We start from the raw sequence: 57671 nt of genomic DNA on the forward strand, positions 1-57671 counted from the left end.
AACAGCGACTCTGATCTCTCCGCACACAGCGTTTCGGGGCCTGTCACCATTCAGGGCCGCGGACACGACACCACTCTCTCTGATCTCAGTGGTCCCGTGACCATGAGTGGCGACTTCTTCGGGACCACACACTACGAACGTATCCGTGGGCCCATCAAGTTTCATACCAGCCGCACCGACCTCCAGTTCGCCCGCCTTGACGGCGAGATCGACATCAGCCACGCCGATATCTCTGCCAGTGAAGCTGTCGGCCCCCTGACTCTCACCGCGGGCAATCGCAATGTCACTCTCGATCGCGTCGCGGGCGACGTCACTGTCACCAACCGCAACGGGTCAGTTGATCTCACAAGCGCTCCTCCCCTTGGGAATGTCACTGTGGAGAATCGGAACGGCTCTGTAAATCTGACTCTTCCCGAGCAATCGAACTTCGGCTACCAGCTCGATGCCACTAACGGAAACATCGAAAGCGACTTCTCTCAAATCAAGTCCGACGACGATGATGACAAAAAGAATGTCATAACCGGCACCATTGGCAAAGGCGGTCCACTCCTGCACATCTCCACTAGTCAGGGCGACATCTCTGTGAAGAAGGGGAGCGTGATGCCACTGCCTCCTATGCCTCCTATGCCAAAGATCACCCCTCTTCCCCCAATGCCGAAGATCACCGCTATGCCACCCGATGCGCGTCAGGCAATGGAAGAAGCGAAGCAGGAGGCGCGAGAAGCCACCAGCGAAGGCAAAGAGGCCGCGACGGAAGGTCAACGGGAAGCCAAACAAGCTGCGGACGAAGCTAGACGTGAAGCGAAGCAAGCTGCGGATGAGGCTAGACGAGAGGCTAAGGAAGCTGCCGACGAAGCTAAACGTGAAGCAAAGGACGTAAAACAGCAAAAAGATCCGAACGAATAGGCTCACCCCAATGGATCAGGTTTCCTCTGTCTCCATAAAGAGAAAGCGTGAACTTGCTCTCAGCTGTGCGGCTTACTGTTTTTTGGTGATCATCACTGCGGCCGGCGCGTGGATCCCATAAGTTTCGGCAAAGCTCCTCTGATTGATTCCCAAACTCAACCGCCCGCGCGAGTCAATATAAGCCAACGGCTTTCCGACGGCTACGTCGCTGAAGGTCTTCACAAATGGCAACTGATAGGTCTGTCCATTCACCTGCACCGGCACCGTATCGCCTACCTTGTACCCCAGCTTGGCAAACGTCTCCGCTGGCACATTCAACACCAGATTGCCGAACGGTCCGTCAGTGCCGATCACCTCGCCATGCAACCCCGCTTCATCCACGGTCGCCGTATGAAGATCTAACCTCACAAGACTGGCAACATCAACGGGTGGTCCAGCCGTAGCCCAATCGTCTCCCCGGGCCAAGTGCGCACCAGCCGGGGAAAAGATGTCCCTTCCATGGAAAGTGGACGAGGTCTTTGCTCCGATCATCCACTCCGGATTGGTGATCTCTCTCACTCCATCAATTCCGTCCCGATCCTGCACCAAGGTCAGCAGGCCGTTGTCCGGCAATACAAAGAACTGACCTTTCCTGGATCGCGCGATGATCGCTCGCCGCGTACTCCCTACCGTGGGATCGATCACAACTACAAATACAGCGTCCGTCGAAAAGTAAGGAGCCGAGCCAGCGAGAAATCGAGCTCCTTCTGCAATGTCATACGGAGTCGCCTGGTGTGTGATGTCAATGACCTGGACTCCGGGTGCCACACCATTCATTACCGCTTTGCATATTCCCACAGCATCGTCCTTCACATCGAAGTCCGTCATGAACCCGATTGTGCGGAGTGCGCTTGCCTTCTGTCGGGGCTGTACGCGAGCGGTCGTTGCCTGTGCGAGCGGTCGAGGAACGCCTCCAGTTAGAGAGAAAGCGATGAGCGCTAGGGTAAGCGGATAGCACCCAAATAAGCCAAGAGGTCTCACAGTCGGAATCTCCGCAAAAGATTTGATGTTTGCATCAATCTAATCACAATTAGGGATTTCTGTGCTCTCGAGTAAATGCAGACTTATAAGAAGGAAGCTTTCAGGCAAGTAAAAGCCCCATTCTCGAAAGAATGGGGCTCTGTAATATGCCGGCGATCACCTAATCTCCCACACACTTACGCGTGCAGTACCATCGGCCCAACGAGGCTTAACTTCCGTGTTCGGGATGGGAACGGGTGTGACCCTCGCGGTAAACTCACCGGCAAAGTTTAGAAATCTCGCTCTCGCGATCTTCCACAACTGAATAGATTGGGGATTTAGACGTTTGTTACTTGTTGCGTAGTTTCCAAAAGATATAACTACAAAGCTTGTATTGAATGTCTCCAGAACAGCGGACTTTCACTGCGCAGAGTAAATTCTATGGACAAGCCGAACGGGCGATTAGTACTGGTAAGCTACATGCATTACTGCACTTCAACCTCCAGCCTATCAACCTAGTGGTCTTCTAGGGCCCTTCATTTCCCTTTTGGGTTGGGAGATCTCATCTTAGAGCGTGCTTCCCGCTTATATGCATTCAGCGGTTATCACAACCGAACTTCGCTACCCAGCCGTGCCCTTGGCAGGACAACTGGAACACAAGAGGTTCGTCCATCCCGGTCCTCTCGTACTAAGGACAGCCCTCTTCAAATCTCCTACGCCCACAGCAGATAGAGACCGAACTGTCTCGCGACGTTCTGAACCCAGCTCACGTACCACTTTAATCGGCGAACAGCCGAACCCTTGGAACCTTCTACAGCTCCAGGATGTGATGAGCCGACATCGAGGTGCCAAACCGAAGCGTCGATATGAACTCTTGGCTTCGATCAGCCTGTTATCCCCGGCGTACCTTTTATCCGTTGAGCGATGGCCCTTCCATACAGAACCACCGGATCACTAAGGCCTGCTTTCGCATCTGCTCGACTTGTAGGTCTCGCAGTTAACCACACTTATGCCTTTGCACTCGACGGTCGATTTCCAAACGACCTGAGTGTAGCTTCGCGCGCCTCCGTTACAATTTAGGAGGCGACCGCCCCAGTCAAACTACCCGTCTTACTATGTCCCTCTCCCGGATTACGGGAGCAGGTTAGAATCACAACAACCGCAGGGTGGTATCTCACCGTTGGCTCCACCGAACCCAAAAGTCCGATATCAAAGCCTCCCACCTATCCTGCGCAGCAGTGGCCGTAACTCATAGTAAAAGTATAGTAAAGGTGCACGGGGTCTTTTCGTCTAGCTGCGGGTAACCGGCATCTTCACCGGTACTACAAGTTCGCCGAGCAACTCGTTAAGACAGTCGAACGATCGTTACTCCATTCGTGCAGGTCGGAACTTACCCGACAAGGAATTTCGCTACCTTAGGACCGTTATAGTTACGGCCGCCGTTCACCGGGGCTTCAGTTCAAAGCTTCGAGCTTGCGCCCTAACCTCTCCCTTTAACCTTCCGGCACCGGGCAGGAGTCAGCCCCTATACGTCGTTTTTGACTTTGCAGAGACCTGTGTTTTTGTTAAACAGTCGCCGTTCGCGTTTCACTGCGGCCCCTCTGGGCTTGCACCCTGAAGGGCGACCCTTCTCCCGAAGTTACGGGTCTAATTTGCCGAGTTCCTTAACAAGCTTTCACTCGAGCGCCTTTGGATATTCTCCTCGTCTACCTGTGTCGGTTTGTGGTACGGTTCCCAATCTCTCTCCTTAGAGGTTTTTCTTGGCACCATGAAATCAGCAGCTTTCAGCCATTCGGCTTACTGCTTTACGCCTCACTGTTAAGACTCTCCGGATTTGCCTAGAGAATCCAGCTTACGCGTATCGAACACCATAGCCATATAATGTCCTGCCTATCCTTATGCGTCACCCCATCGTGATAACGAGATATTGGGAGGTCCGGAATATTAACCGGATTTCCATCGCTTACGCCTTTCGGCCTCAGCTTAGGGACCGCCTAACCCTGAGCGGATTAACCTTCCTCAGGAAACCTTAGACTTTCGGCGTGAAGGGTTCTCACCTTCATTATCGCTACTTATGCCGGCAGGGTCTCTTCTGTAATGTCCACGCATCTTCCCAGTTGCGCTTCATCCACGACAGAATGCTCTCCTACCACGCACACCTAATGGTGTGCATCCGCTGCTTCGGTATACAGTTTTAGCCCCGTTGTATTGTCGGCACCGGACCGCTTGACCAGTGAGCTATTACGCTTTCTTTAAAGGATGGCTGCTTCTAAGCCAACCTCCTGGCTGTCTGAGCGTTCCGACTTCCTTTCCCACTTAACTGTAATTTTGGGACCTTAGCAGGCGGTCTGGACTGTTTTCCTCTCGACTGTGAAGCTTAGCCCCCACAGTCTGACTCCCGGGCTGGTTGTGATCGGCATTCGAAGTTTGATTAGATTCAGTAAGCCGGAAAGCCCCCTAGTCTATCCATGTCTCTACCACCGATCCAAATCACCCGAGGCTAGCCCTAAAGCTATTTCGGAGAGAACGAGCTATAACGGAATTTGATTAGCCTTTCACCCCTACCCTCAGCTCATCCGAGCTTTTTTCAACAAACACCGGTTCGGTCCTCCAGTGAGTGTTACCTCACCTTCAACCTGGCCAAGGGTAGATCATCCCGCTTCGCGTCTATTCCTGCCAACTTATCGCCCTATTCAGACTCGCTTTCGCTGCGGCTCGCTCACGCTTAACCTTGCTGACAAGAATAACTAGCCGGCTCATTATGCAATAGGCACGCGGTCAGACATTCCCTTACGGGCATAGTCCTCCCACTGCTTGTAGGCACACGGTTTCAGGTACTTTTCACTCCCCTCAATGGGGTGCTTTTCGCCTTTCCCTCACGGTACTGGTTCACTATCGGTCAGAAACGAGTATTTAGCCTTACGGGATGGTCCCCGTGGATTCAAGCAGGGTTTCTCGTGCCCCGCCTTACTCAGGTACCTGCTTCGAGTCTGGATCGCTTTCGTCTACGGGTCTGTCACCCTCTTTGGATCTCCTTTCCAGAAGATTCGACTAGCAACCAGATTGGTAACTCTACTTTTGCAGGCCCTACAACCCCCGAACTACCGAAATAGTACGGGTTTGGGCTGTTCCGATTTCGCTCGCCACTACTATCGGAATCGAGGTTTCTTTCTCCTCCTGGAGGTACTGAGATGGTTCACTTCCCTCCGTTCGCCTGTTCCAACCTATGAATTCAGTTGGACATACCCAGGTTTTACCTGGGTGGGTTTCCCCATTCGGAAATCTCCGGATCAACGCGTGTGTGCCGCTCCCCGAAGCTTATCGCAGCTTGCCGCGTCCTTCATCGCCTGTTTCTGCCAAGGCATCCACCGTGCGCCCTTAGTAGCTTGACCATAGAATTTACTCGCACGCAGCAGAGTGACAACCTCTGCAACATAGAGCTATCTACGTTTGATATAGTCCACGCCTGTGTCGTACAACCGTCATCTCAACTTACGAGAATCAGGTCGGTAACACGAAAATTATTCTAAAGACACTCAATACTGACGACAGCGTCGCAATCAGAGACAACCTGAAAGCTAGCTACTCAGCCTTGTAGTTATATTTACCCAATCTATTCAGTTGTCAAAAATCATGGAGCGATTCGCATTGCTGCGTCATCACTTCGCGCCCTCAGGCGGCTTGAGCATTCCTGCTCAAGGTTCAACCTCCGCAGTGCAGAGACTCAACCTCAAGCAGACATCGCTTGTCTTACATATCCATATCGAACATGCCAATCGAGAAGTCATGGTGGAGCTGAACGGGATCGAACCGTTGACCCCCTGCTTGCAAAGCAGGTGCTCTCCCAACTGAGCTACAGCCCCTTGATGATCAGATTACCTGACCGTCGGGATAAAGGTGGTGGGCCTGGGTAGATTCGAACTACCGACCTCACCCTTATCAGGGGTGCGCTCTAACCAACTGAGCTACAGGCCCGACTCTACAGCACCAGACTTCCAGCTTATCAGCAAAGGAGGCCTGATGCGCAGGCTGCTCTGTTGTTGACTCCGAAGAATCAAGAATCGAGCTCTCTCGAAAGGTTTCGAGGACACAGTTGAACGTGCATAGCAGCTACGCCGCTATTGACCATCGGTGTTGACAGATAGCGAAAAAGAGAAGGTTTAGTTCAGGCTCATCTGCAGTCACCGAAGTGCATGCAGATGGTACTTGGCAACATCACTATCAAGCTCAACCTGATCGCAAAACCAGGCTGCCTGCAATCGCAGGGCGCTGAAGTGTGCCAAGACGTTCTCTCTTAGAAAGGAGGTGATCCAGCCGCAGGTTCTCCTACGGCTACCTTGTTACGACTTCACCCCAATCATGAATTACACCTTGGGCGGCTGCTCCCTTGCGGTTAGCGCACCGACTTCTAGTGCAACCCACTTTCGTGATGTGACGGGCGGTGTGTACAAGGCCCGGGAACGTATTCACCGTGGCATGCTGATCCACGATTACTAGCGATTCCAGCTTCATGGAGTCGAGTTGCAGACTCCAATCCGAACTGAGGCCGGCTTTTTCCGATTAGCTCCCCCTCGCGGGTTTGCAGCGGTTTGTACCGGCCATTGTAGCACGTGTGTAGCCCTGGACATAAAGGCCATGAGGACTTGACGTCATCCCCACCTTCCTCCCCGTTATCCGAGGCGGTTTCGTCAGAGTGCTCAACTAAATGGTAGCAACTGAAGATAAGGGTTGCGCTCGTTGCGGGACTTAACCCAACATCTCACGACACGAGCTGACGACAGCCATGCAGCACCTATATAGCGGTCTATTGCTAGACGCCGACGTTTCTGCCGGATTCCACTACATTTCGAGCCCAGGTAAGGTTCTTCGCGTTGCGTCGAATTAAACCACATGCTCCACCGCTTGTGCGGGCCCCCGTCAATTCCTTTGAGTTTCAGCCTTGCGACCGTACTCCCCAGGCGGATTGCTTATCGCGTTAGCTTCGGCACGGCAGGATTGGGTACCTGCCACACCAAGCAATCATCGTTTAGGGCTAGGACTACCAGGGTATCTAATCCTGTTTGCTCCCCTAGCTTTCGTGCATCAGCGTCAGTTATGGTCCAGTGAGCCGCTTTCGCCACAGGTGTTCCTTCCGATATCTACGCATTTCACCGCTACACCGGAAATTCCACTCACCTCTCCCATACTCAAGCCCGACAGTTTCTAATGCAGACTATGGGTTGAGCCCATAGATTTCACATCAGACTTATCAAACCGCCTACGCACCCTTTACGCCCAATAAATCCGAACAACGCTTGCCCCCCTCGTATTACCGCGGCTGCTGGCACGAAGTTAGCCGGGGCTTCTTCTATGGGTACCGTCATAATCTTCCCCATCGAAAGGAGTTTACATACCAAGATATTTCATCCTCCACGCGGCGTTGCTGCGTCAGGGTTTCCCCCATTGCGCAAAATTCCCCACTGCTGCCTCCCGTAGGAGTCTGGACCGTGTTTCAGTTCCAGTGTGTCCGTGCGCCCTCTCAGGCCGGATACCGATCATCGCCTTGGTGGGCCATTACCCCGCCAACTAGCTAATCGGCCGCGACCTCCTCCCCAAGCGCATTGCTGCTTTGACTCGTAAGTGTTATGCGGTATTAGCTAAGATTTCTCTCAGTTATTCCCCACTCGAGGGTAGATTAGTCACGTGTTACTCACCCGTGCGCCACTTTACTCAGGGCCGAAGCCCCTTTCTCGTGCGACTTGCATGTGTTAGGCACGCCGCCAGCGTTGATTCTGAGCCAGGATCAAACTCTCGTTTAATCTTGGTTTGCTTGCCGCACATCGACAGGGGTCGGTGCGGATCAAGCGCCCCCGGTGCTCGAAAACACCCGGAGGTTTATAACTAGTGAGAATGACTAAACCAAATTTCGTATCATCTCACGACTGGCACGTTCAACTATGTTGTCAAAGATCCGAACTGCATCCACCTAAGCGGGCAGCTTTGGATCAAGGACTGAATCGGCATAAGCCATATTCGTGTCCTCGAACTTGATGCGCTGTTGTCGTCTGTATTTGCCACTTACTTTTAGCTCTCTCTTTTGGTCTTGCTTCGACTCTACGAGGAGCGCTTCAGTAGCGTGTGACGTTTTAGCGAACTTTTCGAGATTATCAATTCTTACCTCGCTTGTCAACTCTTATTTTCGTTTTCTTCAGGCTTGATTCCGGCCTGCCGACTCCGAAGAGGTTGACAATCATTCGCTCAGCACAAAATGTCAAAACATCGTGACGCCCGAAAACGAGCGCGGAGCACTTAGCTCCTAGTATTTCTCAAATCAACTGCAGTGGCTTGGGTTTGGATTGCCGGTAGGCCCTGAGGCTCTAAACCGATATCAAACGCTTGGACTGCGCTCCGTCATACCTTGTTACTTGCTCTCGTCTTGCCAGAGCCAAGGTGCGAAGCAGTGTTGCTTTACTTCTCACCTAGAGTATCGTGCTTTTTGTTTCCGTGCAAGCTTGTTGCTTTCCACTTCGTTTCAGGCCGTATGCCTCTCTGCGACTTCCTGAGATTATCAGCGACAGAGCCTCCGTGCAAGCTCAAGGCTGTGAATAATCGCGGTTTCCTGTCGAAAAGTCGATTTCGGCCAACAATGACGGGGTGATTAAAGTTCCGACTATTTTGACTTTGTTTGAATAGTGGCCTGGGTGGCGGTTTTGACTGCTGACAATTCAATGCGCCGGTCTAGAATCGTTCCACTATGGAAGCTAACGAAGTTTCAGAGTTTGCCAATCAGATGCGGGAGTCCGGTGGAGAAGAGTCGCTGAAGAGTATTTCGCTCGGAATCTCGATACTTGCCGTACTGGTCGCCATGGTCACTGTGCTTGGACATCGCACTCACACTGAGGCTGTGTTGATGCAGTCGCGTGCGGGCGATCAGTGGAACGAGTACCAGGCGAAGAAGATTCGCATGGATAATCTTTCGGTGACGCTGGACCTTCTTGCGATAGAGCCCACCGCGAACTCATCTCTGCTTGAGACAAAGCGGAAGGAGTACGAGGCTCACGTTGAGAAGTGGAAGGACGATCTTGCGGAGGAGCAGGCGAAGGCTCGTGAGTTCGAGGCCGAAGTGACCAAGGCTGAGGCCAAGGCTTCTCGCTACGATCTAGGCGAGGCCCTGTTGCAGATTTCGGTGGTGCTTTGCTCGATTACGCTCTTCACGCGAAGGCAACACTACTTCCTGCTTGGGCTTGCGCTTGGCGCGGCCGGGGTCGTCGTGGCCTGTTCGGGGCTACTGGTTCACTAACTTCTTCGATCGCGCGATCGGCGACCCCAGCATCATAAGTTATTTATATTCATGATCCTACGCCGTCATTTTTGTTTCCAGCGTGCAGTCGCAGCCGTTACTTCTCCAGCGTTCGCGGGAGCGAAAACGGCCAATCGAGCATGGTCGCTCAGCTTGGATGGGTGTTGAGGAGGTTCGCGAGCGTGTAGGCGACGGCGGCTGCAGCTCCCCCGATGAGCACGGTTTGGAGAGCGCTGCGTAGCCAACCGGTTCCGACCAGTTTGCCCTTGAGTGCGCCGAAGATGGCGAGCGCAAGCAGCGTAATCATGACGGAAAGTTTGAGAGCGGTGAGGTTGTCTGCTACGAGCATGTAAGGCAGCAGAGGGATGAGGCCGCCGGCAATGTAGGAGATCGCGATGGTGAGGGCGGAGCGATGAGCGCGGTTTGCAGCGGGCTTTTCGAGGCCGAGTTCAAAGCGCATCATGAAGTCGACCCATGCGGTGGGGTTTTGTTTGAGTGCTGCGAGTACGGGCTCTGCACTGGCGCGGCTCACCGAATACTGTTCGAAGATCTCGTAGATCTCTTCTTCTTCATCACGTGTGCGTTCGACGATCTCGCGCTCTTCACGTTGGCGCTCGGAGACGTAGTGTTCGGCATCGCCACGTGCGGCGAGATAGCCGCCGAGGCCCATAGCGATGGAGCCAGCGGCGATCTCTGCAAGACCGGCGAGGACGACGATGTGGGAGGACGCGACGGCACCGGAGAGACCTGCGGCTAGTGCAAAGGGAACGGTGAGTCCGTCGGAGAGCCCGATGACGATATCGCGAACCACCTCAGAGGATTCGAAGTGGCCTTCGATGTGGGGGCCGTGGGTGTGGGGCGCGTGGGCTACCTCATGCATTCCGGTAGTTTAGTGCAGGGTTCGCGAAGGAAGGCAAGCGCTGCACGTTGGGGCTGGGTTTGTCGGAGGTTTTTGCGGACGCCGGAGAGTCTTTCGTGGTGATAGACCGTCTGTATGAGCACGAGACTTCGGGTAAAAAGTAAGGCGGATGGTGCGGGATGAAGCAGCAGTGGATGCGGCGTTCTGGAGCAAAGTTGCTGGTGATTGTGATGGCAGCGCTGCCTTTGCCGATGCGAGCTCAGCAGAGCGATGACGAACGCGAGGGACCGGCCTTTGCGGGCGGGCAGATGGTGCGCGGCACAGTGACGGCCGCAGCTGCTGATCATTTGACGGTGAAGACGGAGGCGGGCGAGGTGTACCAGGTGGTCGTCTCCGCTAACACGCGGGTAAACAAAGACAGGCAGCCGGCGAAGATGGTCGATATCAAGGCAGGTGATGGCGTGGGCGCGATGGGAGTTCTCGACCCTGCGACCAAGACAGTGCATGCAGTCTTTATCGGCGTGATGGACGCGGAGCAGGTGAAGAAGGCGCGCGAAGGGATGGGCAAGGTCTTCATCACGGGGCGCGTGACTGCGATCGATATGGATGCGCTGAAGATCACGGTGTTGCGGCCAGATGGCGTGAGCCAAGTGATCGGGGTGGATGAGCAGACGTCGTTCAAACGCGGCGGCCGTGGCATGTCGATGCTTGCGAGTGGTGCGGGCGTGACTGAGTTGGGGTCGGGTAGTGGAAGAGGGAGCGGGAGCGGTAGCGGAGGAACGGTTTCAGGGAATGCAGCAGGAAGTGGGAACAGCTCTGGTGGAGAGAGTATTACGCTTGCGGATGTGAAGGTTGGAGACGCTGTGGCTGGACGTGGAGCGTTGAAGAATGGAACATTCGTGCCAACGGAGTTAGGTGTGTCGGATCCTGCGGCACGGCGACGAAGGCGAGAGCTTGAGGGCGGCACATCTGCAGCGGCTCCGAGTGGGGCGGCTGTTCCGGCGAAGACTGGTACGGCGCCTCAATAGATGGGAATCGTGTGTTTGGGGTCGATGAAGCGAGGCGAGGTAAAGGTGCAGGGACTGATTCAAGGTATGGTAGTGGGCCTGGTGCTAACGGGTAGCGTGTGGGGACAAGCTGTGCCGCCGGTTCTACCACCGGCACCGGCTGACGCGCAGAGCACGTCTGGAACACCTGCTACGACTGTTACGACACCTGCGCCAGCCGCTACAACGTCTGGGGCGGGCGAGGCGAGCGGTGGGACGATTTCGGGGACGGTCAAGGCGGGAGCGGTGCCATTGCCTGGAGTCGCGGTGACTGCGAGCAATACGCTGACCGGCAAGAAGTATGCGACGACGACCGATGTGAACGGCACGTTTGCGATGACGGTTCCGCGCAATGGCCGCTATGTGGTGAAGGCGGAGTTGGCGGCATTTGCGGCCGATACAAAAGAGGTTTTGATTAACGCGGCTGGACAGAACGGCGGAAAACCGACGCAAGTGGCGGAGTTTGGGTTGCAACTGGCCTCACGGGTGCAGCAGCAGGAGGAGCGTCAGGCCGCGGCGACGAGCGCTGGAGTTGCGCGTGGGCTGCAGGCGCTGAGTGTGACCGGAGATACGTCGGGGTCGGCGGATGCGACGGCAAGTGGAGGAGGGGCTGCGGGGGCGCAGGTGCCGACGCTGTCGGGGCTTGGTGGGAGCGAGGCGGCGGCGAGTGATTCGGTGACAGTGAATGGCGCGGTGGGGCAGACGAACGGACTTGCGGGATTCAGCGAAGATGACGTTCGGGAGCGCATCCGGGATGCGATCGCACAGGCGCAGCGACAGGGTGGGGCGGTTGGCGATATTGCTAATTCGGTGGCGGGGATGCTGGGTGGTATGGCTGGGGGCGGAGGATTTGGCGGTGGCGGTGGTGGACGAGGGTTTGGTGGCGGCGGAGGTGGGGGCGGTGGACGTGGCGGCGGTGGTGGAGGCGGTGGGTTTCGAGGGTTTAATCCTACGCAGCCGCATGGAGCGATCTTCTACCAGGGTGGAAACGGCGCACTCGATGCTACTAACTTTTCATTGACAGGCGCTCCGGTGGTGAAGCCGGACTACAGTACGAACAGGTTTGGAGTGAGCTTTACGGGGTCTCCGTTTATACCCGGTTTGGTGAAGGCAAGTACGAAGCAGTTCATCTTCCTAAACGTGACGGGACAGCGGAATACGACTCCTACGAACCTATACGGCACGGTGCCCACGCTGGCGGAACGGGATGGAGATTTCTCGGGGCTTACAAACACAGTCGGCGGCGTGACAACTCCGGTGACGCTGTATAACCCTGCGACGGGGCAGCCGTTTGTGAATAATCAGGTGCCCGTATCTTCGCAGGCTGCGGCCCTGCTGAACTATTATCCTGCTCCAAATATCCCAACAACGGGGCGACAGGGGTACAACTACCAGACAATTACGACTGCGGGGAACAACGCCACTACCGCAGCGCTGCGGTATGTGCGGAACTTTGGACAGAGCAACAGTTTCGGCGGCGGGCGCAGGCAGCAGCAGGGGAACGGACCGGCAACGCTGCGACAGAATATCAACTTCAATGGGAGCTACTCGCACTCGGCTGCGGATAATCGGAATATCTTTTTGCCGCTGGGTGGTACGACCGAAACGGACGGGTATGGCGTCACGGCGGGCTACACGATTGGATATGGCAAGCTGACCAACAATGCTTCGATTAACTGGAATCGCTCGCACGCGACGGCGCGTAATTACTTTACGAACGGAATCAATCCGCTGAATGGGACGGGCATCACTGTTCCGAAGCCGGTGATTGGAGGGGAGCCGGGGATCTATAACGGGTTGCCGAGTGTGGGGATCTCGAACTATACGGGGTTGACGCAGGCGTTGCCGAGCGATGTTCTGAATCAGACGATCTCATTCTCGGACTTTGTGAGTTACAGATACAAGAAACACAATATGCGCTACGGGCTTGATATTCGGCGGGTGCATGCGGATTCGGTGGGCGGAACAAATGTGGTGGGGTCGTTTACGTTTACCGGGTACGCGACGCAGAATCCGGCGAGCAGTTGTACGCCTTCGACGACGGTGACTTGTCCGGTGTTGTCGCCGAGTGGGTATGGGCTGGCGGATTTTCTGCTGGGGCTGCCCCAGCAGTCGACGATTCAAGCGGCGACGGAGAAGACGTATCTGCGCGCGAATGTTTTTGATTGGTATGCGCAGGATGACTGGCGCGTGCTCGCGAATCTGACGCTGAACTATGGGTTGCGGTATGAGTATTTTTCGCCTTACGTGGAGAAGGATAATCGGTTGGTGAACCTGGATCACAATTCAGATTTTTCCGTGGTGATACCGGTGTGTCCGGTGGCGGTTGCGGGGGCGTGCGGCACCGGGGCGGTGAGGTCGCTGGTCAATCCGGATAGGAATATGTACTCGCCGCGAGTGGGGTTTGCGTATCGGCCGAAGCTGAAGGTCTTCAAAGATACGGTGGTACGCGGGGGCTATGGGATTAACTTCAACACGGGGCAGTATGCGACGCTGGCGAGGAATCTGTCGTCGCAGGTGCCGTTCGCGCTGACGCAGACGAACGTGGTGGGGCAGACGGGATGCTCGCCGACGACGCTGACGCTGGCGAATGGATTTGACTGTTCGACGACGCCGGTGCAGAACAACTATGCGGCGAATTTGGACTACAGGCTGGGGCATGTGCAGGTTTGGAACCTGGATATTCAGCGGACGTTTCCGTTGGGGATCGTGGCGAATATTGGGTACAACGGGGCGAAGGGTGGAGAGCTGGATATTGTGAGGGCGCCGAATCGAACGGCGTCGGGAGTATTGAATCCGGGGGCGCAGCCTTTCAACTATGAGGATTCGCAGGGGTTTTCGCGGTTTGAACAACTTAGCGTGAATGTACGGAAGAGGCTGCAAAAGGGCGTTTCGCTGCAGGCGACGTATCACTATGGGCACTCGATTGATAATGCTTCGTCGATTGGCGGGACGACAGTGGTGCCTGCGCAGAATGATATGGATCTGAATGCGGAGGAGGGCAACAGCTCGTTCGATGTGCGACAGCAGGTGACTGGAAACTGGGTGCTGGAGCTGCCGTTTGGCCCGAACCGGGCCTTCTTGACGAAGGGGGGATTCTGGTCGAAGGCACTGGATGGATTTTCTCTCTCGGGGGATTTTACGTTTGCTTCGGGAACTTACTTTACCCCGCACTATGTTTCGACGGTAGCGGAGACGGCTACGGGGACCAACAATACGCTGCGGCCGGACAGAGTGTCTTCGCAGCCGATTTCGGGCCAGGGGACCATTCTAGACTGGTTCAATACGGCGGCGTTTGCCGCCCCCCCGCCGAATCAATACGGTACGGCGTCGCGTGGGTCCATCGAGGGACCGGGGATCGCTGTGGCGGACGCTTCCCTGTCGCGGACAGTGGCGCTGGGGGAGACGCGGTCATTTGAGATGAGGGTGACGGCGACAAATGTCTTCAACACGGTTCAGTATTCGGGAATCGATTCGACGTTGAACTCGCAGACTTTTGGGCAGGTGACCTCGGCGGCGTCGATGCGGCGGCTGACGGTGCTGGCGCGGTACCGGTTTTGAGGAGCGGGGCGATGACTTTGCTGCGGGCTAGGAGCTTGCGACGGGCGGTGAACTTGAATTGGCGTCGAGTTATGGCTGCGATGCTGGTGGGTGTGATTGCGGGGATGCCTACGGGCGACGGCTGGACGCAGCAGCCGGACCAATCGGGAGGATTCACGCTGAAGGTGCAGAGCGACATTGTGCTGACCAACGTCGTGGTGCGGGACAAGAAAACGGGCGAGGTGGTGAAAGGCCTGAAGGCGAGCGATTTTACGGTTTTGGAGAATGGGAAGCCGCAGAAAATTGAGAGCTTCGACTATCAGAATGTCGATGAGGCCGCGGTATTGCGGGAGAAGTCGACCGTGATTGGGAAGTCTACGATTGCGGATCTGGTGAATGGGGAGTTTGCGGCGAATCCGGCTACGCTGCGGGATCACCGGTTGATCGTGATGTTCTTCGACCTGAGCAGCATGCAGCCTGAGGATATCGACCGGGCCGTAGAGTCTGCGCAGGACTATGTGAATAAGAAGATGCAGCCGGCAGACCTGGTGGCACTGGTGAGCATGTCTAGCGGGCTGACCATGGATCAGGACTTCACCTCGGATAAGAAGGCGCTATTGCGAGGACTCGGCAAGTACAACGGAACGGAAGGAACCGGGTTTGCGAATGGAAATGAAGGGGGAAACTCGGGCGGGACGGCGGACGATGCTTCGAGCTTTACCTCGGACGACAGCGAGTACAACGCGCTGAACACGGATCGCGAGCTCTATGCAATACGGACGATTGCGAAGAGTCTCGAGAGGGTGGATCAGCGGAAGAGTCTGTTGTACTTCAGCGGCGGGTTGACGCGACAGGGGATTGAGAACCAGGCGAGTATGCGGGCGGCGACGAATGAAGCGGTGAAGGCCAACATGGCAATCTATAGCGTCGACTCGCGGGGGCTGGAAGCGCTGCCGCCGGTGGGCAACGCGTCGACTGGAAGTCTACGTGGAACAGCGGCTTACAGCGGGGGCGCAATGCAGAGTCAGCTGGATGCGAACTTCGGTTCGCAGGAGACTTTGGCAACGCTCTCCTCAGACACTGGCGGTAAGGCTTTCTTCGATTCGAATGATTTTGCTCCGGCATTTCAGCAGGTACAGCATGACACGGAGGCTTATTACATCGTTGGGTTCCGCTCGACCAATACGGCGCGGGATGGAAGTTTTCGTCATTTGACGCTCAAGCTGAATCGCACCGATTTGAGGGACGTGAAGCTGGAATACCGGCCCGGATACTACGCTCCGGCAGACTTCCAACACCAGAAGACAGAAGATCGTGAACAGGCTTTGGTTGAGCAGTTGCGGAGCGACCTTCCGGCGACCGATGTTGCAGTCTATTTGCAGGCGTTGTACTTCAGGATGGGAGATAACAAGTTCTTCGTTCCAGTGTCGCTGATTGTGCCGGGTTCCCATATTCATATCGTGAAGAATGGCGACCGGGACAAGGCAAATATCGACATCATTGGGCAGGTGAAGAACGCTGAAGGGATCATCGTTGGCAATGTTCGGGATACGGTGAAGCTGGCGCTCGATGCGGCCCAGCAGGTTCAGCAGAAGAAGATCCAGTATTCGACGGGATTTACGCTGGCTCCCGGGAGATACCATCTGAAGTTTGTGGTGCGGGAGAACCAGACAGGGGCGATGGGCAGCTTCGAGACTGATTTGCAGGTGCCGGATCTGAAGAAGAGTCCGCTCAAGCTGAGTTCGATTGTGCTGTCGAGCCAGCGGGTACCGAATACCGCGAAGAAGGCTGCTAGCCCGCTGGTGCGGGATGGGGTGGAGTGGATTCCGAATGTGCCGCATGTGTTTCGGCAGGATCAGCATCTCTACTTCCTGTACGAGGTCTACGACCCGGCGAGGGAAAAGGGGGTGGCCGAACCGGCCAGTTCGCCCGGTCTAACGCGGCGTGAGGGCGGACCAGTGAGGGTTCTGACCAGTATTGAGTTCCTGACGGGCGGCGTGAAAGTGTATGAAACACCGTTAGTTGAGGCTAGGGTGGTCAACATTCCGGAGCGTGGGGCGGTGGCATTTCAGTTCGACGTGCCGCTGACGCAGCTGAAGCCGGGAACCTATGTCTGTCAGGTGAACGTGATCGACGACGCTGGTGGGAGCTTCAGCTTTCCGAGGATGGCGATGAATGTTTGGGCCGGGGCGACGCCGGTTGTAGCTCCCGCTGCGGCCGCCGCGGGGGCGGCACCCTCTGGTGGTCCTACAAAACCATAGCAAGGTGGCTATTGACAGGGGTTAAATAAGGGGCCGATGATGATGCCGAAGTCCGTGAGGTCCTCTTATGAGACCGATTCTCCGTTCTACTATCCTCCTTCCCTTACTTGGTCTGGTGCTTGCCAACTCTCCACTGTCCTCGCAGAAGCTTGCGACGCCCGCCACTCCCGACGCTGACCGCGATCTGCGACACCAAAGCGCAGACTGGTTTGCAATCGAGCCACACCTTCCTGATCCGCAGACAGCGAGCTGGCAAAAGTTGGAGCTGGCGGCTGATGTGTTGCGTGCCCGGCGATTTCCCGAAGATGCCCTCGATTACTACGGCTATGCGATGCGTCGCGGCGGTCCACAACAAGACCTTCTGATTCGAATGGGCGTGACGGAACTTGAACTGAGAAACATCACGCTTGCGCGGACTTATTTCCTGCAGGTGGTTCGTTTGCAGAAGAAGAACGCACAAGGATGGAACAACCTTGGTGCCGCCGAATACGTGGAGGGGCGCTATGGAGCCGCTATCTCCGATTACGGCAAGGCGATCAAGCTGGACAAAAAATCAGCGATCTATCACTCAAACCTTGGAACCGCGTACTTCGAAGAAAAGAACTTCGAAAGGGCGCGACAGCAGTTTGATATTGCGCTGACGATTGATCCGGACATGATGCAACATCACGAAGCGAGCGGCGTAGAGGCCCACATGCTCTCGCCGGCGGACCATGCGCATTATTGTTTCGAGATCGCCCGGCTCTATGCTCATCGGGGCGACGAAGAAAATATGCTTCGCTACCTGACGCTCTCGAGTGAGGGCGGGTTCGATGTGCTCGGATCGATGGGGTCGGATGAGGTGCTGGCGAAGTATCGCAAAGACCCACGGGTAATCACCTTGGTTCGAACAGCGACGGCTCTGCGGAACTCGAAGATCTCGGTTGCCGATGCGAGGACTGGCGGAGTGCCTTCGCTGCCACAGGCCCATGATTAGGTTGTGGATTGGACTATTTGTAAGGGCAGTGACGGCAATCTGAGTTGCAACAGTAGCCACGTTTTCGATGGTAGATGGAGGTGAAGACGAGGTAGGGGCCCTCGTAGTAGAAATCTTCGGGCAGGAGCTCCGGAGGGGTGTCTTCGGGCGGTGGGGTTGGTGGTGCGTCGACGGGTTTGATGGGATCCTGCATTGCTGGGATAATCCTAGTCCAGTCTGAGATCCGCAGGCGGTGCGCTGCGGGACCGTTTTCTAACGAGGGTCTGGGATGAATCGTAGAAATTTTCTTAGGAGTTCCTTGGCTGCGGGAGGTGCCGCGCTGTTTTCAGGTGCAACAATGACGGCCGGTACGGAGGCGTTTCAGGATAGTGTTCCGGGAGCTGTGACAGAGGCCGAAATTGAAGGCGCGCGGTTTCCGGATGGTTTTTTGTGGGGGATGGCTTCAGCAGCGTACCAGGTGGAGGGGGCCTGGAATATCGATGGGAAGGGCGAGTCCAACTGGGACCGCTTCGCGCATACGGTCGGCAAGGTGAAGGGTGGCGCGACCGCCGATATGACGTGCGATCAATATCATTTATATAAAGACGATATCGCGATTTTGAAGCGGCTGAATCAGAAGAGCTATCGGTTTTCGACGTCGTGGGCGCGGGTGCAGCCGAGTGGGACGGGGCCGGTAAATCAGAAGGGCATCGACCATTACAGCCGGCTGGTGGATGCGTTGATGGAGGCGGGGATTCGTCCGTTCTGCACGATCTATCACTGGGATCTACCGCAGGCGCTGGAGGATCGCGGTGGATGGCCGAATCGCGATCTGGCCTCGTACTATGCAGACTTCGCGGGGATTCTGGCGAAGCATTTGGGTGACCGGATTACGACTTGGGCGCCCTTCAATATGCCGTGGACGTTTACCTACTATGGGTATGGGGTTGGAGTTTTTCCTCCCTGCAAGGCTGATTTCAATCAGTTTTTGAAGGCTGCGCATACGGTAAACCTGGCGCAAGGTGAGGCGTTTCGAGCGATAAAGGCTGCGTCTGCGAAGGCTACAGTGGGGAGCGCCTATGGGATGGCTCCGGCTTATCCGAAGACGGATAGTGCGGCAGATCGAGCGGCGACGGCGCGCTATCACGCGATGAATAATCTCTACTTTCTGAACCCGGCGATGCGTGGCGAGTATCCGAAGGCGTTTGTTGGGGCAACGCCGTATGAGGCGATGGGATACAAGGACGGCGATGACAAGATCATGAAAGTGCCGTTGGATTGGATTGGGTTTCACTACTACACACGGCGGATTGTCTCGAATGCCAGTGACGGCGCTCAGGCTGCCGGAGGACACTTTGGCACGGAGACCGAGGGGGAGGGTGGGTCGTCGGGGCGAGATCCGCTGACGCAGATGCACGTGGAGATGCCGACGGAGGGGCCGTTGACCGAAGCTGGGTTGGAGATATGGCCGCGGGGCATCTATGACCTGGTGACGCAGATCTCTCGGGAGTACGACCATCCGATTATTGAGATCAGCGAGAACGGTTGCTGCTATCTGGATGGGCCTGACAGCAGCGGGCGGGTTCCCGATGTGCGCAGGATCGCATTTCATCGGGAGATACTCGCTGAGTTGGCACGTGCGATCGCAGATGGGGCGAAGGTTCGTGCGTATCACGCATGGAGCCTGGTCGATAACTTCGAATGGGCCGACGGATATACGCAACGGTATGGACTGACGTATGTAGATTTTCGCGATCAGAGGCGCATCGTGAAGGATTCCGGACTTTGGTATGGGCGGGTGGCGGCTTCGAATCGACTTACGTAAAGAGTGTTGTTAAATTGGGAGCCTCCAACGAGTGCGAGTCGTGGAGGCTTTTCTCTTCGTTCGACATTTTCCGTTGGTGTTGCGTTTACTTAGGCGCGTCCTGGGCGAGACGGAGACCTGAGAACTGCCAGCGGGTTGAAGGCGAGAAGAAGTTGCGATAGGTGGCGCGGATGTGGGTGGCCGGCGTGACGCAAGAGCCTCCACGAAGGATGACCTGGGAGGACATGAACTTGCCGTTATACTCGCCGAGCGCGCCGGGTAGAGGCTTATAACCGGGGTAGCCTGTGTAGCCGCTGGACGTCCACTCCCAGACATCGCCGAAGATCTGCTGCAGTCCGGGGAGTGCTGAGGCTGGGGTGGGATGGAGGTTGCCGGTTTCGATGAGATTGGCCTGGACGGTGAGGGGGGGCGTCTGCGGCGAGTTCTGCGGCGGGTACGTCAGGAGCGCGGGCTGCAAGTCGACCTCTTTGCGCTGGAGCCCGAGTTGGCTGGCGGCGTGTTCCCATTCGAATTCGGTCGGGAGACGGTGGCCGGCCCAGCGAGCGTAGGCGTCGGCCTCGAAGAAGCTGAGGTGGCAGACAGGGGTCTCGCTGAGGTCGTCGAGCGAGCGAAAACCGTGCATGGTGTAGATCGACCAGCCGGAGTTGGTGGCTTCGTCGCGACGCCAGTAGAGTGGCGCCTGCCAGCTTTCGGCGCGGTTGGTAGTCCAACCCTCAGAGAGCCAGAGCTCGGGCCGGTTGTAGCCGTTCTGGTCAATGAAGGCGAGGTACTCGGCGCAGGTGATCAGGCGTGTCGCGAGGCGGTAGGGTGCGAGGTAGACATGATGGCGAGGGGTCTCATTGTCGAAGGCAAAAGAGGAGACGGATTGGAGAGGATCTCCCGGGTCGGGAGCGAAGCCGATATCGGTGAGGTCGCCGGCATAGTCGATCCAGTCGAGAGGCGGCGCGATGGTGTCGAGCCTTTCCTTAGCAGGTGCCTGGACGTACGCAGGGTGCAGTGGGTTGGTGAAGAGGGCGTGCTTGATGTCGGTGGCGATGAGTTCCTGGTGCTGCTGCTCATGCTCGAGGCCGAGAGCGATGCGGCGGGCGGCTTCATCTTCGAGCGGATGCTGCATCAGTGCTGTCATTGCGGCGTCGACGTGGGTGCGATAGGCGAGGATGGCGTCGAGCGGAGGGCGCGAGAAAGAGGCTCGGAGTTTTTTGTCCGGCATCTCGCCTAGCGAGTTGTAGTAGCTGTTGAAGAGCCAGTGGAAGTCGGGATGGTAGGGCTGGTAGCCTGCGGCAAACTCGCGAAGCACGAAGGTCTCGAAGAACCAGCTGGTGTGGGCGAGATGCCACTTCACCGGACTGGCCTCAGGAGAGGACTGCACCATCATGTCTTCAGGTGATAATGGGCTAAAAAGATGCTTGGTCGCATGGCGAACGGCCTTGTAGCGGGCGAGGAGCGAAGTTGCTGCTGCGGTAGCTTCTACGATCTGGGTCATAGTCTTCTCGCTTGGTGAAGAGATAGCGAACAAAGTTGTGATGCTTTGTTAGAAGGCGAAGTTGCCGAAAGGTTACCCGAGGTTGAAGCCCGATTGATGTTCACCGTTTAGACGCGGCTCAAGCTCAAAGAGACATTCTGATTCTGACGGCCTAAGGTTTGTTGATCACACCGAGATCGACCATACCGTTCACGAAATACTGCACGGCAAGCGCCACGAGGAGCAAGCCCATGATGCGGACGAGAATTCTCACGCCAGTCTCCCCCATCGCGCGGGCAACGCGGTCGGAGTTTCCCAGGACGAGGTAACAGATTGCCGCGGTAATGAAGATCGACACCAGGATCGCGACCATCTGCCAGCGGTTCTGCGCCTGACCGACCAGGACCATGACGCTCGTGATTGAGCCAGGACCGGCAAGCATCGGAATTCCAAGGGGAACGATGCCGGCGTCCTCTTTCTGAGCGGCTTCTGTGGTCTCCTCGGTCGACTCTTGCGTGGGCGATCGTTTGGCTTCGAGCATGTCCAGGCCGATGAGCAGGAGGATGATGCCGCCTGCGATCTCAAACGCAGGAAGCGTGATGCCGAACATCTTGAAGATGTATTGTCCTGCAACCGCGAATGCGCTGAGCACGACCAGAGCCGTGATGGAAGCCTTCCACGCCATCTTTCGTCGACGCGGCGCATCCGCCCCTGCGGTCACCGCAAGAAAGGTGGGCAGAGCAGCGAACGGATCGACGAGAAAGAAGATGGAGCTGAGCGCGAGAACAGAAAACTGAACGTACGCGGAATGCTCCAGCCCTCTGAGACTGACGGCATGTGGATTGAACATCACTCTCTATTCTCCCACGCCGGGCAGCCGTTATAATGGTTCTTCAACGCTTAGGAGCGTACATGCCCATACAGACCACCACGAACATCTGGCACAACGGGAACCTCATTCCCTGGGACAAAGCGCAGATCCACGTCATGTCTCACGTCGTTCACTACGGCTCGTCCGTCTTTGAGGGCATTCGCTGCTATGCGCAGCCGAACGCTGCCGGCATCTTCCGCCTTCCGGAACACATGGCCCGGCTGGTCGATTCGGCCAAGATTTACCGGATGCCGCTTCCCTACACCGTGGAACAGCTTTCGACCGCGGTGATCGATGTGGTCGAGGCTAATGGCGTCGCTCCGTGCTACATTCGGCCGATTGCGTTTCGTGGCTACGGAGAACTCGGCGTCAATCCGCTGAAGTCACCTGTTGAGGTCTATGTCGCAAACTATCCGTGGGGCAAGTATGTTCCGGGCACCTCGGGAGCGGATGTCTGCGTTTCGAGCTGGAGCCGGCTCGCGCCGAACACGATGCCGACGCTTGCCAAGGCCGGCGCGAACTACATGAATTCGCAACTGATTCGCATGGAGGCCGAGATCAACGGTTACTCTGAGGGGATTGGCCTGGATACGAACGGCTACCTCTCCGAGGGGTCAGGTGAAAACCTATTCCTGGTGCGCGGCGGCGTTCTCTACACTACGCCACTGGCGAACTCGGTGCTGAACGGCATCACGCGCAGCTCCGTTCTTACGCTTGCGAAGCAGCTTGGCATTGAAGTGGTCGAGCAGGCTCTTCCCCGCGAGATGCTCTACATCTGCGACGAGGCTTTCTTCACGGGTACGGCTGCTGAAGTGACACACCTTCGTTCTGTCGATCGCATTCTGGTTGGCGATGGCACGATGGGGCCGATCACGAAGGCGCTGCATGATGAGTTTTTCGGCATCGTGCATGGCACGCTTCCCGACCGCTACAACTGGCTGACCCCGGTCAACGTGAAAGTCGCCGAGCCCGTTGGCGTATAAGCAACTTATTTGGTAACAAATAGAGAGAGGCAGCCATAGAGGCTGCCTCTTTTCTTTTTGCGATTGTCGTTACGAGTTTATTCCGGAGTAACAACCATCTCTTTCTTCGGGATCTTCGCCAGAAAGTCTTCGCCAACTTGAATGTGCTGGTCAACCAGCCGCGAAGGGGTGTGAGCCAACCACTCTGCGAGGGAGATGTCTTCGTAGAACGGTGTTGGGAATACCTCAATAAACGTGAGGTCAGTGTCGCCCGTGTTTTCGATGTAGTGGGGTACAGACTTGTCGATGTAGCCGACGTCGCCTTCCTGGAAGTCCATGGTACGGGCATGACCGCCGGCAGAGAAGACCGTCATTCGGCCTTTGCCCTCGACGTAGTACTGCCACTCGTCTTCGTTCGGATGCCAGTGTAGTTCACGCAGGCCGCCCGGTTTTAGAGTGACGATCGCCGCAGCGATGTTGGTCGCAGGCCAGATCTTCTGGTCGATGATCTTTACCTCGCCGCCACGGGAGACTTTGGTGGGCTTCATCTCGGCTGGTTTGAAGTCGAAGCTGTGTGGCACGCGGCCAGTGCCTGCCTCTGCCTGTTTCTGTTCTTCGGCTAAAGGGCGCGGTAGGGAGCGTTCGAAGATAAACAGCTCTTTATTCGGCACTTTATCGAAGGTGGACTCCGGAACACCGAAGTTCTTCGCCAGCACCTCGGGCGGTGTGTGGGTCATCCAGTCGGTCAAAAGGAAGGTGTCGAACTCATTGAAGTTGCCATCATTGAAAACGAGCAGGAACTCGCAGCCGTCAGGCCCAAGCCCCTGAATGGAGTGCGGAATTCCTCCGGGAAAGATCCAGAGATCCCCTTTGGTGACATCGCTGACATGGCTGCGGCCTTCCTGGTCGACTGCTGTAATGCGTGCGTTGCCATAGAGCATAAGAGCCCACTCGGCACCGACGTGCCAGTGCAGCTCGCGGATACCTCCGGTAACGAGACGCATCTGAACGCCTGCCATCTTCTTCGATATGGGGAGATCGCGTACGGTGACCTGTCGCGTCCAGCCGCCCTCTTCCTGGCGCTTGTGGGACAGAGAAAAAGAATACTTGAATGGAGGCTGGCCGCCGGAGTCGGTCGGAGGAGCCCACACGGAACTCGGATTCTCCTTATCGAGTGGGTCGTTGTTCTGGACGGGCTGCGATTCATTCGGAAGGTGGTGGTCTGCCGAACGAATCTGTTTCTCTTGTCCCTGAGCAACCTGCACACCTGCTGCAGCTACCAACATCGCCGAACTTGCTTCGAGAAATCTGCGGCGGCTTACCTTGGCCTGTTCTATTTCCTGTTCCACTTCCAACGCCCTCCGGGTGCCAAAATTACCTCTATTGGTTGAATCTTATCGGTTCAGGATATTAGATACCTAAAGTATCGGGACAAGTGTGGGATAGACCTTGTGAATGAACCGAACTCCTAATGAATCATGTTCACTTTTCAACCTTGGCCGTCAGCATTCACTCTGTCGCCATGACTGGGAGGTTGGCTGGTGACGAGAATGCGAGCCGGGTTCGAGCTACGATTGAAGACTTGATGCGGTTGGCCGGGAGATACTTCGAGACCCTCACCAGCTTGAAGGACGAAACTGTGCTCCTCTACTTCGATGGTCAACTCGCCTTCAAGAACGTAGAAGAACTGCCGTGAATAAATATGGAAGTGACGGATTTCACTGGTGCCGGGCGGCATGAGCTCTTCGATGATGCTGAGGTGGGGTGTCCTGAGGAGGTGCCAGCCGTCGCAGTCGTCTTCGTAGGGACCGCCCCATTTGTAATGCGTGGCGGTTTGCCTGCTGACCATCTGTGTCTTTGAAATCATCCCGTTGTTCAAGCGGACTAGTTCGAGCTTTTGGGAACGTTTCGCATTCCGAGGACATGGAAGTCCTTGAGTCCGCCCTTGAGAACGTAGACCAGCGCATTATTTCCGTTCGGATCGGTCGGCCTCAGGAAGAAGCCTGACTCGAGCACAAAATCTCGGGTATTGCTGATAATTCCTTCGATCATCTCTCCATCGTAGAAATAGACGCGCACCCACAACCCCGGCACGATGGGGGCATGCTCGTGAAAGTGAAGAGCCCGGTGGCGAAGATCGCCATCGAAGGTCTTGACGAAGAAAACAGCCTTGGCATCGCGGGTCGGAACGTCCTCTATGGTGTCCGTGTCAAGCAGCTTCAGCCGAATGGAGTCCAGGGGATAGATAGGCTCGTTGCGTAGAAGCTGCTCGATGGAACCGAGTTCGCGGGACTCAGCGAGTCCGCGAATAGCATGGCTCTCGTAGCGGACTACAACTCGATACGGTTCGGACAGCTCTTCGGCGACTTGGGATTTGCCCTGAGATTTTAGGATGCGTGGTTGTTCCGTGGTGACAGGTCGTACTGCTTGATCTTGTACAGGAGCGCCTTGTAGCTGATTTGCAGATCGTTTGCCGCGGCCTTCCTGTTCCATCCAGTTCCCTCCAGTACCTGTGCAATTGCCGTCGACTCCGCATCCCCTTTGAGGTTGCGGACCATCGCTTTGAGCCCGGCGCCATTGGGTGTCTCCTGGGCTACCGCTGCTGCCGCTGCTCCACCCTGATAGACCGTTGCTGGAGAGAGTTCGTCGACGATTGATCTTTCTTCGCCAAGAACCAGGTACCGATTGATTACATTTTCGAGTTCGCGCAGATTGCCGGGCCAGGAGTGATCGGCCAGAGCGTTCAGCAGGGTTTGCGAGAAGGGCAGCGGATCCCGGCCATACCGCTTTGCGCCCTTACGCATAAAGTACTCCGACAGCACCGGAATCTCTTCGCGGCGCTCGCGCAAGGGAGGGATGCTGAGGGTGAATCCATTGAGGCGATAGTACAGATCCTCGCGAAAGGTCTTGTTGGCCATCGCATCCTTCATATTGATGTTGGTGGCGGCGATCACGCGCACATCCACCTTCATGGGAGATCTGCTGCCAAGGCGAGAGAAAGTTCCGTCCTGCAATACCTGCAGAAGCTTGGCCTGAAGGATGGCGGGCATCTCACCGATTTCGTCGAGAAAGATCGTTCCGCCAGTGCAGACTTCGAACTTGCCTGGCTTGGTCTTGACCGCTCCTGTAAAGGCGCCCTGCTCGTAACCAAAGAGCTCGCTTTCGAGCAGATCAGCCGGGACTGCAGCGCAGTTGACCTTAAGGAAGATGTTCTGGCTGCGGGCAGACATTTTGTGGGTGTAGAGCGCGAGGATCTCCTTACCGGTTCCGCTCTCTCCCAGGATCAGGAGTGGGATGTCGGCGCGGGCTACGAGAGCGGCCTGAGCCTCCAGTTCGCGCATCCTTTTGCTGGAACGTACAAACGAGTGAGTTTCGTTTAGCGGAATTTCTCTAAGGGCATCGGCTGCGGGAACCTTCTTCTCCGACGAAGCGAGGTGCTCCTCAATAGCCTGCTCGACGTCGCTGCCGGTAAACGGCTTCATCACGATCGCACGGACACCTAGACGAATCACCATCTCTAGGTCGCGAAGTTCCGCCGAGCAGGATAGGACGACCACCGCGAGATTGGGTTTGGTACAGCGGATGTGGGTCAACAGAGGCATCGGGTCGCGGTTGGTATGCAGGGCAAGCAGAAGCAGATCAGGCTGTTCCGACTTGTCCAAACGCTCGAGCAGCGCCTGCTCGTCCGAGAAGAGGCTCAGTGAATATCGGGATCCGAGGGTAGAGCGAAGATAATCGAGAACGGCGAGATCCGGTTCCAGAATAAGGATCTGGGCACGTGGCCGCGTAGACTTCAAGGCAGGGACGGGATACGAAAGGGCAGCTGACATACAAAGTACCTCAAATTGCAGGTTGGCTATTCTCCAAACCTACGGTGATCCTGAAACCCGGTTGGCCCCCAGGATCAGGCTGTACTCGATCTAGACAGTTGCAACGCGGGCCTGTCATCCTGACCACCCCACGCCAGCAAATTTTAGCTCGTCCGACACAGCATTTTGTTAAAAAATGTTACGAACTTTGCCGACAAAAGAGATAAAGGTTTACCACTCTCCTATCGAGTAGGCCTAGCTTACATGGTACTGGCATGAGTGGAACTAAAAAAATGTGGATTTTTTTTTGCTGGTTACTTTGGTGAAAGTGACCCTGGTGACCTCCAAATCCCTGCAAAAGTGCTACTTCAATCCGATTCTGAAGTTTATTCGTATATTCGGGCTTGCAATTAAACCCACGAAATCCTCGCTTTCAACCTCTACTATATGAGAAATGGCGCTTGACGTGCATATGTGAACCGTATTGCAAAGTTGCGGTTTCTACCCAACGCCGATAGGAAAAAATGACCTTGGATCACCACGTCGAATCCGCCGCCTCGCTCAATCTCCCGCCTCTCGAAATTTTTTTCGGCAAGACGGCCGCTATGCAAGCGGTTCGAAACAAGCTGGAGAGAGTAGCGGAGACCGATGTCCCCGTTTTGATCCAAGGTGAAAGCGGCACCGGCAAAGAGATCTGCGTGCGACTGTTGCATGCTTTCTCTCTACGGAGCAGGGGTTCTCTGGTTAAAGTAAGCTGCCCTGCAATACCCCACACGTTGCTCGAGACAGAGCTGTTCGGCTATGAAAAAGGGGCCTTTACAGGCGCTATGTCCACGAAGCTGGGACGCGTAGAACAGTCGCACCACGGTACGCTCTTTCTGGATGAGGTGGGGAGCCTGGACCTGGGAGTTCAGTCCAAACTGCTTCAAGTGCTGCAGGACGGAACCTTCGTCCGAGTGGGCGGCCACGAGCCCCGAAACATTGTTACCAGGTTGGTTTCTGCTTCCAACACCGACCTTCGCAGCCAGGTCGAGGATGGAACCTTCCGTCTGGACTTTCTCTTCCGCATCAATGCCGTCACGATCAACCTGCCGCCCTTACGCCAACGGATCGCCGATCTGCCCATCCTGATCGATTACTTCATCGATCACTATGCAAAGATCTTCCACAATGCACCGGAATTACTCTCGAAGAGCGCGGTTCGCCTGATGCAGAACTATCACTGGCCGGGAAACATCCGTCAGTTGGAAAACCTGATCCGTAGCTACGTTTTGATCGGCAGTGAAGAGGCGCTCGTCGCGGAACTTATGCCCGAGACACCGCGCGGCGGAATCACAACCGATATTGACCTCAGCGAGCCGATCTCGCTCAAGAACATTACGAAGAAGGCGACCCAGGACCTGGAACGGCAGATCATTCTCAAAGTGCTGCAGGAAAATAGCTGGAACCGGCAAAAGACAGCGAAGTGGCTGCAGATCAGCTATCGGTCTCTGCTCTACAAATTGAGCGAGGTCGGAATGCCAGAGGTGCCCCCGCGGCCCCTGCGGATACCTCATCTGGTGAAGAAAGAGGAGCGTACCGTTAAGACTGCACTGTCGTCGCGGACGCGGATTTACTGACCTGCCGATGTTGATTCGTTAGCACGCAGAACCGACGCGCGCACTCTTTACTCGAAGCCGATTCGTCGGAGATTCGGCAGCGGTATTATTGTGCGCCCTGCCGCCGAATGATCGTTTTGATCGTCTCGAACATGATCAGCAGATCGAGCCCAAGAGTCATGTGCTTGATGTAGTACAGATCGAACTCCAGTTTTTCGCGAGCTTCGGCCAGAGTCGAACCATAGCCGTAGCGGACTTGAGCCCAGCCCGTGAGCCCTGGGCGAATCATGTGGCGAAGATTGAAGTAGGGGATCTGTTCGGTAAGCCATGGCACAAACTCGGGCCTTTCCGGACGCGGACCTACAAAGCCCATATCGCCACGCAGAACGTTCCAGAGTTGCGGGACTTCGTCCAGGCGGGTCTTCCGCATGAACATACCCACGCGCGTCACGCGAGGATCGTTCTTGGTCGCCCACTTTGCGCCGCTTACCTCGGCATCAGTGCGCATCGTGCGAAATTTGTAGACCGTGAAGTTCTTGCCGGCTAGACCTACTCGCGTCTGCCGGAAGAAGATCGGTCCCGGGGAGGAGAGGCGAACCAAGAGCACAACGATCGGGAAAAAGGGGAGAAAGAGAAGCAATCCCACTGCGGCTGTCAGTGTCGAGACAATCCGTCGCGCAATCTGCTGGGACGGTTTGACTCGGAAGCCTTCGCTATAAATGAAGCTGCTGGGATGCAGCCCGTCGAGATGAAGCTTGCCGGTAAGCCGCTCAAGCAGAGCTCCGGCATCTTCGATGACGACTCCGTTGAATCTCAACTTGAGCAACTCGCGAACAGGAAATTCGCCACGACGGTCCTCAATCGCGACGATGACGCGATCGACAGGAGGCTTCGGTCCGGAGAATTTCTCGAGAGCCACATGGATGGCCTCTTTGCGCTGGTCTCGATCGGCCACAACGCCGTCCCAGCCGAGCACCTCCATGCCTGCATCTTTGCGTGATTCGAGCAGGTTGACGATGGACTGCGCGCGGTCACCTGCACCCAGAACATAAACCCGCTCCCGAAAGATCTCTCGTCCAATAACCCACTCGTAGGCGCTTCGCCACGCCACCAACGCGAGAGTGAGAAAGATGAGGCCGAGCAGCAGGACATATTGAGCGATGTCGAGCGCGGGAAAGACGTAGATCATCGCCGACAACAGAAACGACAGAAATCCAAGAACGAGCAGCAGGCGAAAATAGATCTCCCAGCTTGCGGAGATGCGCTGTGGCTCGTAGAGATCAAAGTAGTAGGAACAAAGCAGCGTCAGGATGGTAAGACCGATAATCTTCAATCCCCCGTTCTCATAATTGAGAACGAGGTAGGTGTCCGGCCCCATCAGCAACGCCGTCGCCAGCAGGAAGCAACCACTCACAATCAGCGCTTCGCACAGCAAGAGAACGATGGTACGGGTAGGGTAGTACACGTTGAAGAGCCGGATCATCTGGTCAATTGCTCCCACTTACGGTTTGGCGGCATCGTATCCATAGTAGCTGCCGACCTGAGGTTGCTCCTCCACGGCGTTCAGAACAAATCCAAGAATATTCGAGGCTTTCAGCTCACTCTGCGCCCGTTGCGCGATGGGGAATTTGGTCTGTCCACTGCGTGCAACCAGGAGAACGCCATCGCAGAAACGGGCCAGGTTGACGGCATCGGAGACGGGCAGAACCGGTGAAGAGTCAACAATAATCCAGTCAAAATGCGGCGCCGCCAGCCGAATCAACTCGCCGAAGCGGGGACTTCCGGAGAGGTCGGCTGCCTTGTCGCCGCCGTTGCCGCCCGCGATAAAGGTCAGGTTCTGCGCGATCGCGGCAGCCCCAGGGGTCATCCCCTCAAACGATTCCGGCCGCTGCATCACTTCGATTACGCTCGCCTTGCCTCCGAGATAATCCGCGAGGCCGGGATGAGACTCGCAGCCAAGAAGTTGATGGAGGGTGTAGCGCCGCATGTCTCCATCGATTAGGAGTACCTTGCTATTCTTGTGGCGCGCGAGGCTCATGGCCAGATTGGTCGAGATGAAACTCTTGCCCTCCTGCGGCAGGCCGCTGGTGATCATGATGGTCTTAAGCGGGCTGATATCGCGGAGCTCGAAGATTCGCGAGCGAAGGCTGCGAAACTGCTCAACTGCAGGTCCGCGCTCGAGCAGCGACGGTAATTGCTCGAGAGACAGTGCCCAGGAGCGCAGCGGAATCGTGCTGAGATCGAGCGCGTTGGGGTCCAGCGGAGCGATGTAGGGCTCACCATAAGGCCGTGCTTCTGCAGGCGCGCTGGTTTGCTCTTCCTCAGCGGTGGCCACGGCGGTCGCGTAGATGGTTGACTTGACTGGGGCCTCTGGAGTTCGCGGCTCCGGTTCGCGCCGGTCCAATCTGCGGTCAGACTCTGCCTTCTGGAGTGCTTCGTAGATTCGGCTCATCGGTCGTGCCTTCCCGGCTCTTTATTGAAAGCTGCCATAAAATTATCTTCTTTCGAGTTCAGACCGAACTGCTTGTCCCCGTTGCCGATCACAGCCGAAGAGAGCATGAAGGGCTGTACCTCCAACTCCAGTTCTGCCGCCACGCCTTCTACGATGGTGGCGGTCACCTGCTCCACCTGTTCCACGTAAGCCACGATCAGCGAGTGCTCGCACAGCAGGTTGATAATGCGCGGAATTCCGCGGCTGGCACGGTGAATCAGATCCAGCGCCTCGAGTGAAAACAGCGACCAGCTTGCTCCTGCAATCCGCAGGCGTTCGGCCACATAGGCGTGCGTCTGGCTCTCGGTCAAGGCCTGGGTGCGGCACCACAGCGAAACGCGCTGCCGGAGCTGCCGCACGCTCGGATGGCGCAGCTTCTCTTCGAGCTCAGGTTGTCCCGACAGCACAATCTGCAACAGCTTTTCGGATGAAGTCTCAAGATTGGTAAGAAGCCGGATCTCTTCGAGCAGCTCCCACGACAGATTTTGCGCCTCATCGACGACCACCACGCAGGTCTCTTCCATGCGAAAGCGCTCAATGAGCCAGCGGTTCAACTGCAGCAGCATGCCCGACTTGGTTCGCGTCGCCGGCACCATGCCGAAGTCGGTCAAGACAAACTCGAGGAAGTCCAATACATCGAGACGCGGGTTGAAGACAAAGGCGGTAGAGACCTTACGGCCGCTGAAGGAACTCAATGCCCGGCGCAGCAATGTTGTTTTGCCGGTGCCGACCTCGCCTGTCAGTACCGTGAAGCCCTTTCGCGCCGAGATTCCATACTCCAGGCACGCCAATGCCTCCCGGGTGTGCGGCATCATGTAAAGAAACCGAGGGTCAGGGCTGGTTCCGAATGGACTGCTCTGGAGTTTGAAGAAGGTGTTATACATCTCAGCCCCCCGCATTCATGAGCGGCTTGCCGCCCGCGGCTATGTCCGGACTGCTGCGGCCGAAAAGCTTGCGCTTCGCAACCACGGGTTCCTGTTCGCCGGCAAAACCAATGACACCGAGGGTCGGCAGCTTCGTAAACGCCCAGATATCGCGTTCGCTGCGAATCGCCGTGTCCAAATACTCTAGCAAAGCTACCAAGGACAAGCCCAATGCCAGCCCAAGGACAAGGCCGCCGAAGACGAAGGCGGAACGCTTGGGAGAGTATGGCGACTCGGGTAAGTTCGGTTCATCCATGACCCGGAACTGCTCCCCTTGTTGGCGACGCTCGAGGTCGGTTGCCATCTTGGATTGATTCAGCTTGTTGAGCAGATCATCGTAAAACGCCTGTGCGGTCTGGTTATCCCGTGTGATGCTCTTGTACTCCTCCTCCACGGCGGGGCTGGAGGCGACGCGATCCTGATAGGTCCGAAGTTGCGCTTGAACTTCAGCCTGATCTCGCTTCTTCTGAGCGATGCCGAGGTCCATCGCGCGGATCTGGGCACGCATCTGTTGCACGCTGAGAGAGTCGGTCGCTTTAGGTGCGGAAGATGCCGGCGCCACCGGCATTGTGGGTGCCTGGGCTATTTTGCGCTCCAATTCATTGACCTTTCTCTGCGCGCTGACCACATCGGGATAGTCATCGGTATAGCGTGCCTTTAGATCCGCCAGTTGCACCTGAAGCTGCTGGAGTTCCAACTGCTGGGCCTGGGGGGCTGCAGTTCCATGTTCCGTGGCCTGCGACTGCTGAACCTGCTGAGCCTGCTGCATGGACAGGATGGATTCTGCGTAACTCTTGTCCTGCTCCATGCGGGCAAGCGCCTGTGTCGCGGCATCCAGCTGGGTGTTGAGTGTCGTCAACATGTTGATGTTCGACGACTCCGCACCCGGCAGCTTACCCATATAAGTCTGTTGAAACTTGGCCAGACGTGCATCCTGTTCGTCCAGCTTTGCCTTGGCATCGGCGAGCTGACTCTTCAGAAACTCGGTCGTTCCCGCGGCCGAAGCAGCCCGGTCGCTGAGGTTTTCACTGACGAAGAGCGACTGAATCTCGCCGCACACCAGCTGGGCCGTGCGCGGATCGTTCGCCTTGAAGGAGATGAAGAACCCTGGCAACCCGTTGGTTCGGGCAATCTCCGACTGAATGGGCGTAATCCCAATATTTTTGCGGGTCAGATCGATGCGGTCGTCCATTGAAAGCTTCCCGTTGGCAAACAGGTTGAAGCGTTCAATGATGGGTTGGAGTCGCGAACGGCTTAATATTTGCTCCTTCATGGAAGCTAGCCGCCCACTCAGATCCTCGGTGACAACCGCTTTGACGTAGGACTCCGGAACCTTCTGTTGCTCCACCAAGACCAGGGTCTGGGAGACATACTGCGGCTGCACCAGGAAAGTAACAAGATACCCGACGATGGGAAAGATGATCGCGGGGATGGCAATCATCCACCATCTTCGTTTCAGGATGGTGAGGTAGTCTTGGACCGTCAATGCGCGATGACCAAGCATGGTGACTCCTTAAAACTGTCCTAGATTCGTGGAGCGGGGAGTGAATGTGACCCCGACTCCAATGGTCTGAAAGGTGTTGTTGAGGATGGTTGGGGTAACAGGCCCAATTACATTGTTGCTGGATTGGCTGGCTGCCGTATAGCTTGCATACGCGGAGAAATGTGGACTGAGCCTGCGTGTAACTTGTGCCCCCCCGTAGACAGTGTCGTATGTAGCGTTGCTCGTAACCAGGGAGGTGCCGTTGAGAAACTGTGTCAGGCCGGCACTGTGTACGTAGGATGCGGTGAGGCCAACGACCCAGTCCCGACCGAAGTTGCGGCCTACGGAGCCCGAAAACGCGTCGGTGAGGGCACCCGGTAGTACGCCCGATCCATTGTTCACTCCTCGGCTGTAGTTCACGCCTGCGTGCACATTCTGGTAGCTGTACGAAAGCCCTGCAGTGACAGCTACGTCGGTTGAGTCGGGAACGAGGGTGCTGTTGGAGCTCGATACCCACTGCGGACCGACCGAGACGTTGGCGCTGAGCGTGCGGCTCAATACGCGCTGATAGAACACATTGATACCCCGAGTTTCGATATCAGGCGTATTTAGGCCGGATCCGTTGCCGCTATAAGAGTAAGTCGAATAGACCCCCGAAACACCGACTGAGCTTCGTGCATCGATTCGTTGATTCAGTGAGACACTTCCTGAAACCTGGCTGGTATCAAGCCCAGCGTCAGCATTGCTGTCGAGATAATGAAGAACTCCCCATGAACCAGAACCGGTGATAGAAGTATTGCGCGTAAGCGTCCGCTCGGCGCTGCCGCTGACGGAGTTCCCGATGCGATTGCCGGAGGTGGTAATGATATCCCCGATCGGCCCCGCGCCCGGACCTTGGATCGGAATCGATCCGAGATCTCCCACGCCAGCGATCCCTGACAGGCCCGTTGTGGGCGACTGAGGCAGAAAGCTGAAGGAGTCAGAGATATTGAAGATCCAGTGACGAGTGACATAGCCTTGAGACGCCGAAATACTCCAAAAAGACTGTGTTCCCCCAGACGACTGGCCGGCCAGAATCACGCCGCCCGAGAAGAGCATGCTGAATGGTCGCGTTGTGTTAGGCGAGGTATAGGCGGCATTGCCGGAAAGGTCCGTCGCGTAGGTCGTGTTGCCCTCTCCGTAGTATCCGAGCTGGATAACCTCAGATGCGCTCAGCGAGTAATGAAAAACCCCATCTAGATTGGGCAGGTTCGGGCCCAGGGTGGAAGCCATCGACGACTCTGCCGTCGGCAAGGCCTGGCCTTGTGCGATGGATGCACCCATCGACAGCAACAAGACCGAAATCAGTGTTTGGATCTTCATGCCTTCCTTCATGGGACGACGATTGTGTCTCCGGGAAGAAGCGAGACCCCCGAGTTTTCTCCCTTCAGCGCCTGCTTGTAGTTGAACGGGATCTTCTGTTGCTTGCCTGCTGTCGTTCGCAAAATATAGATGCGCTTGGAGTTCGCAAACTGCGTGATACCACCTCCGGTGACAATCGCCTGCAGCGGGGTCATGCCCGGAGTCATCACGACCGGACCAACCTTCCCGACTTCGCCAACCAGAAAGACGCGCTGGCTGTTGACTCCGAGAACCACTACCGTGACCACAGGATCCTGAATGTACTTTTTGAGTCGTTGACTGATATCAGTCGAAAGCGCCGTGGGCGTCATTCCGGCTGCGGGAATATCTCCCACCAACACGAGGGAGATCATCCCGTCGGGTCGCACCGGAATAGTACCGGAGAGCGTAGGCTCCTTCCAAACAGTGATCTGGAGAGAGTCCTCCGGCCCGATCACGTAACGATTCGCATCCATCGGACCTGCGTAGTTCGCACTCGCGGCCGTAGGGACCTTTGGATCAGCAGGAGCCGTGGTCTGTCCCCCCGGCGCCGCATTCGGCGTTGCGCCTGCGGTCGCCGCCGGCTGTGATGTGACTTGTGCTGCGGCCGCGATCGGTAAGAGCAGCAGCACGGCACCTATGGAACAGAACCGCTTTATCAAAATAACCCTCATCCTTCCTTCGCTTGACTGCTGTGGATAGGTACATCCATTCTGACGCATCCCCTGGTGGCCGAGAGTATTTCGTCTTATGTAGCAAACACTCTTCTGTCCCATCGACCGAAGATTTGGTAGCGGAGATTCTGGATCTTCTATCGGCAATTATTACCTGTCAGGCAATGCGTGTGCCAAAGATCGATGTGTGCCGGATATTTGTCGAAGAAATTGGGAAAATGAATAGATCCAGTAGAAATCAGCGCGTTGCCCGCCCATGGGTTCCTTAGATGTGCAGATTATCAGTGCCAGTGGGAAACTTTTTTCCCTTTGGGGGGATTCTCCCTACCACTTTTGTGTCGATAGATCCTAAACGGATACAGAAACCGAGGTTCAAGAGGCATATAAATTGCTTACAGGGTTCAGGTGAAGTATAACGTCATACGAGCAACACAGGGGACAACTCACACCATGCCTTATGCAGTGGACTCGGCCGCGAAGGTGGCCAATCCAGAGCCACCCCTTACCTCCCTCTCCGGCGCGAAGGCCCGGCTTGAGTGGCTGCCATACGCCTCAATTGTCCTCCTGCTGGTTGTGCTGTACTACCGTGTCGGAATCAAACTGGTATACGACTGGTCGACCCTTCCCGATTACTCTCACGGCTTCCTGGTCCCTTTTTTCGTAGCGTTCCTTATCTGGGACAAGAGGAAGGTGATCCAGTCCACACCGATCCGCCAGAGCTGGCTCGGGGTTCCTCTCGTCGTCCTTTCCCTTGCCGTCCTGATTCTCGGCATTTATGGCGTCGAACTGTTCACCTCGAGGATGTCCTTTATCTTCCTGATGGCTGGCCTGATCTGGACCTTCTTCGGCTGGGCGATGGTGCGGGTGCTGCGCTTCCCTCTTCTGGTTCTTATTCTTGCGATTCCTTTTCCCGCGATTCTCTTCAACCAGATCACATTCCCGCTCCAACTGCTGGCCTCGCGAATTGCCAGTGACGTCCTGCCGCTGCTCGGCGTGCCGACGCTGCACGAAGGCAACGTGATCGAATTGCCCGTCATGAAGCTCGAGGTAGCCGAGGCCTGCAGCGGCATTCGCTCGCTGATGAGTCTGTTCACACTCTCAGTCTTCTACGGCTATTTCCTGGAGCACACCACGAGGCGCCGCGTCATTCTCGCCCTAGCTAGCATTCCCATCGCCGTCACTGCGAACGTAGCCCGCATCGTAGGAACAGGCCTATGTGTCCAGTATTGGGATCCGGAAAAGGCGCTTGGCTTCTTCCATGAGTTCTCCGGTTGGGTGATGTTCGTCATCTCACTGGTCTGCCTCTACCTGGTTCACCGTGCCATGCGGCTGATCTCCCCCGAAAAGGCACAAACCACATGAAATCCCCTCGCTTCTGGCTCGTGATTCTTCTACTTGCCACCTCGGCTTTCGTCCTGCAAAGCCGAGGCGACGCGGATTTTGTGCCCGCGAGCCAGCCTCTGAGCCAGATGCCGGCGCAGTTGGACGGCATGATCGCCCAGGACATCCCACTGACCGACGATACCCTTGCCGTGCTCGGTAAAGGCGACTTCCTCAATCGCGTCTATGTGGGTCTGCCGGCGAATGGTCTCGCAAGCAAAGCGGCCCCCATCAGCCTGTTTATTGGCTACTTTCCCAGCCAGCGCACGGGTCAAACCATGCACTCTCCGCAGAACTGCCTGCCTGGCGCCGGATGGACCTTTGACTCGCAGAAATACGCTAGCCTACAGGACGTCAACGGCAAGAACTACAAGGTGGGCGAATACATCATCAGCAACGGGGAGATCAAACAATTTGTTATCTATTGGTATCAGGCGCATGGCCGCAGCATCCCCAACGAGTACAAGGCGAAGCTCTATATGATCGCCGATGCTATCCGGATGAACCGCACCGATGGCGCCCTGGTTCGCGTCATCACCCAGGTTCTGCCGTCGGAGTCGTTAGAAAGCGCCAGAGAGCGGGCTATTCAATTCACCCAGCAGATGGCTCCGAACCTGCCCCGGTTTATCCCCGACTAACGAACGATGAGCCGGAGTTTCACCTAAGTTGTATCTCGCGACGTTACGTCGGGCTCCGTGGGTGTCGATGACAGTGCGAGAATGACAGTGCGAGAATGACAAGATCGTTCTGAAGATCAGTTGAGGAAATCTGCGATGAGAACTACCCTTCCCTTGGCAGCACGTCGAATCACCACAGTGCTGGCCATCTCGCTTGCTCTCGGACTCACCTCCGGTTGCCATCGCGATCCGAACAAGCAGAAGCTGCGTTACCTCGAGAGTGGTAAGCGCTACGCCGACCAGGGCAAGTACAAAGAGGCGACCATACAGTTTGCGAACGCGCTTAAGGTCGACCGCAACTACGCCGATGCTCACTATCAACTCTCAAAAGTCTTCATGAAACAGGGATCAGTCATGCCCGCGTATGGGGAACTGATGCGCACGGTCGATCTGCAGCCCGGCAATCTTCAGGCGCGCATTGATCTGGGCAACATTCTGCTTGCGGGCAAGCAGGTCGACCGCGCCGCCGCGCAAGCCACGGCGGTACTCGCGATCGACAACAACAATGCTGACGCCCATGCTCTGCTCTCCAACATCGCGACAGCGAAAGGAGACCGCATCGAGGCGCTGGCCCAGATTCAGCAGGCCCTCGCCGTAGATCCCAATCGCGCCGCTTTCCATGCCACTCTGGGCCTGTTGCAGAGCAACGACCCAGCTACGGCCGCTGCGGGCGAAGACCAGCTCCGCAAAGCCGTCTCTCTGGACGGCAAGAACGTAACCGCACACGTGGTCCTCGCATCGCTATTACAAAAGAAAGGGGACTTTCAGGGCGCGGAGGATCAGATGAAAGCCGCGATCGCCGCTGACCCAAAGAGCGTGATGGCTCGCGCCAGCCTCGCAGATTTGTACATGCGCCAAAAAGATACTGCAAAGGCCGAGCAGACCCTTCGCCAGGCATCCGAAGACCTCTCCGACTCCGAGAGTGGTGCGGGAATGCTGGCAACTTACTACATCCGCACCAACCAGCTAGTTCCGGGGGAGGCGACCTACGCAGACCTGGTAGCGAAGCACCCAAAGAGCGTTCCGCTCAAAATCGCATATCTTCGCCTGCTGATTCTCAACAAAGATCTGCCCAAGGCGAGGACCGTTGGCGCGGAGCTGGCCAAGACCGACAACAACATTCCCGAAGTTGCAGTTCTCAATGGCATGCTCTTGCTGAACGACGGCAAGACCGTCGATGCCTTCAACTCGCTGCAGAAGGCAGCCAAGGCTAATCCCGACAACCTGGTCGTCAAGCTCTGGCTCGGCCGTGCGGCACGCGCTAAAGGCGACATGAGCGTTGCCCAACAGAGCTTCCGCGACGCAGCCAGAATTAGCCCCGGCAGTATGGAAGCACAGGCTGGCCTCGCAGAGATCTCCATTGATACCCACGACTTCACCACGCTCCACCAGGTAGCCGACACCGCGATTGCAATCAATCCGCAGGTCGGGGCTCCTTACATCTGGCGCGGCATTGCTGAAGGCAGCCAGAAAGAGTTCGACAAAGCCGACGCGGACTTCCATCAGGCCATCAAGCTCGATCCAAAAAACTCCGCTGGCTACCTGGAACTCGCCCAGCTGCGACTCTTCCAGCAGAAGAGCCCTGAAGCCCAAACACTGCTCGAACAGGCTCTTGAGCTGAACCCGAATTCTTCCCGCGCTCTGCGTCTGCTGGCCTCATCTTTCATGTTTGAAAAGCAACCGGCCAAAGCGATCAGCCGGGTGCAGGACCAGATTGCAAAATCTCCGCAAAACGCCGACATGTACAACCTGCTGGCTGAGTTGCAGCTGAACACAGGCGATGCCAAAGATGCGCTTGCCACTGCAGAAAAGGCAATGCAGATCAACCCGAACGACAGCTCGGCCGTCATCACCTACACTCGAGCCGAAGTCACCGCGGGTGATCCCGCCAAGGCCGTGGCCAAGTGGCAGCAATGGATAACCGACCACCCCACCGACGTCCAGGGACTCACCATGCTTGGCACCATGCAGGAATCGCAGGGTGATCGCAACGGCGCCATGGCCACCTACAAGAAAGCTCTCGCGATTCAGCCGGAGCAGCCCATCGCCGCCAACAATCTTGCATACCTCATGGTGGATACCGGACAGAATCTTGACGTTGCCCTCTCTCTGGCACAGATAGCGCGGCGCGGTATGCCGTCCTCGCCGAACACAGCTGACACCCTGGCCTGGATCTACTACCAGAAGGGCAACTTCGCCTCAGCTCGCGATCTTCTCGAGGATGCGGTCAAAATAGCTCCCAACAGCGCTTCCATCCATTATCACCTGGGCATGACGTACACCAAGCTGTCCAACAACTCCGAGGCGATGACACATCTGAAGAAAGCAGTAGCCCTGGCGCCGAACACCCAGATTGAGAAGGATGCTGATAGGGAACTCGCACGGTTGGGCTAGTCCAGCTGAATCGCTCTCTGTATCAACTCAGCTATCGCTCATGAGTACTACACGCCCTTGAGCAGGCTTCCATATACGCTGGTGATATGGGCCATCATGGCTTCGGTCGTGAACTTTTCGGCTGCCAGCCTCTTACCTTCCGCCCCCATCTGCTTCGCTTTCGCAGAATCGGAGAGCAGATGAACAATCGCCGCCGCCAGAGCAGCAGAATCCTCCGACGGCACAATGACTCCGCTGACGCCATCCTGGACAGCCTCTGCATTTCCACCTACATTCGTGGCAACAACCGGTAGCGACGCGGCCATGGCCTCGACAATTGCATTCGAGAAGCCCTCGCTTCGTGACGGAAGCACGAAGACATCGGCGGTGGCGAGATGTTCCCTGAGATTTTTTACGCCGCCAGCAAAACGAAATCTGTCGGACAGATTCAGGCTTCGCACCAGCGCCCGCAGTTCCGCGAAATAATCCGGCTCCAGCACATCCCCCGCAATGCTGAACGTCGCCTTCGGAAACTGTGTCGCGACACACGCGGCAGCTCTGATAAAAACATCATGCCCCTTCACGCGGCGAATGTTGCCGACCGTCGTAACGAGAGCTTCGCCTTCGTGTTTCGCTGCTGAGGAGGCCGAACTCCAGTCAGCCAGATCGAGACCGTTGTAAATCGTCTGTACGCGAGAAGGTTTGATTCCGTCCACGTCAATACAATGCCGTCTGACCTGCTCGGAGACGGCAAACACTCGATCGGGAGCGCCAGCCATGAGTCGATAAGCGGCATGATGCTTGCCGGTTCGGAGGATGCCCATGTCTCTGCGGCTCCAGATAAGCTTCGCGCTCGACATGGTTTTGGTTACAAATCCCGCCCAGAGATCAGAGCTCTCAAAGAACGTCTGAACGATCCGAATCTTCTGCTCTCTAAGGAACTTCCTCAGCTCGAGACTGCCTCGCAGCGCCGTCAGATCATACGTCCGTTGCAAAGGCAGAAGGTACACGGAGCATGGCGGCGACTGGAGACCAGCGCTCGCCGGATCCGCGGAGAACGTAAGGATCGATACACGGTATCCATACTTCGGCAGAAGAGCGGCAAGTTTGAGTACAATCCGTTCGCCGCCGCCCAGCGTTCTGGGAAACTGATCGAGAACGAGCAGCACGTGAGGCATCTCAAAGTAGCTTGCGTCGTTGCCGTCCGATTTTTCCAGGTGTAGCGCCTTAATCATTCTTATTCAGAGTATCCCGAAGCCAAAGACGCTGTGGTGCCGGGCGGACGACCACGATGGTCCCCACATTATCGGTACACCAGGAACGGGTTGGCTGCGCCGGGGGCTTCGGAGATAGCTGACTCCGTCGCGGGTTCGGTCTCGGCCAACTGAAGTGCACGAATCGCAGCCGCCACAAGGACCCAAAGCATGCCCGTGATCTCGAGATAAGTCCATCGATCGCCAAAGAAATTCGCGACAATACAGGAACACATGGCGACAAACAATCCCAATCCAAGCCCGCGATAGAGAGGATCCTCTCCTCGCTTAAAGAGGCGATATGCTACTGCAAGCACCTGCTGCAGCATCGCAAGCACGATGATCATTCCGATGATTCCTGTCTCCACCATCACTTTGACGTACCAGTTATGGGTATCTTTCAGCCCATCCACGTGATTCCCCATCTGATAGGTGGCGAAGCCAATTCCCAGGACAGGATTGCTGATGATGGATTCTTCTGCGGCCTGCCACAAGCTAACCCGTTCCTGAGCCGAATCCTCCAGCTTTCCATTGGAGTTTTGAGTCATACTGACGCGCTCGCGAACTGCCGTCGGAACAATAGCTTGCCACGTAAACAGGAAGACTGCAGCAATCACGATAAGTTTGCGGTCCTTCAAGAATCCCAGAACGATGACGCTGACGATGAGAGCCAAATACGACCCGCGAGAGAACGTGTACAAGTCAGCAAAAATCGTTAGGGTCACAAGCCCATAGAAGATCAGCCTGAGCTTCTTTCTCTTGACAAACTGTACAAAACCCCAGAAGAACATGGCGAACTGGGCCAGAAACGCCGCCGTCTGATTCGAACCGTACGCCAACGGACCTGCATCTCTTTTGTTCTCGTCGAAACTGCCCCAGCTTCTGGACATACTTTCCATCAGGCAACTTCTGTCGATTGCTAAAAGGGAAACGGCCGTGATGAGAATCACCGTCCGCACCGCCTTCCTGTCCTCGACGACCAAGCCGGCCGCAGTGAAGACCAGAGGAATGAGCATGTAATCTTTCCAAGTCTCAAAGTTAACGTCGCCGAGCCAGAGTGGCGGAGGCGCATTGCCGAGCGCTGTACCAAACCACATCGACAGATAAAGGTAGACTCCGAACACCAGCCATATAGTGTAGAGCGACGACTTGGGGATCGATTTTCCCTTGATAACGGCACCGATAATGACGGCGACCACAAGAATGGTCAGCATATTGCCGCCGAGCGGATAGTCCAAAAAGTGATCCCGCAACGTGCGGTAAGGCAGGAAAGGGATCATGTAGTAGAGACCCAGCAGGGGACGTCCCGTTAGAGAGACGATACACATGATCCAGAACCCCAAATAGGCGACCAGGGGAATAAAGTGTGCGAGTCCTAGTCCCAAAATTCACCCTTCCTACTGCCGGCAAACCTATCCGACGAGGCTCGACGCCACAGTTTCGCGTTAACTGTCAGAGCCATACTTTTTTCCGCCCCACAGCGAAGTTATAGAATGCAAGCGCCGCAGCCGCATTGAGCATCACAAACGTGCAGGCAATATCAACGGGCTTGAATCTTTTGGCGGACGGAATCAAGGATCCGCAGGTGGCTGCAACGTAGAATAGCATCTGAAGCCAAAAGACTGCGCCGTAAAATGGGCCTCCTAGGATACCGGCCGTGACCAGCATTAGAGGAAGAAAGACGGGAATCAGCAGGCGAAGCAGTTTGTGACTGACAAAGCGAAAGAGGAGCGGATTTGACGGCGAAAGCAGCCACGGGGCTAGTTGAAGCAACTGGTAGTTTCCGGTCAAGGTGCGAACCTTTCGCGAGAACTCCTTCCCTTTTTCGCTAAAGAATCGGTCCCGCGCAATCGCCGCTGGTTCAAAAACAACCCGTTTTCCCTGCCGCGCGACATTCATTGGGACAAAGACATCATCCAGGATCGTACCCGGAGGAATCGCGATGTAGAGCTCGCGACGAATGGCGTAGATTGCACCCGTCACGCCAACAACTGACCCCGAGGCAGACTCAAGCTTCCGCACCATCTTTTCGATCTTCCAGTAGATGCCGAGTCCTTCGTGCGAATGCACTCCGGAATCTTCAAGTAACAGCTCTCCGCTTACTGCGCCCACGGTTGAATCTGCAAAACAGGACGCAAGTTCCGAGATAGCATTCGGTTCGAGAAACTGCCGCGCATCCAGAAAAACCAGAATCTCCCCTTTAGCGTGATCGACGGCCGCATTCAAAGCACGCGCCTTGCCACCGGACTCTCTAAGAAGAATAGGGATAACTGGTGGAGACTGTTCCAAAAGAATCTCTGCGGTCCTATCGGTCGATCCATCCGAGGCAACCACGATCTCGAGCTGCTCCTTTGGATAGTCCAACATACGAAGGTTTTCCATCTTCGATGGAAGATTTGCTTCCTCGTTGCGCGCCGCAATAATAATAGAAACGTCAGGTGTATAGTCTGCTTTCTGGATCGATTGCCTTCGAAGGTATACGCAGATCCACAGCAGGACGGCGTACCCAAAGTACGCATAACCTGTAAGCGCGAGGCACATCCAGAAAAGAAACTTCACCGTTCGATCCTGTTGGAGCCAACACCGACATTCGTAAGGGGACGAAACAGGAAACGGCAGTTCTGGCTAGTTGGAAAGGAAAGAATCGGCCTCTCCCCGTCGGACCCTGCAATCCTCCAGATACCAGCTGCAAGTTTCACGATCCCTCGATTGACGTCATTTTACTAAACAGCGCTGTTGGACCAGTATGCAGCCGAATGGCAAATGCGCAGTTCTGTTCTCTCGGCGATATCATCTACAGAATGATACGTTGATCCCAAAACGGCCGCCTACCTCTTTCGGGGCATCCTGCGTAACCATCGCTGCTGGCAAATCCAACCCTCTCGACTAAACTGGTAGCGCGCCTTACCGCCAGTTTTTAAAGTGAATTGCTTTTCAAGAACCGTGATCAGGTAGAGATCTATAAGGTCTTTCAACAACCGGCCGCTATGCGTGCCGTGTCCGAGTACGTTTCCATTCGAGTTCAATGCCCAGCAAAAAGCGATTCGCGATCAATGTCGTAACGAACTGGATAGCCATGGCTGTCAGTATGGTCGTTCCCTTCTTTCTCGCTCCCTTCGTGGTCCGTCATCTGGGCGCGACAATCTACGGCATCTGGATTTTGGCTGTCTCCACAGTTTCGTATCTCAACATGCTCGACCTGGGATTGCGTAGCGCGATCACACGGTTCGTCTCCAAGAGCGCAACTGAGGGAAAGACTCGAGACGCTCAGAAGGCTATCGGCGCCGCACTTTGGTTTCGCATAGTAATCGCGGCATTTGTGGCAGTCGTCAGCATCGGGTTAGCCGTATGGTTCCCGCAGATCTTCAAAGTCCCGCATGACTTACAACGCCCAGCACAAATCACGGTTCTGCTATGCGCTTTAGGAGTCGCTACTTCGCTGCTGTCGGGTGTCTACACTGGAGTGATCAGAGCGATCAACCGCTTCGATGTTCTCAGCACCATCACCATGACACAGACTCTGGTAAGAGCAGCTGGAGTCATTTTCATTCTTCGCAGCGGCCATGGTCTCGTGGTTTTGGCCATCTGGGAATTTGGAGTCGTCTTCTTATCTAGCACTTCAGAGATGCTCTCGGCGTTGAAGCTATACCCGCCGTGTCGGGTCCTGGTTCTTCGACCCGATATGGAAACCCTAAAGAGCATCTGGTCTTACAGCTTCAAAACATTCGTCATCATCGTCGCCGTGCAGATCGTCTTCTATACGGATAACGTTGTAGTCGGCGCGTTCCTCTCTGTGGGCGTAGTCACGTTCTACTCGATCGCCGGAAGTTTAGCGATGTACTCGGGACAGATATCCACCGCGATGGGGACGACCTTTATCCCCATGGCAAGCGGTCTCGATGCAAGCGGCAACTCGGCTAGCCTAAAAAAACTACTGATTCGTGGAACCCAAGCCATGCTTGGACTGATGCTGCCGATCGGCCTGACCCTGTTATTGCGGGGCAAGACATTCATCGGTCTCTGGATGGGTCCGCAATTCAGTGAAACCTCCGGCACAATTCTTCAAATCCTACTAATCAGTCAATTCTTCACCATCGGAAACTCAACTGCAGGACAGATAGCGTATGGAGTCGACAAACACAAATCTGTTGCCACGTGCGCAGCGTTTGAAGCCGTTTTTAATCTAGGCCTCAGCCTTGTGCTGGTGAAGGTGGTAGGGCTGTACGGAGTAGCCTGGGGCACATCGATCTCGATGGCCGTCGTTCACCTGATCTTCTGGCCACGATTCGTAAGCAAGGAACTTGGTGTTTCGCCCCGAAGCTATCTCTGGGACGGTTGGGGCAAGATCGTTCTCTGCTCTATCCCGTTCGGAGTTGCATCTTTGCTAGTTGACCGTCATCTGCACCCGGGTTCTCTGGTGACCTTTTTCGGTCAGGTTTTACTCACGTTACCGGTATATTTTCTTGCAGTACTCACAATCTTCCATAAACCCTTGTCCAGTGCATTTCGACGGTGGCAGGCATCGCGGCGCCCAGTACTCCAGAGGATGGCCTGACGAGATTAGGGCCGAAAGACGGCCTGTGCTGATCGCTTCAGAATTTACAAGCGGTTAGGACACGGCCACTTCGCTTGGGAGTTCAGCTTGGCTCGTAAGAGACTCGCGGCATCTTCGTTCCGGCCACCAGTAGGTTGTACTGAAGCGAAAGTTTCGCAACTTCGTATACAGCATAAACGCAAATGCTTTATACCTATCAGCAGGCACGACCGCTCCCCACAAAGGCCACTTGAGAAACGATTCGATCGCATAGGCCCAATAGCGTTCGTTCTCGGCCTCTCTGTAGTTGAGAGAGACGTGGTAAAAGATTCTCGACTCGATCTTGCGTCTCCAAATGCTTCTTCGGATGCCGCTAAGTCCTTCAAGCAAAACTGTATCCAGCAACCGCAACGCAGCAGCCGCTGTTCGCGCAAAGTTTTTCGTGACGTTGTTTTCCCAGTAACGATAGGTCGTTAGGTTTTCAGGCATGTCTTGAAATGCTTTCGCGCTGTAGCGCCTTACGAGACGAAACCAAAGCTCCCAGTCCTCGCCGTAGTGGTATTCGGTACTAAAGCCGCCAACTTCGTCGAGAGCCGAGCGTCGGATCATGGTAGTTGAGGGGAGAATAGGTGTACGGTAGCGTAGTCCCGGCCAAAGCTTCACAGCAGGAAAAGAAGGCATCTGATGGGTTTTCCCATTGGAATACAGGTATTGGAACGCAGAATAAACTACCACCAACTCTGGATTGGCCTCAATCACCGCTACTTGCTTCGCGAGCTTTTCGGGAACGATCAAGTCATCACTGTCCAAAAGTGCGATCCAGTCACCAGTCGCCGCCCGAAGAGCAGTATTTCTCGCAGCGGAGACACCCTGATTTGATTGTTTGATGTATATGATTTTGTCGCCGAAGCTACGCGCTATTTCTCCCGTGCGGTCCTCGGAACCATCGTCGACAACAATGATTTCGTGTGCCTGATAGGTCTGAGCAACAGCACTGTTCAACGCGTCCCGGAGCCAGCGGTCAGCGTTATAGGCGGGAACGACGATTGTAACTTTCGTTCTCACGCTGATTCAGAACCTTCCTGGGGGCTTGAAACCATTGCGATTCCTATCGTTGACGAGCAAATGCGGTAACTCTTACAAACCCTAACCTAGTTGTACACGCAAAGGTTAGCAAGTGAGATTTTGGCTTGGGTTGTGGACCCAGAAGACGGCTGCAACTAGCCGGTCTGCAGTGCTGGCTGCAGACATTCGTCCGTCATGGCCCTACTGCAACTTTAGGGGAAGTGGTCATGGGTCGGTAGCCATGAAACTGCCCCACGGGACTGATAAGATTCAACTATACCGAGATATCGTCCGCGACGAGCCAGGAGTTTTTCGGCATTGAGCATGTCTAAATTTTCCGAAGATGTTGCACGATACCGATCCATGGGCCACAGCGGAAGGCATCTCTGGCTGAACCCGGCCGTCTGGGCAATCACGATCTATCGTCTTGGCAATTGGCTTTACTCTGCAAACCCTTTTATCCTGATTCGCATTCCTCTCAAGATCATCTATTTTTTCGCTTATATGTTTTCAGAAGTCGTTATGGAGATGTGCCTTGATCCTCAGGCTACGATCGGCGGCGGCCTCTACATCGCGCACATCGGCGGCGTCCACATCAACCCTCAGGCAATCATCGGGAGCAACTGCGACATCGCCCACCGCGTCACCATCGGCGCCTCCGCAATGGGCCGCAAAGGCGCGCCTATCCTTGGCGATCGAGTCTACATCGGCACTGGCGCAACGCTGGTAGGAAAGATCAAGATAGGCAGCGGAGCAAAGATCGCCGCCAACACGCTCGTCATGAGCAACATTCCCGACGGTGCTACAGTCATGGGCGTACCCGGCCGCATCATCATGCGAGCGCCGAAGCCCGTCGAATCCCCTGCACAACCCGTAGCGGAGACCACAGATGCAAAATGATACAGAGCGACAGGACCTGCGCCGGCGCATCAAAGAGGCCGCCTCCTCGCAAGATGCAGGCACCGCAGTCACTCTTGCACGGCGACTCCTTGCGGTCTCCGGCAAACCGGCTGACGTTATGTTCTGCGCTACCACGTTCACAGGCATAGCCGACGCTCTGACCAGTCAATTGCGGGCCAAACGGCTCAAAACCTACATCGTCCGCTCCGTCACGATTGAGCCAATCCTCCCTTTCCTGACGACCGAAGCAGTCCTGTCAAACTATGTGCTCGACATGAGCATAGGCGGCTACGGCTCCTACGTCGATGAGTTGCTCAATCCACAAAGCGCACTCGCGAAATTTAAACCTAACCTCGTCTTCATCCTTCTTGACCTTGAAGACATTGCAGGTCGCCTGCCAGCGCTGTGCGCAGATGGCATCGGCGATGCAGTCGAAGCCGAGATCGGAGAATCCGTCGCTCGAGTGGAGCATCTGCTAAGGAGCTTCCGCTCCGGCAGCTCAGCTCGAATCCTCTTTCAGGGCTGCGTCGTGCCTGACCAAACCTCGCTGGGCGACGTCGGGGAAGCGAATCTCCCCCATAGCCTGACCAACGCCGTCTATCAGCTAAATCAAAAACTCGCAGCTCTGTGCCGCACCATCTCTGACTGTGTCTTCTTCGATGTGGATCATCTCGCGGCCCGTCATGGTCGCGCAAACTGGCGAGATGCGCGAATGTTTTTTGCATCGCGTCTCCCTTTATCCTCAGCGTCTTTCGGAACCTATGCGGCTGGCCTGGTTCGCTCGTTCTCGCCGCTTTTCCGTGCTCCACGAAAAGTTCTGTGCACGGACCTCGACAATACCCTGTGGGGCGGCGTTCTCGGAGAAGAAGGCCCCGAAGGAATTGCCACTGGAAGTGCCTTCCCAGGCAACTGCTATCTCGAGTATCAGAGACACCTCAAGCAGCTATCGTCTCGAGGTATCCTGCTCGCCATCATCTCGAAGAACAACGACGCGGACGTTCGCGAGGCCTTTCAAATCCGCGCCGCCGACCTAGGACTAACCCTGGAAGACTTCGTTGCGACAAAGATCAGCTGGAACGAAAAAGAAGCCTCCATTCGTGAACTTGCCGAAGAACTCTCACTCGGCCTCGATTCCTTCGTCTTTGTCGACGACAACCCGGTGGAGTGCGAAGCCATCCGCCAGCAACTGCCGGAGGTAGCCGTCATTGCGGCACCGGTAGAAGAACCCTGGAAACTGGTCGATCTCCTATCCGCGCAGCCGTTCTTCGATGCAGCCGTCGTGACCGACGACGATGTCAATCGCCTGAACGAGTACAAAGCGCAGGCTCAACGAGCTGAGCTGGCCAGCAGCGCCGGCAACCGCGATGAGTTTCTCGCGTCCCTCGAGATCGTCTGCACTTTCCTCAGCGCTTTGGACGCCCCGCTCGCACGCTCGGTTCAGCTTCTCGCCAAGACCAATCAGTTCAACCTCACTACGCGCCGCCACTCTGCAGCAGAGGTCGAAGCGTTCGCTTCCTCCCCTGGAGGTCAGGCAGTCGCAATTCGTGTACGTGATCGTTTCGGCGATGCCGGAGTCGTCGGTCTCGCACTCGCACGCACGGAGGGTGATACCTGCTCCATCGATTCCCTGCTGCTATCGTGCCGGGTGATCGGGCGCGGCATCGAAACCGCACTGTTAGCGCACCTTGGAGAGAACGCCATCAGAGCAGGGGCCACGCGCTTGGTGGGCGAGTTCATTCCGACTAAGAAAAACGCGCCGTGCGCCGACTTCTACGTCGATCACGGCTTCCTCCAAGACGCTACCTCGAGAGACGCTTCTACTGACTCCATCTTTTATCAACTTGATCTCACCACCGCGGCTCCCGAGAGTCCAAGGTGGCTAACCCTGGAAGGAAATGAATCGAATGAGTTCTCAGCAAGTGCCGTCGTCGCTTCGTGACATTCTCGCCGATGTCCTCGAAATCTCGCCCGAAGAGGTCACACCCGAGCTTGGTGTCGGCACCATCGACAACTGGGACTCCTTTCGCCATCTGCAGGCAATCCTCGCGGTCGAAGGGGAGTACAGCGTTCAGTTTGATCCCTCCCGAATCCCGGAACTGACCACCGTCTCGCTCATCCAGGCAGAGTTGATCGCCAAGGGAGCGACACTTTGAACGTTAAGGACCTCGACTTCAAACTCCGTCATGTGGGAGTTGCAGTACCCAAGCTCGGACCGACGACCGACGCCCTCGAAGCATTGTTCGGGTACAAGGTCGTCTCCGGGCCATTCGACGACCCCATTCAAAAGGTCAGCGTGAACTTTCTCGCAACATCAGATAACGATGTGGCTGAGATCGAGCTCATAGCACCGCTGAGCGAAGACTCTCCCATCACATCGATGCTCGCCAAGGGCGGCGGCGCCGCCTACCACCTCTGCTTCGAAACCAGCGACATCGAACAGGCTGTGGCTCATGCGAAAGCGAACGGGTGCATCATCGTCAGCCCACCAGTTCCTGCCGTCGCCTTCAATGGCCGCAGAATCGCCTGGATCTACACGCGCTCCCGCCAGCTCTTCGAACTCGTCGAGGCTCCGATTTAGTCCATGCAATCTGTATGATTCAGGCAAGATTTCCAATCTGTTGAAACACAAATTATTGCTCGTTGAATCGAGACGGACCCGGTGACCCAGCCGCCAAACAGACTCTACCTCCTCTATCACGAACTACGGCCCAGTCGAAGCGACTACTCCTACGTCGTCGAGACAAGCCAGTTCGAAAAACACGTCGATCTGTTTCTCAAATTACGAAACGAAAAGACCTCCGCTTTCTATCCCGAGATCACATTCGACGACGGGCACATCTCAAACTTCGAGTTCGCACTACCGATACTGCAATCGCACGCGATCAAGGCGTGGTTCTTCATCACAGTGGGCTGGACTGGCCAAAAATCGGGTTACATGGGCTGGCCGGAGCTGCGCGCATTGCAGGAAGCCGGCCAACTGATCGGAGCCCATGGATGGTCACACACACTTCTTACCCATTGCGATCAGCCTCAGTTACAAAAAGAACTGCTCGAAGCACGACTCATCCTCGAAGACAAATTGGGAACCTCCATCACGGCGATGTCGTTACCCGGAGGCAGGTCCAATCAACGCATCCTCACTGCCTGCCGAGAAGCAGGCTACACTCAGATCTTCACATCGGTAGCGAAAGCAGAACCACAACCCGCAGGACCCACCGTAGGCCGACTCAACATTCGGGGAGACATGACGTTGGAGTGGCTCACAAAACTCCTTGAACCTGAGAGCGGTGTTTTATCCGGCCTTCAGCGGCAACATCAGATCAAAGCCGCGGCGAAGACCCTGCTGGGCGACCGGCTCTACGAAAAACTCTGGGCTCTTCTCAATCGACACGAGCCCGCCACTGACGCGAGAGAAGCTGCAGCTTATGAAGATCCTGCACATCATTAGTAGCGGCGGAATGTACGGCGCAGAAGCCGTAATCCTGAACATGTCGCGCACCCTGAATGAGAGCTCCCACTCGAGCGTCCTCGGCGTTTTTTCCAACTCCGCAAATCCGAATTTGCAGCTTCACGGGACTGCGACCGCCCAGGGCATCGAGTCCCATTTGATCTCCTGCACCGGACAGATCGACCGCACCGTACCTTCGAGCATTCGAGAACTAGCTGATCGTACGAATGCTGACGTCGTCCACGCTCATGGCTACAAGGCAGATATCTACTGCTACTTCGCCTTGCGCGGATCGAGGGTTCCGCTCGTCTCCACCTGCCACACCTGGTACGACAACGATCTGACGGTCTCCCTCTACGGAGCGGCGGATCGCTTCATCTTGCGAAACTACGCGGCTATAGTGGCGGTCTCGGAAGATGTAAAACAACGCCTCCTGAAAGCGGGAGTCCGCAAAGAAAAGATCCACATCGTTCGGAATGGCATTGACCTGCGCCCCTTCGACAACGCCGCTCCTTCGCTGCGCAACCTCTCCTCGCAAGATGCTCCTATCGTCGGACTCATCGGCAGATTAGCCACGGAGAAAGGCGTCGACATCTTTCTTCGAGCTGCTGCACGCGTCCTGGCAGAACTCCCAGCCACGAAGTTTGTAGTAATCGGCGAAGGGCCGGACCGCGAACAACTTGAGATACTCATCGACGAGTTGCAAGTTCGAAATAACGTCTTCATGCTGGGACGCCGAGACGACATGCCCGGCGTCTATGCCTCGCTCGACATCATGGTTTCGGCCTCTCGCCACGAGGGACTGCCTATGGCTATCCTCGAGGGCATGGCAAGTAGCCGTCCCGTCGTCGCAACAGCGGTAGGCGCAGTCCCAGAAGCGGTATTGGATGGACGCACCGGAGTGCTCGTTCCCTCTGAAAATGTCGAGGCTCTGGCCGCGAAGATCGTGGCCCTTCTGAACAACCGAACGCAGCGAGAAAATCTGGGAGCTGCTGCAAAGAGACTAATCGAAGAAGAGTTTTCTGCCGAGCGGATGACAACGGACTATCTTCACATCTACGAACAAGCAATCGCGACCAAAAAGCAACGGGTGTCCACTCACTCAGTCTCTTCCGCAATCTCACAAGGAAAGACAAAGTGAACGAAGACACACGACAGCCAACAGTCTTCATGATGGATCTCTGGGCCACCGTCCCTTACTACACGGCGTATCTCTCGAAGGCACTCCTCACCAAAAGCGTCAACGTGACCGTCGGGTCCATCTCCTACTATCTTGATCCCAAATGTTTCTCGAGCCGAGGCATCAAGCTTGACCCCGGACTCATGGATGCAGTCGGCAGGTTTCGGTTGCCCCGCTTGCCACGGCGAGTTTTGAAGCTCCTCGAGTCATTGCTCAATCTAGCCGCACTGTCGGTACGTTTCGTCATCTCCCCGCCCGACATCGTTCACGTACAGTTCCTCTCCATGTTGACCCAGCGTATGCCGTTCGATCTCTGGTTCGTCCTGCTTTGCCAACGACGCGGCTCGAAGATCGTGCTGACTGTTCACGATCTTTTGCCACACAACACAGGCCAAAGCCACAAGCGGATCTTCCACCATCTGTATCAAATGGTCGATCGCATCATCTGCCACTCCGACACGGTCAGAGAGAGGCTCACTGAGGAGTTTGCCGTGCCGGTAGAGAAGGTCTCTGTGATTGCTCACGGTCCCTTCTTCTACGATCTTCCAGTAACCCCCGAGCAAATTCTGCAAAGTTTCGCGCTCGACCCGCGAAAGCTGCTCGTACTGTGGCAGGGCATCATCTCTCCCTACAAAGGAATAGATCTTCTGCTCGAGGCCTGGCAACACGTTGAAGCAACCACTGAGCAGCCGCACCTCTTGATTGCAGGCACAGGCTCACCTCAGTTGCTCGAACAGATTCGTGAACAAATTCGACGCCTGAACTTGCAACGCGTCGAGCTTCATCCTCGCTTTATCTCCGCAGAAGAACTCGTCGCCCTCTACCGCGCAGCGGACATCGTGGTTTATCCCTATCGTGCGATCACGACGAGCGGAGCTCTAGCAACTGGTCTGGCTCTATGCAAAACCATCGTCGCAAGCGACCTCCCAGTCTTTCGTGAACTGCTCACCGACAAAGAAAATGCATTGCTGGTCGACCCGCAAGACTCGCTCGCACTCGCCAACGCACTCACCGACTTGTCGAAGGACGCTCCTCTAAGGGCCCAGCTTGCAGAGAATGTGCGCAGCATGAACTTTGGAGAGGAATCATGGCTGTCAATTGCGACGAAAACAATTGAGTGTTACACATTCGTTCAGCGTCCCCAGCTATGATATAAGAATTAAGTACCTCTTCTAAAGCGTTCGTTCTTAAGTCGTCGCTCTTTCTATCTGCCGGTTCTGATGTGTTAGGTGATTCGCTCTTTCAAGAGCAATCTTTCTCAGGCGGGCAAGATAATTCGATATAGAGCTTTCAAATCCTCATCCTCTGTGTTCCCAAACTCCATGCATCGCGCTGGACCTGATCCGTTGTCCCGAATACCTTCGCGGACGTCGCTACGATTGTCTTGTCAACTTCACACTGTGTGTGCCCCAAATGTGGGATAGCTCTATCGGCCTAAGTAGCTTGTACTTCAGGTGTGAGTTACTTTAGTAATTAAATCCGCGGCTTCCTAGATTTGGGTTTTGTTCCATTTGCGAATTTACTGCGTGTAAACCTTGATGGACATGCAGATATAACTTTTGCCGCGCGATACGTGAAGTGGGTCCGGTTTCCATTACAGGGTAACTGTTGTAACCATTTCCAAACAAAATATTCGTCCGGATGTCTGGTTCCCGAGTTAGTTTCGGCTCAGGCAGCGCGATTTGACTAACCAATTTCTCTTTTGTACGGAGCATATTTTGCGAAAAATATTCAGTACCCTCGTAGCGAGCATCACCCTTGCGCTTATTTTCTCTTGTCTGGATTCGGCCTCGCCGTCGCAGACAGCAAATGCCGCCACGGCACTTACCGTCAGCACCACCTCACTGCCACAAGCGACCATCGCGAAGGCTTACACCGCCACGCTCAAGGCAGCCGGTGGCACATCGCCTTACAACTGGAAGGTTGTCTCGGGCACGCATCCGCCGGGGTTTGTTCTCAACGCTGGCACTGGTGCAATTTACGGCACACCGACCAAGGGCGGATCATATCCGCTGACCTTCTCTGTTACAGATTCGTCAAAGCCGGCGCAGACCAAGAACGTCAGCCTCACCGTTGTCATTGCGGCTCCGGCGCTTTCGATCTCCTCCACCTCACTTCCCGCTGCAACCGCGAGCGCGACCTATTCGAGCAAGCTTCAGGCAAGCGGAGGCACTCCCTCCTACATGTGGTCCATCACCTCCGGCAAGCTCCCCGCTGGCCTGGCTCTCGCCGCAGCCACCGGTACCATCTCCGGCAAACCCACGGTAACCGGAACGTTCCCCATCACCGTCGCGGTTAAGGACTCTTCAGACCCCGATCTGACCGACTCCGCTTCGCTTTCGATTGCCGTTGCAAAAGCAGCAGCAGACCCGGCGCTCACCATCACTTCCTCGACACTCGCTAGTGGTACCGACGGCACAGCCTATTCGTCGCAGTTGCAGGCGAGCGGAGGCACCCCAGCGTACAGCTGGTCAATTACCTCCGGCAAACTGCCTGCAGGCCTCACTTTGGCCGCAACCACCGGCGTCATTTCCGGTACGCCCTCGGTCACTGGCACTTCAAGCTTCACCGCAACCGTTACCGACAACAGCAACCCGGACCAGACCAAGTCCGCCACGACTTCAATTGCCGTTACGGCGAAGACCGCACAGCAGACCGGCCCTGGCACGACGTGGTACATCCGTGCCGATGGTGGCACCAACACCCAGTGCACGGGCAAGACGAATGCTGCTTATCCGGGTTCGGGGTCAGGTCAAGCCTGCGCTTTCAATCATCCCTACCAGATGCTGGACTCCTCGGGCAATTGGACCAGCTTCGCGGGCGGCGACACGATTCAGTTTGCCGACCCTTCCACCGCGTCCTATACCTATTTCATGGGTGAGAAGAACAGTGGTGTAGGTACAGACTGGAGCGCACAGATCTCACTCTGCGCTACGGGTGCGAATAACGCGACTGGCTGCATTCTCCCAGCCCCTCCCTCTGGCACTGCCAGCCAGCACACCCGGATTCTCGGGCAGAATGCGGGCAACTGCCACGACTCAGCTCACACCCATCTGGTCAATCCCACCGTGCTTAGCGGAATCGATAATGCCTTCGCGGTTCTCGATACCCGCGGAACCAACTACGTGGATATCTCCTGCATCGAGGTAACCCAGCCCGACACCTGCACCGTCATCCAGGGCTCAGGCCAGTGCTCCAGCGCCTCAAACTACGTGCACTATGGCGGAATTATTCTTAACTACCTGACCGAGCAGGGCCCCTCCAATCTGACCCTGCAGGATGTCGCCGTCGTCGGTGTGGCAGGAAGCGGCATTCTGGGAAGCCATCTCAACAAAGCAAGCAGCGATGTCTTTAGCGCAACCGATGTCTATGTGATCGGCAACGGACAAGCGGGCTGGAATGGAGACGGCGGGGGCTGCGACACCTCCTGCGAGACCGTGGGAACCATGAATCTCTCCCACGTAATGATTGACTGGAATGGCTGTATTGCAGTCAAGCCCTACGACATGACCAAGTCCGATACGCAGAACAAGTTCAACTACTGCTACGGACAGGAGTCTGGAGGCTACGGCGACGGATTCGTCCAGGTCGCCGCCGGCAACATGACCCTGAATGTGGATCACAGCTTCTTCCGCTGGAATACACAGGACGGATTCGACTCGCTCCATCTCAGTGACGACATCAAGACTTCCCCGGCGATCCATATCTCCACCTCCTGGTCAGAGGGCAACGCCGGTCAAACCTTCAAACTCGGAGCAGGATCCGCCTCGTCTGCAATCAATAACGTCTCCATCAGCAACTGCCGCGTGCTGGCCACTGCGTCGAACTTCCCTAATAACCCCTCGGGCTGGGCTCTGGACAACGGCGACACCTGCCGCGCCGCCGGCAATCACTGGGCCTTCCAGCTGAACAACAACACCGTCATCACGCTCGAGAACAACACCTCGGTCGGATACGGCACCACCATGTACGACGTTGAATGTGCTGCGCTGGCTCCCAACTGCGCCGCCAATGGAGCGAAGTTCATCTTCAGGAACAACATCAGCAAAGGCTATCCCGATCCAGGGGATAGCAACAGGCTCGCATCCGGCATCTACCTTGGCGCCGGAAACGTCTTGGCCAACTCTGGATCGGAGATCGATCACAACCTGTGGAGCACGATGAATACAGGATGCCCGGACAGTTCCGTTCCTGGGACTGAAAAGATCTACACCTGCGGCGATCCCGATCTGGTGGGAGAGTCCAACATTAACGCGATCAACCCCAACATCACCTCCTCCAGCGCGGCGATCAACTCCGGTATCGCGATCTCCGGCATCACCACCGATTACAACGGAAAGACCAGAGCCAACCCACCAGCCATCGGCGCTATGGAACCATAACCAACCAAGAAAGGCCGGTCGCGTAATCTCACGCGGCCGGCCTGTTTTACGCTCTCTAAAACCCTGGTCCTCTCCAGCAACAATCTCCAATCACTGCCGTCTATACTGGGCTGACTCATGGAGTCCAACGGAGACCGGGCACTAATGAACGTTCGCATTTGTCTCAAGATGCTTTGCGTACTGATTATCGGATTTGCATGCCGGCCGCTTTATGGCACAACTTGGTACGTGCGACCTGATGGAGGGACTCGATACTCCTCCAACGTCTCGAACGGTCAATGCGACGGTAAAGCCGACGCCGCACCATCGGGTGGAAAAGCGAATCAGCACTGCGCGTTCAAGGACGTTCGTATGCTGTGGCAGGATGGCGCCTACGCTGCAGGTGCGAAACTTCCCAACTGGGGCTGGGTTATCGCCGGAGGCGACACAGTCATCATCCGCGGTTCGATCGGAACGGGTGTTTCCTACAGGGTCGGCTGGGAGCACCCCACATATTCTTGCGACAAAAACCAATGCTGGGGCCAGGCGGGAGATCCCTACGGCTCCGGCGCCCCTCCGCCACCCTCAGGCACCGCCACGCAGCACACGCGCATCCTCGGTGAGAACTACGCTTCGTGCCGAGACGCTTCGGCTAAGACACAGCTTCACGGCGGATACGCAACATATAACGTGCTCGATCTCTCCGGCACATCATATGTTGATGTGGCCTGTCTGGACATTACAGACTTCTCCGCTTGCGGCAAAGCCTCGCAGAAGGTCGGATGCGATTCCAAGCAGGACTTCGCCCAGGTTGGAGTCCGACTCAGCAACAAGACGACAAACCTCACGCTTACCGATCTTCATATTCACGGGCTGGCTATTTCAGGAATCGCTGGCCCGACCGGAGATGGTGTGGTCATGGATCACATCGATATCTTAGGCAATGCCAGTTCTGGCTGGAACGCCGACGACGGAACCACCGGCAAAGGCAGTCTCCTCGTACAACACTACGACATCAGTTGGAACGGTTGCGCCGAGGAGTACCCGATCGCGCATCCTTTGCCCTATGGAGACTGCACCGATCAAGACAGTGGCGGATATGGTGATGGCTTCGGAACAACCACAAAAGATAGTGACCCTCCCGGCTGGCAAGTCCACTTCGATAAGGGAACTGCCA

Annotated in this window: 41 protein-coding genes, 2 tRNA genes and 3 rRNA genes (2 of these 46 cut by a window edge); 22 read left to right on the top strand and 24 right to left on the bottom strand. The window is 55.9% G+C overall.

Annotation, left to right across the window (positions count from 1 at the left end):
• Positions 1-906, top strand: partial view of a DUF4097 family beta strand repeat-containing protein gene (locus tag HDF14_RS15345; RefSeq protein ID WP_183978270.1) — the final stretch only. 930 nt of this gene lie to the left of the window's left edge; only the last 906 of its 1836 coding nucleotides appear in the window; the start codon falls outside the window, past its left edge; the stop codon is at positions 904-906.
• Positions 907-978: 72 nt separating this feature from the next.
• On the opposite strand, the gene HDF14_RS15350 is transcribed toward HDF14_RS15345, so the two are convergent.
• The 6 genes from HDF14_RS15350 to HDF14_RS15375 all read right to left on the bottom strand — a co-directional run bounded on the left by HDF14_RS15350 (position 979) and on the right by HDF14_RS15375 (position 7703).
• Entirely contained in the window at positions 979-1926 is a 948-nt protein-coding gene (locus HDF14_RS15350; RefSeq protein WP_313899596.1) for an SAM hydrolase/SAM-dependent halogenase family protein, read from the bottom strand.
• 147 nt (positions 1927-2073) lie between these two features.
• Positions 2074-2190, bottom strand: a 5S ribosomal RNA gene (rrf, locus tag HDF14_RS15355).
• A gap of 156 nt (positions 2191-2346) precedes the next feature.
• Positions 2347-5297 (bottom strand): 23S ribosomal RNA (locus HDF14_RS15360).
• 395 nt (positions 5298-5692) lie between these two features.
• Positions 5693-5768 (bottom strand) — tRNA-Ala (locus tag HDF14_RS15365).
• Positions 5769-5803: 35 nt separating this feature from the next.
• A tRNA-Ile gene (locus HDF14_RS15370) sits at positions 5804-5880 on the bottom strand.
• 323 nt (positions 5881-6203) lie between these two features.
• Positions 6204-7703: ribosomal RNA gene (locus HDF14_RS15375) — 16S ribosomal RNA — on the bottom strand.
• Together the 16S, 23S and 5S rRNA genes with 2 tRNA genes alongside form the textbook arrangement of a ribosomal RNA operon.
• A gap of 935 nt (positions 7704-8638) precedes the next feature.
• On the opposite strand from HDF14_RS15375, the gene HDF14_RS15380 reads away from it, so the two are divergent.
• On the top strand, positions 8639-9184 hold the full coding sequence (locus HDF14_RS15380; RefSeq protein ID WP_183978272.1) for a DUF4337 domain-containing protein: 546 nt from the start codon (positions 8639-8641) through the stop codon (positions 9182-9184).
• A 148-nt stretch (positions 9185-9332) separates the two neighbouring features.
• On the opposite strand, the gene HDF14_RS15385 is transcribed toward HDF14_RS15380, so the two are convergent.
• Positions 9333-10064: a VIT1/CCC1 transporter family protein gene (locus tag HDF14_RS15385; RefSeq protein ID WP_183978274.1), complete on the bottom strand. Its 732-nt coding sequence runs from the start codon at positions 10062-10064 to the stop codon at positions 9333-9335.
• Positions 10065-10222: 158 nt separating this feature from the next.
• On the opposite strand from HDF14_RS15385, the gene HDF14_RS15390 reads away from it, so the two are divergent.
• From HDF14_RS15390 to HDF14_RS15405, 4 genes are all read left to right on the top strand, one after another.
• Positions 10223-11071 carry a hypothetical protein gene (locus HDF14_RS15390; protein WP_183978275.1) on the top strand — a complete coding sequence of 283 codons (849 nt, stop codon included), beginning with the start codon at positions 10223-10225 and terminating at the stop codon, positions 11069-11071.
• Positions 11072-14650: a TonB-dependent receptor gene (locus HDF14_RS27215; RefSeq protein WP_313899597.1), complete on the top strand. Its 3579-nt coding sequence runs from the start codon at positions 11072-11074 to the stop codon at positions 14648-14650.
• A gap of 47 nt (positions 14651-14697) precedes the next feature.
• Positions 14698-16890, top strand: coding sequence for a VWA domain-containing protein (locus HDF14_RS15400; protein ID WP_406707227.1), 2193 nt, complete (start codon positions 14698-14700; stop codon positions 16888-16890).
• Between the two features lie 67 nt (positions 16891-16957).
• Entirely contained in the window at positions 16958-17866 is a 909-nt protein-coding gene (locus tag HDF14_RS15405) for a tetratricopeptide repeat protein (RefSeq protein WP_183978276.1), read from the top strand.
• 13 nt (positions 17867-17879) lie between these two features.
• On the opposite strand, the gene HDF14_RS15410 is transcribed toward HDF14_RS15405, so the two are convergent.
• Positions 17880-18059 carry a DUF5522 domain-containing protein gene (locus HDF14_RS15410; RefSeq protein WP_183978277.1) on the bottom strand — a complete coding sequence of 60 codons (180 nt, stop codon included), beginning with the start codon at positions 18057-18059 and terminating at the stop codon, positions 17880-17882.
• Positions 18060-18134: 75 nt separating this feature from the next.
• On the opposite strand from HDF14_RS15410, the gene HDF14_RS15415 reads away from it, so the two are divergent.
• On the top strand, positions 18135-19670 hold the full coding sequence (locus HDF14_RS15415; RefSeq protein WP_183978278.1) for a family 1 glycosylhydrolase: 1536 nt from the start codon (positions 18135-18137) through the stop codon (positions 19668-19670).
• 85 nt (positions 19671-19755) lie between these two features.
• Here the strand turns inward: HDF14_RS15415 and egtB are convergent, their stop codons facing one another.
• Together egtB and HDF14_RS15425 are read right to left on the bottom strand one after the other, a co-directional pair.
• Positions 19756-21153, bottom strand: a complete 1398-nt coding sequence (gene egtB / locus HDF14_RS15420; protein WP_183978279.1) for an ergothioneine biosynthesis protein EgtB — start codon at positions 21151-21153, stop codon at positions 19756-19758.
• A 151-nt stretch (positions 21154-21304) separates the two neighbouring features.
• The gene (locus HDF14_RS15425) at positions 21305-21982 is read right to left on the bottom strand and encodes a MarC family protein (protein ID WP_183978286.1); all 678 of its coding nucleotides are present in this window, start codon (positions 21980-21982) and stop codon (positions 21305-21307) included.
• A gap of 62 nt (positions 21983-22044) precedes the next feature.
• Here HDF14_RS15425 and HDF14_RS15430 point away from each other — a divergent pair, with 62 nt between their 5' ends.
• On the top strand, positions 22045-22986 hold the full coding sequence (locus HDF14_RS15430; protein WP_183978288.1) for a branched-chain amino acid transaminase: 942 nt from the start codon (positions 22045-22047) through the stop codon (positions 22984-22986).
• A 77-nt stretch (positions 22987-23063) separates the two neighbouring features.
• Here the strand turns inward: HDF14_RS15430 and HDF14_RS15435 are convergent, their stop codons facing one another.
• The 4 genes from HDF14_RS15435 to HDF14_RS15450 form a co-directional block, all read right to left on the bottom strand.
• On the bottom strand, positions 23064-24314 hold the full coding sequence (locus HDF14_RS15435; RefSeq protein WP_313899598.1) for a cupin domain-containing protein: 1251 nt from the start codon (positions 24312-24314) through the stop codon (positions 23064-23066).
• 140 nt (positions 24315-24454) lie between these two features.
• Positions 24455-24832, bottom strand: a complete 378-nt coding sequence (locus HDF14_RS15440; protein WP_221304713.1) for a cupin domain-containing protein — start codon at positions 24830-24832, stop codon at positions 24455-24457.
• A gap of 17 nt (positions 24833-24849) precedes the next feature.
• Positions 24850-25458 carry a DUF6982 domain-containing protein gene (locus tag HDF14_RS15445; protein ID WP_183978290.1) on the bottom strand — a complete coding sequence of 203 codons (609 nt, stop codon included), beginning with the start codon at positions 25456-25458 and terminating at the stop codon, positions 24850-24852.
• Complete coding sequence (locus HDF14_RS15450) at positions 25353-26795, bottom strand: sigma-54-dependent transcriptional regulator (protein ID WP_183978292.1); 1443 nt, start codon at positions 26793-26795, stop codon at positions 25353-25355. Before HDF14_RS15450 ends, HDF14_RS15445 begins: the two co-directional genes overlap by 106 nt.
• Positions 26796-27298: 503 nt before the next feature.
• Here HDF14_RS15450 and HDF14_RS15455 point away from each other — a divergent pair.
• Positions 27299-28393 (top strand): sigma-54 interaction domain-containing protein, encoded by a 1095-nt coding sequence (locus HDF14_RS15455; protein WP_183978294.1) that lies wholly within the window; start codon positions 27299-27301, stop codon positions 28391-28393.
• Between the two features lie 85 nt (positions 28394-28478).
• Here HDF14_RS15455 and HDF14_RS15460 read toward each other — a convergent pair whose 3' ends face one another.
• From HDF14_RS15460 to HDF14_RS15485, 6 genes are all read right to left on the bottom strand, one after another.
• Positions 28479-29855: a sugar transferase gene (locus HDF14_RS15460; protein ID WP_183978296.1), complete on the bottom strand. Its 1377-nt coding sequence runs from the start codon at positions 29853-29855 to the stop codon at positions 28479-28481.
• Positions 29856-29873: 18 nt separating this feature from the next.
• The gene (locus tag HDF14_RS15465; RefSeq protein ID WP_183978298.1) at positions 29874-30824 is read right to left on the bottom strand and encodes a CpsD/CapB family tyrosine-protein kinase; all 951 of its coding nucleotides are present in this window, start codon (positions 30822-30824) and stop codon (positions 29874-29876) included.
• Positions 30821-31678 (bottom strand): ExeA family protein, encoded by an 858-nt coding sequence (locus tag HDF14_RS15470; protein ID WP_260698308.1) that lies wholly within the window; start codon positions 31676-31678, stop codon positions 30821-30823. The genes HDF14_RS15465 and HDF14_RS15470 overlap by 4 nt, the downstream gene beginning before the upstream one ends.
• A gap of 70 nt (positions 31679-31748) precedes the next feature.
• Positions 31749-33290 (bottom strand): GumC family protein, encoded by a 1542-nt coding sequence (locus tag HDF14_RS15475; protein WP_183978302.1) that lies wholly within the window; start codon positions 33288-33290, stop codon positions 31749-31751.
• Between the two features lie 9 nt (positions 33291-33299).
• The gene (locus tag HDF14_RS15480; protein ID WP_183978304.1) at positions 33300-34631 is read right to left on the bottom strand and encodes a hypothetical protein; all 1332 of its coding nucleotides are present in this window, start codon (positions 34629-34631) and stop codon (positions 33300-33302) included.
• A gap of 8 nt (positions 34632-34639) precedes the next feature.
• Positions 34640-35311 carry a polysaccharide biosynthesis/export family protein gene (locus tag HDF14_RS15485; protein ID WP_260698309.1) on the bottom strand — a complete coding sequence of 224 codons (672 nt, stop codon included), beginning with the start codon at positions 35309-35311 and terminating at the stop codon, positions 34640-34642.
• A gap of 462 nt (positions 35312-35773) precedes the next feature.
• Here HDF14_RS15485 and HDF14_RS15490 point away from each other — a divergent pair, with 462 nt between their 5' ends.
• The 3 genes from HDF14_RS15490 to HDF14_RS15500 all read left to right on the top strand — a co-directional run bounded on the left by HDF14_RS15490 (position 35774) and on the right by HDF14_RS15500 (position 39774).
• Positions 35774-36685, top strand: a complete 912-nt coding sequence (locus HDF14_RS15490; protein ID WP_183978313.1) for an exosortase/archaeosortase family protein — start codon at positions 35774-35776, stop codon at positions 36683-36685.
• Complete coding sequence (locus HDF14_RS15495) at positions 36682-37341, top strand: exosortase C-terminal domain/associated protein EpsI (RefSeq protein ID WP_183978315.1); 660 nt, start codon at positions 36682-36684, stop codon at positions 37339-37341. Before HDF14_RS15490 ends, HDF14_RS15495 begins: the two co-directional genes overlap by 4 nt.
• Before the next feature lie 135 nt (positions 37342-37476).
• The gene (locus HDF14_RS15500) at positions 37477-39774 is read left to right on the top strand and encodes a tetratricopeptide repeat protein (protein ID WP_183978317.1); all 2298 of its coding nucleotides are present in this window, start codon (positions 37477-37479) and stop codon (positions 39772-39774) included.
• 47 nt (positions 39775-39821) lie between these two features.
• On the opposite strand, the gene pelF is transcribed toward HDF14_RS15500, so the two are convergent.
• The 3 genes from pelF to HDF14_RS15515 all read right to left on the bottom strand — a co-directional run bounded on the left by pelF (position 39822) and on the right by HDF14_RS15515 (position 43565).
• Positions 39822-40988, bottom strand: coding sequence for a GT4 family glycosyltransferase PelF (pelF, locus tag HDF14_RS15505; protein ID WP_183978319.1), 1167 nt, complete (start codon positions 40986-40988; stop codon positions 39822-39824).
• A 68-nt stretch (positions 40989-41056) separates the two neighbouring features.
• A complete protein-coding gene (locus HDF14_RS15510; RefSeq protein WP_183978321.1) occupies positions 41057-42391 on the bottom strand; it encodes an O-antigen ligase family protein in 1335 nt (444 codons plus the stop codon).
• A gap of 67 nt (positions 42392-42458) precedes the next feature.
• Positions 42459-43565, bottom strand: coding sequence for a glycosyltransferase family 2 protein (locus tag HDF14_RS15515; RefSeq protein WP_183978323.1), 1107 nt, complete (start codon positions 43563-43565; stop codon positions 42459-42461).
• Positions 43566-44031: 466 nt separating this feature from the next.
• On the opposite strand from HDF14_RS15515, the gene HDF14_RS15520 reads away from it, so the two are divergent.
• Positions 44032-45561, top strand: a complete 1530-nt coding sequence (locus HDF14_RS15520; RefSeq protein ID WP_183978325.1) for a lipopolysaccharide biosynthesis protein — start codon at positions 44032-44034, stop codon at positions 45559-45561.
• 54 nt (positions 45562-45615) lie between these two features.
• Here the strand turns inward: HDF14_RS15520 and HDF14_RS15525 are convergent, their stop codons facing one another.
• The gene (locus HDF14_RS15525) at positions 45616-46605 is read right to left on the bottom strand and encodes a glycosyltransferase family 2 protein (protein ID WP_183978327.1); all 990 of its coding nucleotides are present in this window, start codon (positions 46603-46605) and stop codon (positions 45616-45618) included.
• 324 nt (positions 46606-46929) lie between these two features.
• On the opposite strand from HDF14_RS15525, the gene HDF14_RS15530 reads away from it, so the two are divergent.
• The 9 genes from HDF14_RS15530 to HDF14_RS15570 all read left to right on the top strand — a co-directional run.
• Positions 46930-47505, top strand: a complete 576-nt coding sequence (locus tag HDF14_RS15530; protein WP_183978329.1) for a serine O-acetyltransferase — start codon at positions 46930-46932, stop codon at positions 47503-47505.
• Positions 47495-49444 (top strand): HAD-IIIC family phosphatase, encoded by a 1950-nt coding sequence (locus tag HDF14_RS15535; RefSeq protein ID WP_183978331.1) that lies wholly within the window; start codon positions 47495-47497, stop codon positions 49442-49444. Before HDF14_RS15530 ends, HDF14_RS15535 begins: the two co-directional genes overlap by 11 nt.
• Positions 49410-49658, top strand: coding sequence for an acyl carrier protein (locus tag HDF14_RS15540; protein ID WP_183978333.1), 249 nt, complete (start codon positions 49410-49412; stop codon positions 49656-49658). Before HDF14_RS15535 ends, HDF14_RS15540 begins: the two co-directional genes overlap by 35 nt.
• On the top strand, positions 49655-50083 hold the full coding sequence (locus HDF14_RS15545; protein WP_183978335.1) for a VOC family protein: 429 nt from the start codon (positions 49655-49657) through the stop codon (positions 50081-50083). Before HDF14_RS15540 ends, HDF14_RS15545 begins: the two co-directional genes overlap by 4 nt.
• 81 nt (positions 50084-50164) lie before the next feature.
• On the top strand, positions 50165-50953 hold the full coding sequence (locus HDF14_RS15550; protein WP_183978337.1) for a polysaccharide deacetylase family protein: 789 nt from the start codon (positions 50165-50167) through the stop codon (positions 50951-50953).
• The gene (locus HDF14_RS15555) at positions 50931-52094 is read left to right on the top strand and encodes a glycosyltransferase family 4 protein (RefSeq protein ID WP_183978339.1); all 1164 of its coding nucleotides are present in this window, start codon (positions 50931-50933) and stop codon (positions 52092-52094) included. Before HDF14_RS15550 ends, HDF14_RS15555 begins: the two co-directional genes overlap by 23 nt.
• Positions 52091-53284, top strand: a complete 1194-nt coding sequence (locus tag HDF14_RS15560; RefSeq protein ID WP_183978341.1) for a glycosyltransferase family 4 protein — start codon at positions 52091-52093, stop codon at positions 53282-53284. The genes HDF14_RS15555 and HDF14_RS15560 overlap by 4 nt, the downstream gene beginning before the upstream one ends.
• A gap of 567 nt (positions 53285-53851) precedes the next feature.
• Complete coding sequence (locus HDF14_RS15565; RefSeq protein ID WP_183978343.1) at positions 53852-56515, top strand: Ig domain-containing protein; 2664 nt, start codon at positions 53852-53854, stop codon at positions 56513-56515.
• 144 nt (positions 56516-56659) lie between these two features.
• Positions 56660-57671: the 5' portion of a hypothetical protein gene (locus HDF14_RS15570; RefSeq protein ID WP_183978345.1), read on the top strand. The gene runs 770 nt beyond the window's last position; only the first 1012 of its 1782 coding nucleotides appear in the window; its start codon is at positions 56660-56662; the stop codon falls past the right edge of the window.

Source organism: Tunturiibacter gelidiferens (genome assembly GCF_014201335.1).
Classification (GTDB): domain Bacteria; phylum Acidobacteriota; class Terriglobia; order Terriglobales; family Acidobacteriaceae; genus Edaphobacter; species Edaphobacter lichenicola_E.

Excerpts from the sequence above, each read along its gene's own strand:
- HDF14_RS15530 (WP_183978329.1), top strand. The coding sequence starts at position 46,930 with ATGTCTAAATTTTCCGAAGATGTTGCACGATACCGATCCATGGGCCAC.
- HDF14_RS15465 (WP_183978298.1), bottom strand. The coding sequence starts at position 30,824 with ATGAGCCGAATCTACGAAGCACTCCAGAAGGCAGAGTCTGACCGCAGA.
- HDF14_RS15385 (WP_183978274.1), bottom strand. The coding sequence starts at position 10,064 with ATGCATGAGGTAGCCCACGCGCCCCACACCCACGGCCCCCACATCGAA.
- HDF14_RS15475 (WP_183978302.1), bottom strand. The coding sequence starts at position 33,290 with ATGCTTGGTCATCGCGCATTGACGGTCCAAGACTACCTCACCATCCTG.
- HDF14_RS27215 (WP_313899597.1), top strand. The coding sequence starts at position 11,072 with ATGGGAATCGTGTGTTTGGGGTCGATGAAGCGAGGCGAGGTAAAGGTG.
- HDF14_RS15455 (WP_183978294.1), top strand. The coding sequence starts at position 27,299 with ATGACCTTGGATCACCACGTCGAATCCGCCGCCTCGCTCAATCTCCCG.
- HDF14_RS15415 (WP_183978278.1), top strand. The coding sequence starts at position 18,135 with ATGAATCGTAGAAATTTTCTTAGGAGTTCCTTGGCTGCGGGAGGTGCC.
- HDF14_RS15425 (WP_183978286.1), bottom strand. The coding sequence starts at position 21,982 with ATGTTCAATCCACATGCCGTCAGTCTCAGAGGGCTGGAGCATTCCGCG.
- HDF14_RS15500 (WP_183978317.1), top strand. The coding sequence starts at position 37,477 with ATGAGAACTACCCTTCCCTTGGCAGCACGTCGAATCACCACAGTGCTG.
- HDF14_RS15430 (WP_183978288.1), top strand. The coding sequence starts at position 22,045 with ATGCCCATACAGACCACCACGAACATCTGGCACAACGGGAACCTCATT.
- HDF14_RS15380 (WP_183978272.1), top strand. The coding sequence starts at position 8,639 with ATGGAAGCTAACGAAGTTTCAGAGTTTGCCAATCAGATGCGGGAGTCC.
- pelF (WP_183978319.1), bottom strand. The coding sequence starts at position 40,988 with ATGATTAAGGCGCTACACCTGGAAAAATCGGACGGCAACGACGCAAGC.
- HDF14_RS15405 (WP_183978276.1), top strand. The coding sequence starts at position 16,958 with ATGAGACCGATTCTCCGTTCTACTATCCTCCTTCCCTTACTTGGTCTG.
- HDF14_RS15460 (WP_183978296.1), bottom strand. The coding sequence starts at position 29,855 with ATGATCCGGCTCTTCAACGTGTACTACCCTACCCGTACCATCGTTCTC.
- HDF14_RS15390 (WP_183978275.1), top strand. The coding sequence starts at position 10,223 with ATGAAGCAGCAGTGGATGCGGCGTTCTGGAGCAAAGTTGCTGGTGATT.
- HDF14_RS15495 (WP_183978315.1), top strand. The coding sequence starts at position 36,682 with ATGAAATCCCCTCGCTTCTGGCTCGTGATTCTTCTACTTGCCACCTCG.
- HDF14_RS15470 (WP_260698308.1), bottom strand. The coding sequence starts at position 31,678 with ATGATGCCGCACACCCGGGAGGCATTGGCGTGCCTGGAGTATGGAATC.
- HDF14_RS15535 (WP_183978331.1), top strand. The coding sequence starts at position 47,495 with ATGCAAAATGATACAGAGCGACAGGACCTGCGCCGGCGCATCAAAGAG.
- HDF14_RS15480 (WP_183978304.1), bottom strand. The coding sequence starts at position 34,631 with ATGAAGATCCAAACACTGATTTCGGTCTTGTTGCTGTCGATGGGTGCA.
- HDF14_RS15450 (WP_183978292.1), bottom strand. The coding sequence starts at position 26,795 with ATGTCAGCTGCCCTTTCGTATCCCGTCCCTGCCTTGAAGTCTACGCGG.
- HDF14_RS15445 (WP_183978290.1), bottom strand. The coding sequence starts at position 25,458 with ATGGAACAGGAAGGCCGCGGCAAACGATCTGCAAATCAGCTACAAGGC.
- HDF14_RS15490 (WP_183978313.1), top strand. The coding sequence starts at position 35,774 with ATGCCTTATGCAGTGGACTCGGCCGCGAAGGTGGCCAATCCAGAGCCA.
- egtB (WP_183978279.1), bottom strand. The coding sequence starts at position 21,153 with ATGACCCAGATCGTAGAAGCTACCGCAGCAGCAACTTCGCTCCTCGCC.
- HDF14_RS15555 (WP_183978339.1), top strand. The coding sequence starts at position 50,931 with ATGAAGATCCTGCACATCATTAGTAGCGGCGGAATGTACGGCGCAGAA.
- HDF14_RS15520 (WP_183978325.1), top strand. The coding sequence starts at position 44,032 with ATGCCCAGCAAAAAGCGATTCGCGATCAATGTCGTAACGAACTGGATA.
- HDF14_RS15540 (WP_183978333.1), top strand. The coding sequence starts at position 49,410 with ATGAGTTCTCAGCAAGTGCCGTCGTCGCTTCGTGACATTCTCGCCGAT.
- HDF14_RS15440 (WP_221304713.1), bottom strand. The coding sequence starts at position 24,832 with ATGATTTCAAAGACACAGATGGTCAGCAGGCAAACCGCCACGCATTAC.
- HDF14_RS15410 (WP_183978277.1), bottom strand. The coding sequence starts at position 18,059 with ATGCAGGATCCCATCAAACCCGTCGACGCACCACCAACCCCACCGCCC.